The 56893-nt window shown below is 64.5% G+C and carries 51 protein-coding genes and 1 pseudogene (1 of these 52 only partly in view); 23 read left to right on the top strand and 29 right to left on the bottom strand.

Annotated elements, in window-relative coordinates:
- Positions 1 to 42: 42 nt before the first annotated feature.
- Positions 43 to 1209, bottom strand: a complete 1167-nt coding sequence (locus tag E5790_RS07770) for a PQQ-dependent sugar dehydrogenase (protein ID WP_049441419.1) — start codon at positions 1207 to 1209, stop codon at positions 43 to 45.
- A gap of 168 nt (positions 1210 to 1377) precedes the next feature.
- On the opposite strand from E5790_RS07770, the gene yiaA reads away from it, so the two are divergent.
- Positions 1378 to 1830 (top strand): inner membrane protein YiaA, encoded by a 453-nt coding sequence (yiaA, locus tag E5790_RS07765; RefSeq protein ID WP_014645710.1) that lies wholly within the window; start codon positions 1378 to 1380, stop codon positions 1828 to 1830.
- 107 nt (positions 1831 to 1937) lie between these two features.
- Here yiaA and E5790_RS07760 read toward each other — a convergent pair whose 3' ends face one another.
- The 6 genes from E5790_RS07760 to E5790_RS07735 form a co-directional block, all read right to left on the bottom strand.
- Entirely contained in the window at positions 1938 to 2261 is a 324-nt protein-coding gene (locus tag E5790_RS07760) for a hypothetical protein (RefSeq protein ID WP_014645711.1), read from the bottom strand.
- A 110-nt stretch (positions 2262 to 2371) separates the two neighbouring features.
- Positions 2372 to 3673, bottom strand: coding sequence for an amino acid permease (locus E5790_RS07755; protein WP_014645712.1), 1302 nt, complete (start codon positions 3671 to 3673; stop codon positions 2372 to 2374).
- Positions 3670 to 4431, bottom strand: a complete 762-nt coding sequence (locus E5790_RS07750; protein ID WP_049441421.1) for a L,D-transpeptidase family protein — start codon at positions 4429 to 4431, stop codon at positions 3670 to 3672. The genes E5790_RS07755 and E5790_RS07750 overlap by 4 nt, the downstream gene beginning before the upstream one ends.
- A gap of 15 nt (positions 4432 to 4446) precedes the next feature.
- A complete protein-coding gene (locus E5790_RS07745) occupies positions 4447 to 5295 on the bottom strand; it encodes a MurR/RpiR family transcriptional regulator (RefSeq protein WP_032957791.1) in 849 nt (282 codons plus the stop codon).
- Positions 5296 to 5809: 514 nt separating this feature from the next.
- Positions 5810 to 6904 (bottom strand): dipeptide epimerase, encoded by a 1095-nt coding sequence (locus E5790_RS07740; protein WP_014645715.1) that lies wholly within the window; start codon positions 6902 to 6904, stop codon positions 5810 to 5812.
- On the bottom strand, positions 6901 to 8340 hold the full coding sequence (locus E5790_RS07735; protein WP_111206361.1) for an SH3 domain-containing protein: 1440 nt from the start codon (positions 8338 to 8340) through the stop codon (positions 6901 to 6903). The genes E5790_RS07740 and E5790_RS07735 overlap by 4 nt, the downstream gene beginning before the upstream one ends.
- Positions 8341 to 8472: 132 nt before the next feature.
- Between E5790_RS07735 and E5790_RS07730 the strand changes: the two genes are divergently transcribed.
- The 9 genes from E5790_RS07730 (at position 8473) to E5790_RS07690 (ending at position 19333) form a co-directional block, all read left to right on the top strand.
- A complete protein-coding gene (locus tag E5790_RS07730) occupies positions 8473 to 9945 on the top strand; it encodes a transglutaminase-like domain-containing protein (protein ID WP_111206363.1) in 1473 nt (490 codons plus the stop codon).
- 51 nt (positions 9946 to 9996) lie between these two features.
- A complete protein-coding gene (locus E5790_RS07725) occupies positions 9997 to 12996 on the top strand; it encodes a TonB-dependent receptor (RefSeq protein ID WP_136191721.1) in 3000 nt (999 codons plus the stop codon).
- Positions 12984 to 14570, top strand: coding sequence for a serine hydrolase (locus E5790_RS07720; protein WP_111206367.1), 1587 nt, complete (start codon positions 12984 to 12986; stop codon positions 14568 to 14570). Before E5790_RS07725 ends, E5790_RS07720 begins: the two co-directional genes overlap by 13 nt.
- Positions 14503 to 15216 carry a M15 family metallopeptidase gene (locus E5790_RS07715; RefSeq protein ID WP_229653734.1) on the top strand — a complete coding sequence of 238 codons (714 nt, stop codon included), beginning with the start codon at positions 14503 to 14505 and terminating at the stop codon, positions 15214 to 15216. The genes E5790_RS07720 and E5790_RS07715 overlap by 68 nt, the downstream gene beginning before the upstream one ends.
- Before the next feature lie 209 nt (positions 15217 to 15425).
- Positions 15426 to 15797, top strand: a complete 372-nt coding sequence (locus E5790_RS07710) for a hypothetical protein (RefSeq protein WP_046428249.1) — start codon at positions 15426 to 15428, stop codon at positions 15795 to 15797.
- 232 nt (positions 15798 to 16029) lie between these two features.
- Positions 16030 to 16440 (top strand): EF-hand domain-containing protein, encoded by a 411-nt coding sequence (locus tag E5790_RS07705; RefSeq protein ID WP_014035758.1) that lies wholly within the window; start codon positions 16030 to 16032, stop codon positions 16438 to 16440.
- A gap of 95 nt (positions 16441 to 16535) precedes the next feature.
- Complete coding sequence (locus tag E5790_RS07700) at positions 16536 to 17288, top strand: HAD family hydrolase (RefSeq protein WP_049397778.1); 753 nt, start codon at positions 16536 to 16538, stop codon at positions 17286 to 17288.
- Between the two features lie 31 nt (positions 17289 to 17319).
- Complete coding sequence (locus E5790_RS07695) at positions 17320 to 17808, top strand: hypothetical protein (protein WP_049405514.1); 489 nt, start codon at positions 17320 to 17322, stop codon at positions 17806 to 17808.
- 160 nt (positions 17809 to 17968) lie between these two features.
- Positions 17969 to 19333, top strand: coding sequence for a VOC family protein (locus E5790_RS07690; RefSeq protein WP_111206371.1), 1365 nt, complete (start codon positions 17969 to 17971; stop codon positions 19331 to 19333).
- Positions 19334 to 19408: 75 nt separating this feature from the next.
- Here E5790_RS07690 and E5790_RS07685 read toward each other — a convergent pair whose 3' ends face one another.
- A complete protein-coding gene (locus tag E5790_RS07685; protein WP_032960979.1) occupies positions 19409 to 20923 on the bottom strand; it encodes an acetyl-CoA hydrolase/transferase family protein in 1515 nt (504 codons plus the stop codon).
- 386 nt (positions 20924 to 21309) lie between these two features.
- Between E5790_RS07685 and glnE the strand changes: the two genes are divergently transcribed.
- Entirely contained in the window at positions 21310 to 24105 is a 2796-nt protein-coding gene (glnE, locus tag E5790_RS07680; protein WP_111206372.1) for a bifunctional [glutamate--ammonia ligase]-adenylyl-L-tyrosine phosphorylase/[glutamate--ammonia-ligase] adenylyltransferase, read from the top strand.
- A gap of 534 nt (positions 24106 to 24639) precedes the next feature.
- Here the strand turns inward: glnE and E5790_RS07675 are convergent.
- From E5790_RS07675 to E5790_RS07650, 6 genes are all read right to left on the bottom strand, one after another.
- The gene (locus E5790_RS07675; protein ID WP_014645727.1) at positions 24640 to 25200 is read right to left on the bottom strand and encodes a queuosine precursor transporter; all 561 of its coding nucleotides are present in this window, start codon (positions 25198 to 25200) and stop codon (positions 24640 to 24642) included.
- A 75-nt stretch (positions 25201 to 25275) separates the two neighbouring features.
- Positions 25276 to 25791, bottom strand: a complete 516-nt coding sequence (locus E5790_RS07670; RefSeq protein WP_049441435.1) for a hypothetical protein — start codon at positions 25789 to 25791, stop codon at positions 25276 to 25278.
- A gap of 31 nt (positions 25792 to 25822) precedes the next feature.
- Positions 25823 to 26326 (bottom strand): hypothetical protein, encoded by a 504-nt coding sequence (locus tag E5790_RS07665; RefSeq protein ID WP_014645729.1) that lies wholly within the window; start codon positions 26324 to 26326, stop codon positions 25823 to 25825.
- 19 nt (positions 26327 to 26345) lie between these two features.
- Positions 26346 to 27197 carry a DUF2145 domain-containing protein gene (locus tag E5790_RS07660; RefSeq protein ID WP_014645730.1) on the bottom strand — a complete coding sequence of 284 codons (852 nt, stop codon included), beginning with the start codon at positions 27195 to 27197 and terminating at the stop codon, positions 26346 to 26348.
- A 48-nt stretch (positions 27198 to 27245) separates the two neighbouring features.
- Positions 27246 to 27473: a hypothetical protein gene (locus E5790_RS07655; protein ID WP_014645731.1), complete on the bottom strand. Its 228-nt coding sequence runs from the start codon at positions 27471 to 27473 to the stop codon at positions 27246 to 27248.
- A gap of 128 nt (positions 27474 to 27601) precedes the next feature.
- Positions 27602 to 28561 (bottom strand): mitochondrial fission ELM1 family protein, encoded by a 960-nt coding sequence (locus E5790_RS07650; RefSeq protein ID WP_014645732.1) that lies wholly within the window; start codon positions 28559 to 28561, stop codon positions 27602 to 27604.
- A gap of 126 nt (positions 28562 to 28687) precedes the next feature.
- Between E5790_RS07650 and E5790_RS07645 the strand changes: the two genes are divergently transcribed.
- Complete coding sequence (locus E5790_RS07645) at positions 28688 to 29278, top strand: malonic semialdehyde reductase (RefSeq protein ID WP_005415046.1); 591 nt, start codon at positions 28688 to 28690, stop codon at positions 29276 to 29278.
- Positions 29279 to 29364: 86 nt separating this feature from the next.
- The gene (locus E5790_RS07640; RefSeq protein ID WP_005415047.1) at positions 29365 to 30072 is read left to right on the top strand and encodes a YceI family protein; all 708 of its coding nucleotides are present in this window, start codon (positions 29365 to 29367) and stop codon (positions 30070 to 30072) included.
- Positions 30073 to 30228: 156 nt separating this feature from the next.
- Here the strand turns inward: E5790_RS07640 and E5790_RS07635 are convergent, their stop codons facing one another.
- Positions 30229 to 30630: a hypothetical protein gene (locus E5790_RS07635; RefSeq protein WP_111206373.1), complete on the bottom strand. Its 402-nt coding sequence runs from the start codon at positions 30628 to 30630 to the stop codon at positions 30229 to 30231.
- A gap of 208 nt (positions 30631 to 30838) precedes the next feature.
- Here E5790_RS07635 and E5790_RS07630 point away from each other — a divergent pair, with 208 nt between their 5' ends.
- Positions 30839 to 31672: a hypothetical protein gene (locus E5790_RS07630; RefSeq protein WP_111206374.1), complete on the top strand. Its 834-nt coding sequence runs from the start codon at positions 30839 to 30841 to the stop codon at positions 31670 to 31672.
- Between the two features lie 161 nt (positions 31673 to 31833).
- On the opposite strand, the gene E5790_RS07625 is transcribed toward E5790_RS07630, so the two are convergent.
- Both E5790_RS07625 and E5790_RS07620 read right to left on the bottom strand, forming a co-directional pair.
- A complete protein-coding gene (locus E5790_RS07625) occupies positions 31834 to 32631 on the bottom strand; it encodes a siderophore-interacting protein (RefSeq protein WP_111206376.1) in 798 nt (265 codons plus the stop codon).
- Positions 32632 to 32691: 60 nt separating this feature from the next.
- Positions 32692 to 33252, bottom strand: a complete 561-nt coding sequence (locus E5790_RS07620) for a PadR family transcriptional regulator (RefSeq protein ID WP_041863018.1) — start codon at positions 33250 to 33252, stop codon at positions 32692 to 32694.
- Between the two features lie 544 nt (positions 33253 to 33796).
- Between E5790_RS07620 and aceE the strand changes: the two genes are divergently transcribed.
- From aceE to E5790_RS07600, 4 genes are all read left to right on the top strand, one after another.
- Positions 33797 to 36484 (top strand): pyruvate dehydrogenase (acetyl-transferring), homodimeric type, encoded by a 2688-nt coding sequence (gene aceE, locus E5790_RS07615; RefSeq protein ID WP_012478970.1) that lies wholly within the window; start codon positions 33797 to 33799, stop codon positions 36482 to 36484.
- A 374-nt stretch (positions 36485 to 36858) separates the two neighbouring features.
- The gene (locus E5790_RS07610; protein WP_168708232.1) at positions 36859 to 37452 is read left to right on the top strand and encodes a hypothetical protein; all 594 of its coding nucleotides are present in this window, start codon (positions 36859 to 36861) and stop codon (positions 37450 to 37452) included.
- A gap of 4 nt (positions 37453 to 37456) precedes the next feature.
- Entirely contained in the window at positions 37457 to 37888 is a 432-nt protein-coding gene (locus tag E5790_RS07605) for a deaminase (RefSeq protein WP_111206380.1), read from the top strand.
- Between the two features lie 73 nt (positions 37889 to 37961).
- Positions 37962 to 38423, top strand: a complete 462-nt coding sequence (locus E5790_RS07600) for a very short patch repair endonuclease (RefSeq protein WP_111206396.1) — start codon at positions 37962 to 37964, stop codon at positions 38421 to 38423.
- Here the strand turns inward: E5790_RS07600 and dcm are convergent.
- The 9 genes and pseudogenes from dcm to E5790_RS22065 all read right to left on the bottom strand — a co-directional run bounded on the left by dcm (position 38402) and on the right by E5790_RS22065 (position 49430).
- Positions 38402 to 39913: a DNA (cytosine-5-)-methyltransferase gene (dcm, locus tag E5790_RS07595; protein ID WP_111206382.1), complete on the bottom strand. Its 1512-nt coding sequence runs from the start codon at positions 39911 to 39913 to the stop codon at positions 38402 to 38404. The genes E5790_RS07600 and dcm overlap by 22 nt on opposite strands.
- An 89-nt stretch (positions 39914 to 40002) precedes the next feature.
- Positions 40003 to 40803, bottom strand: coding sequence for a hypothetical protein (locus E5790_RS07590; RefSeq protein WP_136191720.1), 801 nt, complete (start codon positions 40801 to 40803; stop codon positions 40003 to 40005).
- Positions 40800 to 41714 carry a hypothetical protein gene (locus E5790_RS07585; protein ID WP_136191719.1) on the bottom strand — a complete coding sequence of 305 codons (915 nt, stop codon included), beginning with the start codon at positions 41712 to 41714 and terminating at the stop codon, positions 40800 to 40802. Before E5790_RS07585 ends, E5790_RS07590 begins: the two co-directional genes overlap by 4 nt.
- Positions 41711 to 43555 carry a hypothetical protein gene (locus tag E5790_RS07580; RefSeq protein WP_111206388.1) on the bottom strand — a complete coding sequence of 615 codons (1845 nt, stop codon included), beginning with the start codon at positions 43553 to 43555 and terminating at the stop codon, positions 41711 to 41713. The genes E5790_RS07585 and E5790_RS07580 overlap by 4 nt, the downstream gene beginning before the upstream one ends.
- Entirely contained in the window at positions 43552 to 44556 is a 1005-nt protein-coding gene (locus E5790_RS07575; protein ID WP_168708231.1) for a PD-(D/E)XK motif protein, read from the bottom strand. The genes E5790_RS07580 and E5790_RS07575 overlap by 4 nt, the downstream gene beginning before the upstream one ends.
- Entirely contained in the window at positions 44549 to 47140 is a 2592-nt protein-coding gene (locus E5790_RS07570) for a Z1 domain-containing protein (RefSeq protein WP_197607957.1), read from the bottom strand. Before E5790_RS07570 ends, E5790_RS07575 begins: the two co-directional genes overlap by 8 nt.
- 755 nt (positions 47141 to 47895) lie before the next feature.
- Entirely contained in the window at positions 47896 to 48258 is a 363-nt protein-coding gene (locus E5790_RS07565) for a hypothetical protein (protein ID WP_111206392.1), read from the bottom strand.
- Positions 48259 to 48358: 100 nt separating this feature from the next.
- Entirely contained in the window at positions 48359 to 48727 is a 369-nt protein-coding gene (locus tag E5790_RS07560) for a hypothetical protein (RefSeq protein WP_111206394.1), read from the bottom strand.
- 487 nt (positions 48728 to 49214) lie between these two features.
- A pseudogene (locus E5790_RS22065) lies at positions 49215 to 49430 on the bottom strand (hypothetical protein).
- A 127-nt stretch (positions 49431 to 49557) separates the two neighbouring features.
- On the opposite strand from E5790_RS22065, the gene E5790_RS07550 reads away from it, so the two are divergent.
- Entirely contained in the window at positions 49558 to 50220 is a 663-nt protein-coding gene (locus tag E5790_RS07550) for a hypothetical protein (RefSeq protein WP_229653735.1), read from the top strand.
- A 14-nt stretch (positions 50221 to 50234) separates the two neighbouring features.
- Here the strand turns inward: E5790_RS07550 and E5790_RS07545 are convergent, their stop codons facing one another.
- The 3 genes from E5790_RS07545 to E5790_RS07535 form a co-directional block, all read right to left on the bottom strand.
- Positions 50235 to 51665: an XVIPCD domain-containing protein gene (locus tag E5790_RS07545; RefSeq protein ID WP_136191718.1), complete on the bottom strand. Its 1431-nt coding sequence runs from the start codon at positions 51663 to 51665 to the stop codon at positions 50235 to 50237.
- Positions 51662 to 52381, bottom strand: coding sequence for a hypothetical protein (locus tag E5790_RS07540; RefSeq protein WP_111206135.1), 720 nt, complete (start codon positions 52379 to 52381; stop codon positions 51662 to 51664). Before E5790_RS07540 ends, E5790_RS07545 begins: the two co-directional genes overlap by 4 nt.
- A 64-nt stretch (positions 52382 to 52445) precedes the next feature.
- Positions 52446 to 53318 (bottom strand): hypothetical protein, encoded by an 873-nt coding sequence (locus E5790_RS07535; protein ID WP_111206136.1) that lies wholly within the window; start codon positions 53316 to 53318, stop codon positions 52446 to 52448.
- A 214-nt stretch (positions 53319 to 53532) separates the two neighbouring features.
- Between E5790_RS07535 and E5790_RS07530 the strand changes: the two genes are divergently transcribed.
- From E5790_RS07530 to E5790_RS07515, 4 genes are all read left to right on the top strand, one after another.
- Entirely contained in the window at positions 53533 to 54459 is a 927-nt protein-coding gene (locus tag E5790_RS07530) for an XVIPCD domain-containing protein (RefSeq protein WP_111206137.1), read from the top strand.
- Complete coding sequence (locus E5790_RS07525; RefSeq protein WP_111206138.1) at positions 54456 to 55091, top strand: hypothetical protein; 636 nt, start codon at positions 54456 to 54458, stop codon at positions 55089 to 55091. The genes E5790_RS07530 and E5790_RS07525 overlap by 4 nt, the downstream gene beginning before the upstream one ends.
- A 2-nt stretch (positions 55092 to 55093) precedes the next feature.
- A complete protein-coding gene (locus E5790_RS07520) occupies positions 55094 to 56107 on the top strand; it encodes an XVIPCD domain-containing protein (protein ID WP_111206139.1) in 1014 nt (337 codons plus the stop codon).
- Positions 56108 to 56290: 183 nt separating this feature from the next.
- On the top strand, positions 56291 to 56893 hold the 5' portion of the coding sequence (locus tag E5790_RS07515; RefSeq protein WP_111206140.1) for a YncE family protein. Its footprint extends 543 nt past the window's final position; the window shows 603 of its 1146 coding nt (coding positions 1-603); the start codon lies at positions 56291 to 56293; the stop codon falls past the right edge of the window.

Here is a 56893-nt window from a genome sequence, read left to right as displayed (position 1 = left end):
TGCCGGAAGGATCCAGGGTGCCGGCCAGCGGCCGGCACTACCTCAGGTCTTCGGCATGAGCTTCAGCAGGCGCGCCTTGCTGCCGTCTTCCAGCAGCCACAGCGCGCCGTCCGGGCCCTGTTCCACTTCGCGGATGCGCTCCCCCATGTTGAAGCGCTCGGCTTCGCGCGCGCTGTCGCCATCGAAGGCCACGCGCACCAGCGAGGTGGACGATAGGCCACCGATGAAGCCGCTGCCCTTCCACTGCGGGAACAGGGTGCCGCTGTAGATCACGAAGCCGGCCGGCGAGATCACCGGCGTCCAGGTCACCTTCGGCGCGGCAAATTCCGGGCGCGTGTCGTGGTCGGGAATCGGCCGGCCGTCGTAATGGTCACCGTTGGAAACGATCGGGTAGCCGTAGTTGGCGCCACGCACGATCAGGTTCAGTTCGTCGCCGCCGGCCGGGCCCATCTCGTGCGCCCACAGCTTGCCGTTGGCATCGAAGGCCATGCCGAGGATGTTGCGGTGGCCCAGCGACCAGACCTGTGCGGCCACCCCGCCCTGCGACGCGAACGGATTGTCGGCGGGCAGGCTGCCATCGTCGTTGAGGCGGATGATCTTGCCGAGGTTGCTGCCCATGTCCTGGGCCGGATCGAACTTCTGGCGCTCGCTGGAGCTGATCCACAGCTTGCCGTCCGGGCCGAAGGCGAGGCGATGCCCGTAGTGACCCTCACCGCTGACCTTGGGGCTCTGCCGCCAGATCACCTTCAGGTCCTTCAGCTGGCCACCGCCGTTGGCATCCAGTGCCAGCGTGGCCCGGGCCACCGCGGCACCGCGGGTATCCAGCGTGCCTTCCTCGGCATAGCTGACGTAAACGACATGATTCCGGGCGAAATCCGGGTGCAGGATGATGTCGCCGAAACCACCCTGGCCAGCATAGGCGACCTTCGGAACGCCGGTGATCTCGTGCTTCTGGCCGCTGGCCGGGTCCAGGTGCTGGAGCTTGCCGCGCTTTTCGGTGACCAGCAGGCTGCCGTCGGGCAGGAAGGTCATCGCCCAGGGCTGGTCGAAGCGGCTGACTTCGGTGGCGTTGAACGGGCGCTGGTCGGTGGCGGCAGAGGCCGCCGTGGCGGTCTGCGCACCGTTGGCGGCCGGATCGGCGGCATTGCAGGCGGAGGTGGCAAGGATCGGCACAAGGCCGAGGGCGAGCAGCAGGGGCGTGCGGGTCATGGGTATCTCCAGTGCGGGGATGCGGATGGCCGGGCTGTCCCTTGTATACCACCGGCACCGTGAGCGTCGTGGCCCGAAGGTCCTGCGCCCCCTGTGCGAGCGCGGCGGGATCGTCTAGGGTGGGCACGCCCGGGCAAAGCGTGCCCGCCTGCCTGCCAAGGACCTGCAATGAACACTGCCATGCCCCACAAGCCGTCCACCGCCTTCATCGCCGCCTCCTGGGTGGCCCTGCTGCTGGGGGCGGCGGCGTACCTGATCGGCCTGTTCAACGCCACGATGGCGCTCAACGAGAAGGGCTACTACCTGACCCTGCTGCTGTTCGGCCTGTTCGCGGCGGTGTCGCTGCAGAAGAGCGTGCGCGACCGCGTCGAAGGCATTCCGGTGAGTGGCCTGTACTACGCGCTGTGCTGGTTCGCGCTGCTGTCGGCGCTGATGCTGCTGCTGGTCGGCCTGTGGAATGCCACGCTGGCGCCGAGTGAGAAGGGCTTCTATGGCATGGCGTATGCGCTGTCGCTGTTCGGCGCGGTGGCGGTGCAGAAGAACACCCGCGACCTGATCGCCGCCGGTGGGGGCGAGAGCAAGCGCAGCGCCATCGTGCCGCCGCTGCCGGAACAGGAGTGATCGATCCGGTGTAGAGCCGGGCCATGCTCGGCTCAGTCGAGCGTGGCTCGACGTTACAGACGAGGTGCGAGAGCCGAGCGTAGGCTCGGCTCTACAGAAGCCTGGCGCTATCGTGCGAGCCGCGGATCCGCCAGCTGTGCCTCCTCCCAGCCACGACGCACCGCATTGCGTGCCTGCGCCCAGTCCAGACGGCTGCGGCCGCGTTCGTTGGCCCAGCGTGATTCGAGCTCGGCCTCGACCTGTTCATAGGCGCGGATCATGTCCTGTGCACGCGCGGCGTGGCCGATGCGATAGGCCGGCTCGTAGTCCTCGAAGAACAGCTGGTCGTCGTAGTACGGCTCGGCCGTGTAGCGTTCGCGCCAGTAGTTGCTGATCGCGTCGCGCGGCGTGCTGTCGTCCGGTACGCGGCCGGGGATCTGGTACTCGGTCATGGAAGGCTCCGTTGTGGACGTAGCCCGATCGTGCCTGTGTGGCGGTTAACGGCCCGGTCCGGCAGCGTGATCACCAGATCAATCCGCCGGGCATGGCCCGGCGCTATCGGTCATCCGGCATCGGTATCTTTTCGCGGCAGCGTGTAGATCACCGCGCCGATGGCGAACGCCACCAGCGCAGCAGCGATGTTCTGCCAGCTGGCACTGGCGAACAGCGCCAGGCACAGCAGCAGCGCCAGCACCGGAATCAACGGCCCGCCGGGCAGCTTCAAGGCGCCCGGGCGGTCGGCGTAGCGCTTGGCCAGTACCAGGACTGCTGCGGCAGTGCCGATGTAGGCGAACAGGCGCGTCGTCATCGACAGCAGGGCCAGCTGCACGAACGAACCGGACAGGGCCAGGCCGAGCGCGATCAGGCCCTGGCAGAGGATCGACGCGGCCGGGGTGTGGAAGCGTGGATGCACCTGGGCCAGGATCTTCGGGCCGTAGCCATCGCGGGCCAGTGCGAACAGGAAGCGTGGGCCCATCATCATCGTGTTGCTGTTGGTGCCGAGGATGGAGATGGTGGCACCGACGGTCAGGATCAGCGCCAGTGCTTCGCCACCGAAACCGGCGGCGGCATCGGCCAGCGGGGTGGCCGAACTGGACAGGCCGGCCAGCGTTCCCTGCGCCACCACCTGCACCGCGCCGTAGATGACGGTGACGGTGATGATCATGGTGATCAGGGCGAACGGAATATCGCGGCGCGGATTGCGGTACTCGCCGGCGGCGGCCGGGATGTTCTCGAAGCCCGCGTAGGCGTAAAGCAGCAGCAAGGCGGCTTCGCCCATGCGCTGCAGGTCATGCGGGTCCGGGCGTTGGCCGGAGAAGGCCAGCTGTGGGTCGATGTGGAACGCACCGATGGCCACGAACAGCAGCAGCGGCAGCATCTTGCCGATCACCAGCACCACGCCGGTACGCGCGGCCGAGCGCACGCCGATGATGTTGATGCCGGTGAGGAAGCCCAGCGATACCACGATCACCGCGATGCGGCCCAGGCCGGCATCGGCCCACGGCCAGAAACGCGCAACCGCGTCGGCCAGCGCGTTGCTGAGCGCAGCGGCCGAGCTGATGCGGGTCAGCCAGATCATCCAGCCGATCTCGAAACCGGCGAAGCGCCCGAACGCCTCGCGTGCATACAGGTAGCTGCCGCCGGGTTCATCGAAGTAGCTGGCGGCCTGCGCGTAGCACAGCACCAGCAGCGCGACGACGATGCCAGCGGCGACCACGCCCCACAGGCTGAAGGGGCCGAGCAGGGCGACGGTGGCGGCCGGCAGCAGGTAGATGCCGCTGCCGATCACATCGTTGATCGACAGGCCGACGATCTGCCATCGGCTGACCGCGCGTTGCAGCTGCGGTTCGTCCTGCGTGCTCAACGGACGTCTCCGGCCAGCGCGGGTAATTGCCACTGCGCCTGCAGGCGCTTGTACTCCGCGCGCGGCAGGAGCACGAAACGCGGCGCGTCCTGCGGCCGCAGCCAGTCCAGCAGTGCCTGCATGCGTTCCTGCGGCATGGCCGTGCAGCCGGCGGTGGCCTCGCCGGGCTGGCGCCACAGATGGGCGAAGATGCAGCTGCCCTTGCCGGGCTGGTTGTCCGGGTTGTGGGCGATGACGAAGCCTTCCCGGTAGCGCACGTCGCCCTTGTTGTGCAGGTCCAGCCGCATCGGCTCGGTGGAGCCCTTGACCGCTGCATTGCCGACCTTCTTTTCATCGACGATGCGGTTGTAGAACGGCGAACCGGGCACGTCCATGCAGTAGCTGCTGTCCAGCATCGGCTGGTAGGGCATGGCAGTGCCGCGGCGGGTGACGGCATAGCCGAACGCACTGCCGAGCGCGAATATGCCGGCCGGGCTGCGGCCATCGCCTTCCTGCTTCTGCGGGCCATCGGCCTGCGCCGGATGCAGGCCCAGGCCCCAGGCGCTGCCGGTGCGGCCAAGCGCCACCGGGAACGCCTGGCCATGCGGGTGCCAGCCCTGGCCGTCGCGCACATAGGCCTGCAGTTGCCCCTGGGTGCTGTCCCAGCCTTCGCTGGTGACCACGATCAGCTGGCGCGCGCCATCCAGCGGCGCCGCGTGAACGGACACCGCCGTAGCAAGCAGCAGTGCAGCGGTAGCGAGGCGAACCAGCGATTTCATCAACAAGTGCTCCGATCAGGAATCCAGCAGGTGGTCGATCCGCTCCAGGTTCACCGCAAGCTGCTGCTGGCGATCCGGATTGGTGTGGCAGAGCAGCACGAACAGGAAATCGAGCAGGGCGTGCATGGCGCTACGGTACAGCAGCTGCGCGACCTGTGGCGTGCGGTCGTGCGCGCAGACCGCCAGTGCCGCATCCGCATGCGCGCGCAGCGGGTTGGCGGTGTGGCGGGTGATGGAAATCACCTTGCCACCCATGTCCTGGAACTGCCGCGACAACTGTGAAAGCTGGGGCAGGTTGCCGAACTCGGAGAACATCAGCAGCGCATCGCCGGGGCGTGCGGCCGAGAGGTTTGCCAGCATCAGGATCGGATCGGTATGCGGCACCACCAGCAGTCCGAGCAGCGACAGCCGCATGGCGAACTCGCGGGCGAACAGGCCGTCGTCACCCAGGCCGTAGACGAACAGCTTTGGTGCGCCGTCGAGCAGCTGCACGATGCGCTCGATCTCCCCGCGTGGATTGGCCTGGCGTGTTTCCTCCTCGGCCTGCGCCTTGCTACGGCGCAGGGCCTCGCCCAGGCGCAGGTAGTCATCGCCGCTGTCGGGTTCGTCGGGCGCCTGCTGCGGATCGGCACCGGCGCGGGCCACGTCCTGGCCGATGGAGTACTTCAGATCCGGGTAGCCCTTGAAGCCAAGCTTCTGGCTGAACTTCACCACGCTGGACTGGCTGATGCCGAGCGCGCTGGCCAGCTGCTGGGAGGAGTAGTCGCGCAGCAGGTGGGCGTTGTCGAGGATGAAGTCGGCGATGCGGCGCTCGATGGCCGACATCTGCCCACGCTCGGTGCGGATCTTCAGCAGGGGCGGCATGCGGGGTGTCCGGGGGTCTGCAAAGGCGTTGCGGTTGGCCGCATAAAGCGAATTATGGGGTGGGTCGGGCGGGTGGGGATTGCGGGGGACGCCGCAAGTACGTCCGTGTAGGCTTGGCCGCCGCATCCATGCGGCGGACACCCCCGCAAGCCCCACCCGCCCGACCCTGGACACATCGCGCGCATGCCAGCCGCGAAGGGATTACGGGGTAGGGCAAAAACAAGCGCTTCCACGCGTGGCGTGGATCTACTGGGTGCAGCTGTTGCATTGGACGTTGAGTCCGCTTTGTAGCGAGCCGAGCACCGCAGGTCCGGCGAGGGCGAAGAGGCGCGGGTGTCTGAGCGCAGCGAGTTCCCGCGCCGTCTCTCGACGGGCCGAGGAGCGCAGGGAACCGGTGCGTAGCACCGGCTCGCGGCCGGCGGAGCGTTTCTTTTGGTTACTTTTCTTTTCGCGAAAAGAAAAGTAACGCGCGACCCAGCGTCAGTGGCAGGCAACGTCAGCCGCAAGGCAGAGATCAACCCAGCATCTCCAGCCCGCGCACTTCGGTGATGCCCAGCCCCGGCACGTCGCTGATGCTGATCTCCGATTCGTTGAAATGCACGCCGCCGCTGACCGGATCGAACTGGCCCAGCGAGGGGCCGTCCAGATCGACCTTGGTGATCACATCGCTCTTGGCCACGGCCAAGTGCACGGCGGCGGCCACGCTGATGCTCGATTCGATCATGCAGCCGATCATGCACGGCACGCCGTAGATGCCGGCAATGTCGGCGATGCGGATCGCGTTGGACAGGCCGCCGGTCTTCATCAGCTTGATATTGATGATGTCGGCCGCGCGCTGCTGGATCAGGTCCATCACCTGGCTCGGGCTGAACACGCTTTCGTCGGCCATCACCGGCGTGTTGACGCGGTCGGTGACGTACTTCAGGCCGCTGATGTCGGCCGCTTTCACCGGCTGCTCCAGCAGTTCAAGCACCACGCCGGCGTCTTCCAGGGTACGCATCGCATGCACTGCCTGCTTGGCGGTCCAGCCCTGGTTGGCGTCCAGGCGCAGCAGGGCGCGGCCTTCCACGGCGGCATGGATCGCCTTGACCCGTTCGATGTCCAGGCCGATGTCCTTGCCGACCTTGATCTTCAGCGACTCGAAGCCGCGTTCGATTGCCGACAGCGAGTCGGCCACCATCTTGTCGATGTAGTCCACGCTGATGGTGATGTCGGTGGTGATCACCGGGTCGCCACCACCGAGCATCTGGTACAGCGGGGCGCCGTGCAGCTGCGCCCACAGGTCGTACAGCGCGATCTCCACCGCCGCCTTGGCGCTGGTGTTGCGCTCCATCGCGGTCTGCACCAGCGTGCACAGGTGGTTGAGGTTGACCACGTCCTGGCCGATCAGGCGCGGGGCAATGAAGTGGCGGATCGCTTCGATGATCGAGCCGTGCGTATCGCCGGTGATCACGGCGGTGGCCGGGGCTTCACCATAGCCGGTGTTGCCGGTGTCGGTGCGGATCAGCACCACCACGTCTTCCACGGTTTCCACCGTGCGCAGGGCGGTCTTGAACGGTGTCTTCAACGGCACGCGCAGCATGCCCAGTTCGATGGCGGTGATCTTCATTCAGGAGTCTTGGCCCGCAGGCGCTGGATGTTGGTGATGCGGTCGATGTAGCGGACGGTATCGCTGGCCATCATCGGCTCCAGCGGCGTGACCGAAACACCATTGAGATGGGCCTGCACGCGCGTGCCGTCGGCACCGAACCAGCTGCCGCCCGCCGTATCGTGGATCACCCACGTACGACCGTCGACGTGGCCGATGGCCATCATCACGTGGCCGGGGATGTAGACCAGATCGCCGACCTTCAGGTCGGTGACGGCACGGTCGCGCAGTGCCTTGCCGTCCTTGCCGGTGAACGGCAGGCGATCCAGCGCCGGGCTGACCGCCTGTGCACTGGTATTGCGTGGCAGCAGCACGCCGAAGCTGCGGTAGATCTCGGAGACGAAACCGCTGCAGTCGCGGGTGTCGTAGTCGTGGCCCCAACCGTAGCGCTCGCCGAGGAACTTGAAGGCCTGCTGCAGCAACAGGCGCGGGGTCAGGGCCAGGTAGTCGGCGGCGGTGTCCTGCGAGCGCGGCAGCAGGGCCGGTACCAGTTTCAGGCGACCATCTGCCTCGCGTACCGGCAGCTGCACCACCCACGATGCGTGCGCCTGCTGGCCGTTCACCGGTTCTGACGCGGGCCAGTCGGCCAGCACCGGCAGGCGCACGCCCATGTCCAGCTGCAGGCGCGAGACACGCGGTTCTTCCGGGGTGTAGGCGGTCTGCGCGGTGGCACCGGTGATGATCCGGTAGGGTCCCTTCGCGCCGTAGCCGAGCACCGTGGCCTTGTCGCCGCTGGCGATGGCGTCGGCTTCGATCCACGCGCTGTAGCGCTCGCTGTGCACGAACAGCCAGCGGCCGTCGGCACTGCGGTGGACCACGGCGACCTTGTCGCCGGGGAACAGTGCCGATTCCTGGAAGCGGTCGATGTCGGTGTCACCGACGGTGCTGAAGACGCGCTCGCGGGTGGGGAAGGTGCGCAGTGCGGCACGCTTCACCACCAGCCCGTAGGCCGGTGCCACCTGGGCGGGAATCGCATCAAGGCCGAGGTTGGCTTCGATCGCGCTGCGCAGGGCCGGCGCGATGGGCGTGCCCTTGTCGCTGTAGAGGGTGCGCGTGGGCCAGCTCGACAGCGCGGTGATGCTGGCACGCACCGTCGCCCCATCAAGCTGGGCTGGCAACGCCGCGATGTCCTGGATGTGGATGTCCTGCGCCCGCATCCGTGCGTTCTGCGCCTCGATCTGCGCGCGATCCAGGATCGGCGCATCGGCGTTGTCCAGACGCGCCGCCCAGTACTGCGGCGTCAGGTAGGCCTCGTGCAGGCCGATCACATAGGGCAGCGGTGCGCCGGGATCGGGCGCCGGGGCGGCCTGTGCAAAGGCCGGTGCGGCCAGCAGGCACAGGGCCAAGGTCAAGCGGCGCGGCCAATGCCGGTGCCGTTCGCGGGAAGCCAGGCTCATGCGGTGCACACCCTCCTCGAATGCCTTGTGGAATATTTATTCCTTTCGGCATCGAAAGCAAGAATAAATTATTGACCGGCATCCCGGTCCGTGTTACACAGCCGTTACCACCCGCGCTGGGGAAGTGTCGCTGTGGATCCTGCCATTCGCAAACCGCGTCTGCCTGCTGCTGCCGGCCTGTGTGCCGCGCTGCTGCTGTGGGTGTCGGTCACGCAGGCGGCAGACGGGCGCAGCAGCCAGCAGCGTGCGCGCCAGGCGCAGGTGATCGACCTGATCGACGGCGGCCGCTTCAGCGACGCCGATGCGTTGCTGGCGACAGGGAGCGATGCTGCCGAAGGCGCGTTCCAGCGTGAGCGCATGCGCCGCATCCGCCTGGATCTTTCCCTCGACGAAACCGCCGCCAAGTCTGCCGTGCGCCGCTGGATTCCCGACCTGACCGACGAGGAATTCGCGCGCTGGGACCAGCTTGGCCTGATCGAGCATCTCGATATCGATGGCGAGCGTTGGTACTTCAAGCGCGCACCGTCGAACCTGTTCCTGCTCAGCGACGAAGCACGCGCACGCCGCCGTGCGGATGCACCGATGCCGCCTCCAGGGCCCAACGAAGTGCTCAACGCGCACCACACGCGCGTGGTCGCCGCGGCCGAACAGAGTGGCCGGGCGTCGGTGCTGCCGCAGCGTATCGAATTCACCCAATCGCTCACGGTGAAGGCCGATGCCGTGCCGGCCGGCGAAACCGTGCGTGCCTGGATTCCGTACCCACGCGAGATCCCCGGCCAGCAGGAGCAGGTGCAGTGGCTGGGCAGCAGCCCAGGCAAGGCGCGGGTGGCACCGGCCAGCACCTTGCAACGCACGGCCTATCTGGAGGCCAAAGCGGTGGCCGGGCAGCCGACCCGCTTCGAGATCCGCTACGCGGTCACGATCTTCGCCCGGCACACCGCGATCGACCCGGCCGTGGTGCAACCGACCCCGGCCGATACGGCGTTGAAGCCGTATCTGGCCGAGCAGCTGCCGCATGTGCGCTTCACCCCTGCGTTGAAGCTGTTCTCCGACCAGGTGCTGCAGGGCGAGACGCGCCCATATGAAGTGGTGCGCAAGCTGTTTGCTGCGGTCGACCGTATTCCTTGGGCCGGTGCGCGCGAATATTCCACGCTCAGCAACATCAGCGATTACGCGCTGCGTTCCGGCCATGCCGATTGCGGGCAGCAGACCCTGCTGCTGATCGCGCTGCTGCGCCTGAATGGCATTCCCGCGCGCTGGCAGTCGGGCATGGTGTTCTCCGACGATGGCAGTGGCTACAACAACCTGCATGACTGGGGACAGGTCTACCTGGCGCCGTATGGCTGGCTGCCGATGGACGTGACCACCGGCGCACTGGCCAGCGATGTGCCGGCCCTGCGCAACTTCTACCTGGGTGGCCTCGATGGCTACCGCATCGCCTTCAACGATGATTTCGGCCAGCCCCTCGTGCCGGCCAAGCAGCACTTCCGCTCGGAAACGGTCGACTCGCAGCGCGGCGAGGCCGAGTGGGCAGGCGGCAACCTGTACTTCGACCAATGGAGCTACGACTTCCAGTGGCGGGTACTGCCAGCCAGGCAACGCTAGCGCGACACATCGCATTCCACACCATTCAATTCTTGCAGGAGAGAGCAGGGGATGAAGGCTTACAGCATCAAGCGGGCGGCGTTGTGCGTCGCTCTCGGGGCGTGTCTGGGCGTGATCGCGCCCAGCGCATTCGCACAGGATGGTTCAGTGGTCGGCCGGCTGGTCAGCGATGCCGGCCAGGTACCGGCCGGTGCCACGGTGACCGTACGCAACCCGGCAACGGGCTTCGTGCGCTCCGTGCAGGCCGAAGCCAACGGCAGCTACCGCATTCCGCTGCTGCCGGTCGGCACCTATGACATGGAGGTGAGCCTGCCGGGTGGAGGCGCCAGCCGTGTCGGCCAGGTGACGGTCAGTCTCGGCAGCGCGACCACGGTGAACGTGCCGCTGGGTGCGGTCAGTACCCTGGGCACGGTCGAAGTGCGGGCGCCGCAGGTGGTGTCGATGGTGGATGTGAAGTCCACCGAGTCGGCCACCAACATCACCCGCGAGGAGCTGTCGCGCCTGCCAGTGGACCGTGACATCACCGCGGTGGCGCTGCTCGCGCCGGGCGCGGTGAAGGGCAAGGGGTCGCTGGGCGGGCAGGGCATTTCCTTCGGCGGTTCGTCGGTGGCCGAGAACACCGTCTACATCAATGGCCTGAACGTCACCGACTTCTACAACCGGGTCGGCTTCTCGTCGGTGCCGTTCTCGTTCTACCAGGAATTCCAGGTCAAGACGGGCGGCTACTCGGTGGAGTTCGGGCGCAGCACCGGCGGCGTCATCAATGCGGTGACCCGCTCGGGCAGCAACGATTTCAAGGCCGGTGCCGAACTGGTGTTCGAGCCGCGCGCGTGGCAGTCGCAGGCACGCGACCGCTACGACGGCAGCGGCAGCCGCTACATCACCGCCAGCCGCGACGACTACAGCCGCAGCGCGCTGAATGTGTTCGCTTCCGGTGCGCTGGTGCAGGACCGCCTGTTCTTCTTCGGCATGTACGAGGCGCGCGACTATCGTCCCACCTCGACCAATGATGCCGGCACGCGCCTGAGCCAGGGCAAGGCCGATGATCCGTTCTGGGGCGGCAAGATCGATTGGCAGATCACCGACAACCAGATGCTGTCGCTGTTCGGCTTCTCGGACAAGAGCAAGACCCTCACCGACGTCTACGCTTACGACTACGCCACGGGGCAGACCGTGGGCGAGCGCAGCAACCAGATCTACAACACGGTGGGTGGCAAGAACTGGTCCGGTACCTACAGCTGGCAGGTCAACAACGACCTGACCATGAAGCTGATGTACGGCGAGAACAAGCGCAACCGTGTGCAGAGCTCGTTGATGGACCAGAACTGCAACCGCGTGTTCGACAACCGCACGGCCGGCCAGGGCGTGCCGCCGTCGCTGCAGGGCGACCGCAGCTGCACCAGCAGCTCGCAGCTGGAGTCGGCGCTGGACACGCGCAAGGCCGTGCGCGCGGATTTCGAATGGACGTTGGGCAACCACCTGCTGCGGTTCGGCCTGGATCGGGAAGAGAACACCTCCGATTACAGCCGCGCCTATCCGGGCCCGGGCGGCTTCCGCTACGACATCTACTACCGCACTCCCGGCAGCTCGCTGAACGGTGGCGTGGTGCCGGCCAGCGGCGTGGTCGTGCGCACCCGTCGCTATGAAGTGGACGGGGCCTTCGAGACGATCAACTCGGCCTACTACCTGGAAGACAACTGGCAGGTGACGCCGAATCTGCTGCTGAACATGGGCCTGCGCCTGGAAGCCTTCGACAACAAGGGCGGCGACGGCAGCAGCTACATCAAGATCGACGACATGCTGGCCCCGCGCCTGGGCTTCTCCTGGGACGTGCGCGGCGATGGCACGACCAAGGTGTTCGGCAACCTGGGCCGATACTTCCTGCCGGTGGCCAACGTCATCAACATCAAGCAGGCCGGTGGTTTCCTCGACGAGCGCACCTGGTACGAGTTCCTCGGCTACACCGGCGCAGCCAACAACATCCCCAACCTGGGCGCGCAGATCGGCCCGGTGGACAACTCGCAGGGCGACGGCAGCGTGCCGGACCTGCGCGCGGAAGTGAACCGGGACATGGACCCGGTCTACCAGGATGAAGCGATCCTGGGCTTCCAGCAGATGATCAACGAGGCCTGGTCGGTAGGCGCCAGCGTGACCTACCGGCGCCTGCACAATGCCATCGATGACATGAACATCACCGCGACCGGCCAGTGTGGTGCCGTCGACGGCGTGTGGATCATGGGCAACCCGGGGCGCACCAACACCGTGTGGGGTGACACCGACTGCGACGGCCGCAACGATGGCTGGATCAGCATCGACACCTCGAAGGAAGGTTGGGCGCTGTATGACGACAACGGCAATTATGTCGGCCAGCGCGGCTGGGTGAAGCCCAAGCGTGACTACAAGGCGCTGGAACTGCAGGTCGACCGCGCGTGGGACGGCAAGTGGGGCTTCAATGCGTCCTACACGCTGGCCTATGGCCGCGGCAATGCCGAGGGTCCGGTCAACTCCGATACCGACTTCGCCGATGCCGGTCGCACCGAGAACTTCGACAATCCGTGGGTGAACTACGGGGGCTATGGCTACCTGGCCAATGATCGCCGCCACCAGTTCAAGTTCCGTGGCAGCTACGCGCTGACCGAGAACCTGAGCGTGGCCGCCACCCTGGGCGTGCAGTCGGGCAGCCCGATTACCCGCTTCGGCGCCGGCAATCCGTTCGACGACACCGACTTCCACAGCTACTACGTGTGCGTGTCCAACTGCCAGGCGACAGTTCCATCCCAGCGCGTGTTCGTGCATTCGCCACGCGGTGGCGACGGCCGCACGCCCTGGACCTATGACCTGGACGTGAGCGTCTCGTACAAGGTACCGATTCCCACCGATCTGCGCCTGAAGCTGGCGGTGTACAACGTGCTCAACCAGCAGCGCGTGGTGACCGTGGACCAGGACTACGAGCCGCAGGACAGCATCGGCACGCCGAACCCGCTGTACCGCTACGGCACCGGCTTCCAGTCACCGCGCTATGCGCAGTTGACCGTGACATGGGCCTATTGAAGCCCGCACGGCAGGCTCGAAACTGCGTCTGCGCGGCGGCGCTGGCGGTGTTCCCGGTTGCGGTGGCACAGACCACCGCGACCGCCTCCCTCGATGCCGATGTCGCTGCCGTCGTCCAGCTCGAGCACCTGCCCGGGCTGGCGATGGCGGTGGTCGACAACGGGCAGGTGGTCTATCGCCACGCCGAGGGCGCGCGTGGCGATGGCGGCCGCATCGACGAGGACACGCTGTTCAAGATCGCCTCCAACAGCAAGGCGATGACTGCTGCACTGCTGGCGCGGCTGGTGCAGCAGAGCAGGCTGCGCTGGGATGATCCGGTGCAGCGGCATCTGCCGGGCTTCCGCATGCACGATGCGTGGGTGGGACAGCAGATGCAGGTGCGCGACCTGCTGATCCACAACAGCGGCCTGGGCCTGGGCGCCGGGGACCTGATGCTGTGGCCGGAGCCGAACGCGTTCACCCGCGCCGACATCATCGCCGGATTGGCGCACCTGAAGCCGGTCAGCAGCTTCCGCAGCCACTATGCCTACGACAACCTGATGTACGTGGTGGCCGGTGAAGTGGCCGCTGCGGCGGGCGGCAAGCCGTATGACCAGCTGATGCGCGAGCAGGTGTTCGAACCACTGGGCATGACGCGCTGCCAGGTGGGGGCGTGGTCGGTGAAACGCGTGGGCAACGTAGCGCAGCCGCATGCCTGGCGTGGCGAACGCAATGAAGTGGTGAACGCCGATGGTGGAACCAGCCCGGACCTGCCGTCGATGGCGGCCGGCGGCATCCGTTGTTCGTTGCGCGACATGACGCGCTGGATGCAGGTGCTGCTCGATCCCACCCTGGCGCCCGGCTGGCTGGACACGGAGCAGCGCCGCACGCTGTGGACCCTGCACATGCCGATGCCGCTGGGTGAACGCCAGCGGCGCTGGGACAACGCGCACTTCTACGGCTACGGCTATGGCTGGCGCGTGTCCGACATGGACGGCCAGTGGAAAGTGGCGCACACCGGCACGCTGTCAGGCATGTATTCATCGCTGGCGCTGCTGCCTGACCGGAAGGTGGGCGTGGTGATGCTGATCAACGGCGAAGGCGAGGACGCACGCATGGCCCTGATGCAGGCCGCGCTGAAGCGCTTCACCGCAGCGGACGATGCGCGTCCGGCGATGGACTACCTGGCCGAACTGAAGGCTGACCAGGCAACGCGGGCCGCGACCGGCCATTCGCGGCCATCCACCGCGGCGGCGCAGGAGACGAGCCGCATGGACCTGTCCCGCTGGCAGGGCCGCTACCGCGATCCGTGGCTGGGCGCGGCCTCGCTTTGCCCGGGCAAGGATGGCCTGCGTTTCAGCGTGGACAAGTCGCCCCGGCTGCAGGCCACGGTGCTGCAGCTGCAGGGGCGCTGGCTGCTGCGCTGGGATACGCTGGGCGACGAGGCGCAGGCGTGGCTGCAGCCAGGCGAAGGCCCGGCACCGACGCTGGACCTGCGCGCCATCGACCCGGACATCGACTTCAGCTATGACTTCCAGGACCTGCACTTCACTCGTACTGGCGACTGCGCTGGCGGCGACCACCAGCGCCGCTGAGCCACCGCGCGTTTCACCGGCAACCGACGCGGCCAGCGCCGGACTGGTGGAGATCCGCACGTTGTCGCCGCGCATCGACCTGGATATCCGCTATGCCGGTGCCAACAACTTCACCGGTGCGCGCGTGCCCGGCTACGAGGCGCCATCGTGTTATCTGCTGGCGCCGGTGGCGAAGGCGCTGGCACAGGTGGAACAGGACCTGCGCGGCAATGGCTTCGGCCTGCGCCTCTACGACTGCTACCGGCCGGTGCGTTCGGTGCAGGCCTTCATGGCCTGGGTGAACGATCCGCGCGAGCGCTCGCGCAAGGCACAGCAGTACCCGGACCTGGACAAACCACGGTTGCTGGCCGACGGCTACATCGCCGAGCGCTCTGGCCATAGCCGCGGTGCCACGGTTGATCTGGGCCTGCTGGATTGCCGCAGCGGTGCATGCACGCCGCTGGACATGGCCACCGACTTCGATTTCTTCGGTCCACGCGCGCATACGCAGGCAAGCGGATTGAGCGATGCGCAACAGGCCAATCGCCAGCAGCTGGTGCGCGCGATGGCGCGGCGGGGCTTCGTCAACTATCCGCAGGAGTGGTGGCACTACACCCTGCAGCCCGAACCGGATCCCGGCACCGCGTACGACGTCCCGGTACGGTAGAGGCATCGGCAGGGCTGCGCCCCGCCTCTGACAGTTTCCCGCGTGGTCCGTTGTAGAGCCGAGCCCATGCTCGGCTGCTCCTTGTTCAATCGTCGAGATATTCGATTTGGATGGAGATTCATCCACGCATGGCGTGGATCTACTGTGGCTGCCGATTGGGTCCGGCGCAGATCCCTTACACTGGCCGCCTCTTCATCCCTGCCCACCCGATGAACCTTCCCCTGCACTTCGGCCTGCTCGGCACCCTGGAAGCCGGCGCCATCGCCCTGCTGGTCGGGCTGCTGGTGTACTTCGTGTGGTCGCGGCTGTGCCGGCTGCTGCACTGGTCGGTGGGACATGCGATCGGCTGGTCCTGCGTCATCTCGGTGGTGGCCTCCGCTGGCATCGATGCGTGGAAGCTGTTCTACATGGGCATCGTGCGACTGGAGTCGCCGCTGTACGCGCGCCTGTTCCTGGCCACCATCCACGATCCGAACGAGCTCGGCAGCCGTGTCGTGCTGGAAATCGCCGGCGCGCTCGCCGGTGTCGCCTTGGGATGGGTGTTGTTCAGTTCGCGGTCATTGGAAAAAACCGTCGACTGACGCAGGTTTTTCGTTGCCTGCCGGTTAAATGCAGAGGCGTTGAATGCGCATCTTATGAGCCGCTCACTCCTCGCTAACCAGCGCGCTAAAGCATGCGTGGATGCGAGTGGTTAATCGTGCGTGTGGAGGCCGGTCGCGGCCCAAAATCGATTCAGAAACGCGGTGGCAGGGTAGGTGCCGTGCGGAAACAACAGGCCGCGCAACACCACCCAATATGCAGGAGACACCCCTGATGACTATTCGCAACCGCAAGCCCCTGATCGCCCTGATCGTCGCCGCTGGCAGCGTGCTGGCCATTCCGGCGATGGCCCAGTCGGCCAAGCAGCAGGCCGCACATGCGCAGAATGAAGCGGCGCAGGCCCAGCAGGCGGCAGCACAGGCCGGGCAGGCGGCTGACCAGGCGACCGATGCGGCCGCAGCGGCCTCGGCGCAGGCCAACGGTGGTGGCCAGACCTGGGCCAGCATCGATACCGATGGCAACGGCACCATCAGCAAGACCGAGGCGCAGGTGAACGCCGGCCTGGCCCAGGTGTTCGACCAGGCCGATACCAACAAGGACGGCGAGCTGAGCGCCGACGAGTACAAGGCCTACGTGGCCGCGCAGCAGGCCGGTGCGGGTGCCGGCGCGGCGCAGGGCCGCTGATCCAGACCTGATTCGGGAAGACCGGTGCATGGGGACCCGGGCGGCTGCGGCCGCCCGGGTTTTTCTCGTCATCGCCACCCCTGTATCCTTGGCCGATGAACACGTCCACGCCTGCGCCGTCGCGCGCCATCGGCCTGGTCGGTTTTGACGGTGACGACACGCTGTGGAAGAGCGAGGACTACTACCGCAAGGCCGAGCAGGATTACCTTGACCTGCTGTCGCGCTATGTCGACGTGCACGACACCCAGACCGCGCGCCACCTGCTGGAAGTTCAGCAGCGCCACTTGGGTACCTTCGGCTACGGCGTGAAGAGCATGACCCTGTCGATGATCGAGGCGGCCATCGACATCACCGGCCAGCGCATCGAGGCCAAGGACATCCAGCGCATTCTGGATATCGGCCACGATACCCTGCGCCACCCGGTGGAACTGATCGACGGTGTGCGCGAAGCGGTGGCGGCCATCGCCGAGCACTACCCGGTGGTGCTGATCACCAAGGGCGATCTGTTCCACCAGGAAGCGAAGATCAAGGTCGCCAACCTGGCCGAGCTGTTCCCGCGCATCGAGATCGTTTCCGAGAAGGACCCGGAGACCTACGCCCGCGTGCTGGCCGAATTCGACCTGCCGATGCAGCGCTTCGTGATGGTCGGCAACTCGCTGCGCTCGGACATCGAGCCGGTGGTGACCCTGGGTGGCTGGGGCGTGCATACCCCGTACGCGGTGACCTGGGCCCATGAGACCCAGCACGGCGTGGCCGACGACGAACCGCGCATGGTCACCGCCGATACCGCCCACGACTGGCCGGCCGCACTGGCGGCGATCGAGGCCAAGGCCGCTGCGGCGGCCTGACAGGGCCCGGCAGCTGCGGCAGAATCGTGGCATGAACGTTCGACTGCGCGCGCTGTTGTTGTCCCTGCTGCTGGCGCCGGCCACCGTACTGGCCCAGCAGACCGCCGAGCGTTCGGCTGCGTATGAGGTGGCAACCGGTGACCGCTGGATCGATGCCCAGTTGCAGGACATCAACCATTACGCCGAACGCTACCCCGATGCCTTCCTCGATGAAGTGTCGCGCTACGCCGATGTCCCCCGCGGCTACATCAATGCGCTGTTCACCACCCATGGCTGGCAGGCCGGGGATATCTATTTCGCCTGCTTCTGGGCCAAGGCCAGCGGCCAGACCTGCCGCGACAGCGTGCGCGCCTTCAGCCAGGACCCGGAGGGCGGCTGGGAAGCGGTGGTGAAGCGCATGCCGGCCAAGCCGGACAACCTGCATTACCGCGCTGTGCGGCATGCCATCGTGGCCAGCTACCAGCACTGGGACCGGCCGATCACCCTGGATGCCACCCTGAAGCGGCAGTTGAAGCGGTAGTGCCGGCCGTTGGCCGGCAACTGCACCCTTACAGGCATCAGGAGGTTGCCGGCCAGCGGCCGGCATTACCCGGCCATGTTGCTCTGCGTATCGCCGCCGCCGCGCGCTCCGGCGACAATACGGGTCCGAGCTGTTCCCCGTTCCCGTAATCGAGTGACTGATGAGCGCCTCTTTCGTTTCGCCTGATGTGATCCGCCGCCTGTTCGCGCAGGCCATGTCCCGCATGTACCGCACCGAAGTGCCGCTGTACGGCACGCTGGTGGAACTGGTGGAGCGGATCAACGCGCAGGTGCTTGCCCAGGACCCGGCACTGGCCGCGCAGCTGCAGCGCAACGACGAGCGTGCGCGCCTGGACGAAGAGCGCCATGGCGCGATCCGCGTCGGCACCGCGCAGGAGCTGGCGACGCTGCGCCGCCTGTTCGCGGTGATGGGCATGTACCCGGTCGGCTACTACGACCTGTCGGTAGCCGGCGTGCCGGTGCACTCCACCGCGTTCCGCCCGCTGACCGGCGCCGCGCTGGCGCAGAATCCGTTCCGCGTGTTCACCTCGCTGCTGCGCCTGGAGCTGATCGAAGACGAAACCCTGCGTGCCGAGTCGGCGAAGATCCTGGCACGCCGCCGCATCTTCACCGACGGCGCACTGGCGCCGATCGACCAGGCCGAGCGTGACGGTGGCCTGTCGCAGGCCGACGCCGAGCGCTTTGTCGACGAAGCACTGGAAACCTTCCGCTGGCACGGCGATGCCACGGTCGATCTGCCGACCTACCACGCGCTGCACAATGCGCACCGCCTGGTGGCCGACGTGGTCAGTTTCCGTGGCCCGCACATCAACCACCTGACCCCGCGCACGCTGGACATCGACGCGGCGCAGGCGGCAATGATCGAGCACGGCATGGCGGCCAAGGCGGTGATCGAAGGGCCGCCGCGCCGCGCCTGCCCGATCCTGCTGCGCCAGACCAGCTTCAAGGCGCTGGAAGAGGCCGTGCATTTCCCGGATGCGGACGGTGGCGATGCCGGCACCCATACCGCGCGCTTCGGCGAGATCGAACAACGCGGCCTTGCGCTCACCCCGAAGGGCCGCGCGCTGTACGACCAGCTGCTGTCGCAGGCACGCGATGCCGGTGGCGAAGGCAGTACCGGTGGCGACTACGGGCAGCGCCTGCAGGCGGTATTCGCCAGCTTCCCGGATGACCATGACACGCTGCGCCAGGAAGGATTGGGCTACTACCGCTACCAGCTGACCGACGCCGGCCGCGCCGCGCCGGAACGCGTGGCCGATCTGCCTGCCGAAGTGCTGGTGGCCGCCGGCCTGGCCACGGCCGATCCGATCGTCTACGAGGATTTCCTGCCGGTCAGTGCCGCGGGCATCTTCCAGTCGAACCTGGGCGGCGAAGAACAGCGCGCGTATGCCGCGCACGCCAACCGCGAGGCTTTCGAGCAGGCGCTGGGCGTGGCGGTGAATGACGAGTTCGAGATCTACGAGCGGCTGCAGGCTGAGTCGCTGGCGGCGCTGCGCACCGCGTGAAGGTAGAGCCGGCCGCTGGCCGGCTGTAGGGGAAGCCGGCCAGCGGCCGGCTCTACCCGATGTCCGGACCCGGGGTCAGCCCTTCATCGTGCCCGTATCCAGCCAGCGCTGGTGCCACGACAGTGCTTCGGGCAACAGGTGCGGGGTGTGCTTGCCGTAGCTTTCGCGGCTGGCACGGTCGAAGTAATCCTGCAGCTGCGGGCGGAAATCCGGGTGCGCGCAGTTGTCGATCAGCACCTGCGCGCGCTTGCGCGGGGTCAGGCCACGCAGGTCGGCCAGGCCCTGTTCGGTGACGATCACCGACACGTCGTGCTCGGTGTGGTCGACATGGCTGGCCATCGGCACGATCGCCGAGATGGTGCCGTTCTTGGCAGTGGACGGGCTCAGGAACGCCGACAGGAAACCGTTGCGGGCGAAGTCACCCGAACCGCCAATGCCGTTCATGATCCGCGTGCCCATCACGTGCGTCGAGTTGACGTTGCCGTAGATGTCCACCTCGATCATGCCGTTCATGCCGATGCAGCCCAGGCGGCGCACCAGTTCCGGATGGTTGGAGATCTCCTGCGTGCGCATGATGATGCGCTCGCGGTAGAAATCGATGTTCTCCTTGAACGTCTCGTTGGCCTGCGGGCTCAGCGCGAAGCCGGTACACGAGGCGTAGCTCAGCACGCCATCGCGCAGCAGGTCGAGCATGCCGTCCTGGATCACTTCGGTGAACGCGGCCAGGTCGCGGAAACCGCTCCTGGCCAGGCCGGCCAGCACGGCGTTGGGGATGTTGCCCACGCCCGACTGCAGCGGCAGCAGGTTCGGCGGCAGGCGGCCCTTCTTCACCTCGTGCTTGAGGAACTCGATCAGGTGCGAGGCGATCTGTTCGCTGGTCGCATCGATCGGACTGAACGGGCTGTTGCGGTCCGGGCCGTTGGTGCGCACCACGGCCACGATCTTGTCCGGGTCGCAGCGCAGCGCGGTGTCGCCGATGCGGTCGTTGGCGTTCACCAGCGGAATCGGCTTGCGGTGCGGTGGCAGCGCGGTGCCGTAGTAGATGTCGTGCATGCCGTCGACGCCGGCCGGTTGCCATTCGTTGACCTCGACGATCACCTTCTTGGCCAGGTCCAGCCAGGTCTTGTTGTTGCCGACCGAGGTGGAGGGCACCAGCGAGCCATCTTCGCGGATGGCCGAGACTTCGATCACGGCGGTATCGATCTCGCCGTAGAAGCCGAACCACACGTGCTGGGCGACGTGGCTGAGGTGGATATCGATGTAATCCAGCTTGCCCTCGTTGATGCGGTTGCGCGCATCCGGATCGCTCTGGAACGGCATGCGCATGGCGATGCCATCGGCCTTGGCCAGCGCGCCATCGAGTTCCGGCGCGGTGGAGGCACCGGTCATCAGCTTGATCTGGAAGGGCTGGCCCTGGGCGTGCACCGCTTCGATGCGGCGGGCCAGTTCGACGGGAACGGCCTTGGGATACCCGGAGCCGGTGAAGCCGCTCATGGCCACGGTTTCACCGGGCTGGATCAGCGCGGCTGCGGCCTCGGCGGAGACCACGCGGTCACGAAGACGCGCGTTGGCGATGCGATCAACAGACATGACGACAGTGTTTCTGGGGGGAAACCCGATTATCGGCCATCCTCATCCGTACGGGGGGTTCTACCTTCGTGGAATGGCTTTTCCCCACCGGGGTCACCCATACCCACCGGTTTTGTTTTGCAGTGCAGCGTGCAAAGTGCTTTCGCAGCCCGCACGATGGCCCTGCATCCCGACGTGGGGGAGGGAGCAGAGCCCGCTGGCAGTTCGCTGCAAGCGGGCTTTTTTATTGCCTGCCGCCCAGAATGAATGCGCGGCACCCCTTCAGGGTCGGATCCTTTTGCCAAGGGCAAAAGGCTCTGACCCCACCCGCGGCATCAAGCGGCGGCATCTCGGGGGCAGAGCCCTTCGCCGTTGGCAAAGGGATCCGACCCCGCGAGAATCAGCGCATGACCCTCGCCACCGCTGACCTGCCCGCCACCCTGCAGCCCCTTGTCGACCGCGCCCTGGCGCGCCTGGCCCAGGTCCTGCCCGAGCCTGTTCCTGCCGAGCTGCTGCCGCTGCTGACCCGGCTGGCGGTGGCCAGCGACTTCGCGCTGGACACCCTGGTGCGGCAACCGGCGCTGCTGGCGCAGCTGGCCGCCCCCGACTGCCCGCCGATCCCGGCGCCGGTGCTCGATCCGCTGCAACCCAGCGACTGGCCGGCACAGCTGCGGCGCTGGCGCACCGCGATGTCCACGCGGCTGATCTGGCGTGACCTGACCGGGCTGGACGACGTGGCGCAGACCCTGGCTGGCGCCACCACCCTGGCCGAGGATTGCCTACGGCTGGCGCTGGACGCCCTGCAGCAGGAATTCGCACAGCGGCACGGCGTGGTTCGTGATGGCGCAGGCGTCCCCCAACAGCTGGTGGTATTCGGCCTGGGCAAGCTCGGCGGTGGCGAGCTCAACTTCAGTTCCGATATCGACCTGGTCTATGCGTACCCGCAGGGCGGCGAATCCGACGGTCCGCGCGCGCTGGCCGCCGAGGAGTATTTCGCCCGCCTCGGCCAGCGCCTGGCCAAGCTGCTGGACGAAACCACGGTCGATGGCTTCAGCCACCGCGTCGACCTGCGCCTGCGCCCGTTCGGCAGCGCCGGTCGCGTCGCGCTGTCGTTCGCGGCGATGGATCAGTACTTCCAGCGCGAAGGCCGCGACTGGGAGCGCTATGCGTGGCTGAAGGCGCGCGCGGTGGCCGGCGATATCGACGCCGGCGAAGCGTGGTTGCAGACCCTGCGACCGTTCGTATACCGCCGCTACCTGGATTTCACCGCGCTCGACGGCCTGCGTGAGATGAAGGCGGCGATCACCGCCGAAGTCGCGCGCCGCGAGCTGCACGAAGACATCAAGCGCGGCGCCGGTGGCATCCGCGAAATCGAGTTCCTGTGCCAGGCGCTGCAGCTGATCCGCGGTGGCCGTGAGCCGGCGCTGCGCGAGCGCCGCCTGCTGGTGGCACTGGACGCGCTGGTGGCCGCCGGGCAGATTGCGCCCGACGATGGCAGCGCGCTGCGTGAGGCCTACCTGTTCCTGCGCCGGTTGGAGAACCGCCTGCAGATGCTGCGCGACGCGCAGACCCACGTGCTGCCCAGCGACGCGCTGGACCGCGCGCGCATTGCCATCGGCCTCGGCTACCCGGATTGGGAGGTACTGCGCGCGGCACTGGCCGAACAGCAGCAGCGGGTCAGCACCGAATTCGCCGCGCTGCTGGCCCCGCGCAAGGGCCAGGCCGCGCCCGACGCGCTGGCCAACTACTGGCGCAGCCTGCCCGAGGGCAGCAACGCGCCGTTGCTGGCCGAAGCCGGTTTCCTCGATGCCAATGGCGCCGATCAGTCGCTGCGCGATTTTGCCCAGGGCACCGGCGTGAAGTCATTGTCCGATGCGGCGCGTGCGCGGCTGGATCGCGTACTGCCCGCGTTGCTGCATGCGGCCACGCGTTCGCCGCAGCCCGATGCCGCGCTCAAGCGCGTGCTCGGCCTGCTGCAGGCGGTCCTGCGCCGGACCAGCTATCTCGCGCTGTTGGATGAACAACCGAGCGCGTTGGCGCGTCTGGTCGATGTGCTGGCGCGCAGCGCGCTGCTGGCTGAGCGGCTGGTCGCGTATCCGCTGCTGCTGGATGAACTGCTGGATGTGCGCGTGTCCGGGCCGATGCCCGATGCGGCCGGCATGCTGGCCGAGTGCCAGCAGGTGCTGGCGGTGGAAGATCCCGAATCGGCACTGCGCTGGCTCAACGAGACGCGGCTGGCGCTCAGTTTCCGCATGGCGATGGCCACGCTGGACGGCCGCCAGGGCGCGGTGGACAGCACGCGGCAACTGGCCGAACTGGCGCAGGCGGTGGTGGTCACCGTGCTGGCGATGGCCGAGGCGGACATGCGCGCCGCGCACGGAGGGATTCCCGGTGGACGTTTCGCGATCATCGGCTACGGCAGCCTCGGCGGGCTTGAACTGGGCTTCGGTTCCGACCTGGACCTGGTATTCCTGCACGACAACCCGGCCGGCGTGGAGGCCAGCGACGGCGCGCGTCCGCTGGAGCCGGGGCGCTGGTATGCGCGGCTGGCGCAGAAGGTGATGGCGCTGCTCGGTGCGGTCACCGCCGCCGGCCGCCTGTACGACATCGATGTGCGCCTGCGCCCGGATGGTGGCAAGGGTTCGCTGGTGTCTTCGCTGGCCAGTTACACCGAATACCAGCGCGAACGTGCGTGGACCTGGGAACACCAGGCGCTGGTGCGCGCGCGTGGCGTGGCCGGCGATGCCAGCCTGCTGGCCGATTTCGAGCAGGTGCGTGCACAGACGCTGGGGCGTGAGCGCGACATGGGTGTGCTGTATGCCGACGTGCTGAAGATGCGTGGGCGCATGCGCACCGAACTGGACCGCAGCGACGCCGCACGGCTGGACCTGAAGCAAGGTGCTGGCGGCGTGGTGGACCTGGAATTCCTGCTGCAGACCGGCGTGCTGGCGCGCAGTGCGCGGCACGGGGCGTTGCTGCAGCCGCGCGATACGCCATCGTTGATCGATGCGTTGGCGGTTGCGGGCTTCCTGCCCGATGCCACCGCGCAGGCGCTGCATGGCGCGCACGCCACGCTGTTGGACGTGGGCCTGGCCTGCACGCTGGACCGCCGCCCGCGGCTGGCCCCGACCACGCCGGCGATTGAAGAGGCGTGTGCAGCGATTACGGCGGCGTGCAGAGCGGCAGAGCTGCCGTTCGCCTGAGTGCCGGATGGCGGAGGACTGCAGTTGGTAGATGCCAACCTTGGTTGGCATGAATGCCAAGCGCCAACCAAGGTTGGCGACTACCGGATCAATGGCCCCGCGATGCCCGCTGTTGGTAGGTGCCGACCGTTGGTCGGCACAATCTGTCGGCACCCACCGGCTCAATGGCTCTTCGACGGCACGCCGTTGGTAGATGCCAACCTTGGTTGGCATGAATGCCAAGCGCCAACCAAGGTTGGCGACTACCGGATCAATGGCCCTGCGATGCCCGCTCCTGGTGGGTGCCGACCGTTGGTCGGCACAATCTGTCGGCACCCACCGGATCAATGGCCCTTCGATGGCACGCCGTTGGTAGATGCCAACCTTGGTTGGCATGAATGCCAAGCGCCAACCAAGGTTGGCGACTACCGGATCAATGGCCCTGCGACGCCCGCTCCTGGTAGGTGCCGACCGTTGGTCGGCACAATCTGTCGGCAGCGATGAGTTCTGCAGGGCGTGTCGACCAACGGTCGGCACCCACCGGATCAATGGCGGTCAGCTGGTGGCGCGCAACGGCGCCATCTTCCACAACAACGCGCGGAACGGGGCCAGCAGGCAGACACCGATCGCCAGCTTCACTGCCAGGTCGCCGGCGGCCCAGCTCACCCACGGCAAGGTGGAACCGGCAAACGCGATCGACCAGAAAAGGGTGGTGTCCACCGTCGCGCTGCAGGTGGTGGCCACCATCGGTGCGCGCCACCAGCTGCCGCGGCGCAGGCGGTCGAACACGGTGATGTCCAGCAGCTGGGCCACGATGAACGCCGAGCACGAGGCAATGGCGATGCGCGGGGTGGCCACCCAGATCGACAGCAGCACCGCCACCGCGAAACCGATCCACGCCACGCGGCGCGCCGGGCCCGGGCCGAAGCGGCGGTTGATCAGGTTGCTGACCAGGAACGCGACCGGATAGCTGAAGGCGCCCCAGGTCAGCCAGTCGTTGATCGGGTACTGCACCAGCACGTTGGACAGCAGCACCACTGCACCCATGGCCAGTACCGCCAGCACCAGGGCGCGCGGGGTCAGCGGGGCAAACAGAGGGGCAGGACGCACGGACATGGCGAGCCAAGGGGACAAAGGGGATTGCCCATTATCCGCCCGGCCTGCGGCAAAGCCAAAACCGGTCGTTCAGCTTTACAGCGCTTCACTCATCACATCACCGGCGGCATAGGCCGTCGGCACATAGGCCAGGGTCTGGCCCTGCGCGCTCTTCACGTTCCAGCCGGCACCGGCCTCGGTGGGGTCGAAATGCACCTGTTGCCCGACCACGAAGGCCGCAGTGGGGTTCTCGCCCGGCGGCTGCACCGGCCAGCGCAGGGTGGCGGTGTGGTCGGCCTTGTCCGGTACCTGCAACTGCACCTGGCGTTCGCCCGTGGGCGTGGTCTCCACCTTCTTCACTTCCATCGGCGGCAGCGGCACCGCCTTGGTGCGGGTCGCCCTGGCATTGCGTTCGCTGGCCTTGAACGGCGCCTTGGACAGTTCGGACAGGCCCATCGAGGCCGCCATCGGCAGCGACAGCACCACGAACGAGGTCACGATCACGCTGGCCTCGCTGCTGTTCAACTGCGGCGCGGCGCCGGCATGGACGGTGGGCACCAGCAGCGCTGAGAGCAGCAATGCAGTGGTGGGAACGCGCAGGCAACGGAACATGGAGACCTCCTGGTCAGCGTGGGGCGGCGGCTCAGCGCCGGGTATCGAAGATGTCGCGCGGGCCGGTAGCTTCGGGCAGGTATTCCAGCGCACGGCCCTGGTTGTCCTTCAACTGCCAGCCCTGGTCATTGCCCGTCGGCTCGAAGTTCACGGTCTGGCCCACGGTGAACTGCACGGCCGGGTCGCCAACGCCGCGCGGGTACTGCATCGACGCGGTGTTCTGCGGATCGTTGGCATCGCGCAGCAGCACTTCGCGGCGGCCGTCGACGGTAGTGGCAATCGCGCTCACCTCCATCTGCGGCAGCTTGATCTGCTGCGGGCGGGCCAGCGGCTGGCCGGCATCGGCGGCATCCTGGGCTTCCTTCGCCGCGGCGGCGCGGGCCGAGGCCACCATCTGCGTGGACATTTCCAGGCTCGGTCCCTGCGGGCCCGGGTCATGGATGATCACGATGCGGCGTTCGGCATGGGCGGCCGATGACCAGGCCAGCGCGGTGACGATCAGCATCGATACCAGGGAGTTGTGCAGCAGACGCATGTCGTTCTCCTTGCGGGATTCAGGGCGAGGCGGCGGTGGCACCGGCCACCGGCACATGGGGGATCACCAGTTCCTGCTGCAGCTGGCTGCGCTGGTGCAGGAAGTCGAACACCGATTCCACCGTCACCACCGAATAATTGCCGGAGATGCGTTCGCCGGCCGGATGGTCGGTGGTGGTGGCGTTGGCCACGAACAGGCGCGCACCCACGCGCTTGCCGAGGCCGATGTGCAGCACGCTGGGCTGGTACTTCTGCTGGCGCAGCCACTGCTGTGCCTGTTCGCGCTTGACGATGGCCGGCGCGCCTTCGGCCTGCGCCATCGCCGCCGCCAGCACCTCCAGCACCCACTGGTTGGAGTTCTGATAGTCGGTGGCGAACGGGTAGGCGACCACGTTGTACTTGGTTTCGTGCAGCGCCTTGGGCTGGATCGAGGGCGACACCAGCATCGCGCGCAGTGCGGCACGCAAGGGGGCCGACGGCACGCCGATGCGCAGGTCGGTATGGCCGCCGCTCTCGCCGACGAAGTTGCCGAGGCCCTCGTGGTACAGCTGCGAGCTGTCGGTCTTGCAGCGGTTGAGCAGGTGCATCGCGCGCCAGCGGCCGTCGTCCTCGCGCAGCAGGAAGGCCAGGTGGCTGTGGCGCAATCCATAGCGGCTCAGGTCCTGGCCACCGCGCGCGGCGACCACCACGTCCACATCGGGCAGCGCGTCCAGGCGTTCGGCGGTGGTCCAGGCCACGTCCAGCATCGCCGCCTGCGATGCCACACTGGGGTAGCGCTCGCGGCAGGCGGTGCTGTTGGCCCAGGCCGGTGCGGTCGCCAGCAGGCTGGCGATCAGCAGCGCGGCGCGGGGCAGGCGGGAAAAACGATCCATGTCGGTACCTTCAACGGCGGGCAGGCCCGCGCGCCGATCATACGCTGCTCAGCGCAGCGGGCGATCCACGCCCTTGCGCTTGAGCTCCTTGTCGCAGGCGTCACTGATGGGAGCCACCGGCAGTGGCGGGCGCTGGCCCTTCGGATCGCGCAGCGCCGGTTGTTCGCGGTACGCGTCCAGCTGCTGCTGGCATTGATACGAGATCGGATCCAGCTCGGTGGGCGCGGTGGAACACGCGGCGAGCAGGGCCAGGGGCAGCAGGAGCAGGGTACGCATGAAGATGTTCAGTCCAACGGGGGGCCTTGGACTGTAACCGTGGTGCCGGATCGAAATGTTCAGAAAACGCTGCGCACCCGGCATTACCGCGATGCCAGGCGCCCAGGATTGCCGGCCAGCGGCCGGCACTACCCCAGTGCCAGGCGCTGTTTCACTTCCGCCGCCACCCGCGCGGTTTCGCGCAGCGGCTCGATGCGGTCGTACTGCCAGTCCAGCCAGTGCGCCTGCAACCGCCCGCGTTCGCGCAGCTGCTGCTGGAAGCGCGCCAGGCGGCCCTGCGCTGTGTCGGCCAGCGCCACCATCACCGGCATGCGCGTGGCGCACGCCTCCGAGAGCAGGTTCACCGAATCGGGCGAGACCACCACGCGGTTGGCCCAGCCGAGCAGGCCGCCATAGGGATTGGTACCGTCGCCACCATCGCCCCAGATCACGTGCGGCAGGTCGGCGAACTTCGCGCGCAGGATCTCCGCCAACGCCGGCGGCGTGCGTCGCGAGGTGGTGGCCAGCAGGCTGCCGCCTTCGCTGCGGATCTGGTCGGCCAGCGCCTGGAATACACCGACCATCGCCGTCTCATCCCACGGCGCCAGTGGCGTCGGCCCGCCCACCAGCAGCGCAGTGCGCGGGCCGGGCAGGGTGCTGAAGCCGGCGAACGCGGCGCGGCCCCAGGCCAGCCAGTCATCGTCCACCGGGTTGAGGCTGCCGAGCAGGGTCAGCACGTTGCTGCCGCGCAGGGCGTCGTGTTCGGGCACCACCACCACGTCCCAGTGGCGCGCGCCGATGCGCGGGTCGAGGATCTGCACCACCTGGGTGCCGCGTGCGCGCAGCACGCGCAGGGCGCCAGCGGCCTGGCGGCCACAGCCGATCGCCAACGCCGGGGCGTCGGCAGCCAGCGTCGCGAAGGCCTCGCCGTAGCCGTTCACATCGCCGGGCAGGCGCCGCGGCGCCAGCCAGCGCCAGGGCGCGCGCGGTTGCAGCAGCAGCGGTCGGTGGGTGCCCTGGCGCAATGCCGAGGCCAGCGCGACCGCCTGGCGGACATTGCCCGCGCGGCCGTCAGTGACCGTCCAGGGCGCGCTCGATCGTTTCACCATTGGCATTAATTCGTTTCAGTCCTGCTGGGTGTTGCAACAGTCGCGACACTCTACACTGCGGCTCGTCGATTCGCCCCGCGCCGCCCGCGGGCACTGACTTCCTTTCGCCGCCCTGGAGATCCACCGATGTCCCACGCGCTCGACGCTGCTGCCCTCGATCAGCTGTTCCGCACGGCCCGCACCCAGAACGCCTTCCTCGACAAGCCGGTCCCCGAGAGCCTGCTGAAGGAACTGTACGACCTGGTGAAGTGGGGCCCGACCGCGGCCAACACCACGCCGGCCCGCTTTGTCTTCGTCACCTCGAAGGAGGCCAAGGACAAGCTGGCCCCGGCGCTGTCCGAAGGCAACCTGGCCAAGACCATGGCCGCGCCGGTCACCGTCATCATCGGTTTCGACCTGGACTTCCACGAGAAGCTGCCGTACCTGTTCCCGCATACCGATGCCAAGGCCTGGTTCGACGGCCCACAGGAAGGCCGCCATGAAGCCGCCATCCGCAACGGCAGCCTGCAGGGCGCCTACCTGATCCTGGCCGCGCGCGCGCTGGGCCTGGATGCCGGCCCGATGTCCGGCTTCGACCCGGCCAAGGTCGACGAAGCCTTCTTCGCCGGCACCTCCATCAAGTCGAATTTCCTGGTCAACCTGGGTTACGGTGATCCGGCGGGCCTGTTCCCGCGCCTGCCGCGCCTGTCGTTCGACGAAGCGGCGCGCATCGCGTAAGTCGCTGTATCGGTTTCGGGCCCGCCGTCGTGCGGCGGGCTCTTGCTGCACCGTGTACCCACCCTACGATCCGGAGAGTTCCTCAGATGAGCGCCACCCGTAAACTGCTGCTGCCGCTGGCCCTGACCCTGGCCATCGCCGCCTGCTCCAAGCCGGCCGACACCGCTGCCCCGGCCGCCGATGCCGCCGCCCCGGCCACCACCGAGCAGGCCGCCACCCCGGCCGCCGATGCCGCCGCTGCTGCGCCGGCTGCCGAAGCGATCAAGATCGCCTCGGGCACCTACAAGCTGGACCCGAGCCACACCGACGTGCTGGCGCAGTGGAGCCACTTTGGCTTCTCCAACCCCAGCGCGCACTTCGGCAACGTCGAAGGCACCCTGGTGTACAACGCCGAAGACGTGACCAAGTCCACCGTGGAAGTGAAGCTGCCGCTGAGCGGCCTGAACAGCTTCACCGCCAAGTTCGACGAGCACCTGAAGAGCGCCGACTTCTTCGACGCCGCCAAGTTCGCCGATGCCACCTTCAAGAGCACCAAGGTGGAAGCGGCCGGCACCAACAAGCTGACCGTCACCGGCGACCTGACCATCAAGGGCATCACCAAGCCGGTCACCCTGGACGTCACCGTCAACGGCGGCGGCGAGCACCCGATGGCCAAGGTTCCGGCCGCCGGCTTCGATGCCACCACCACCCTGAAGCGCAGCGATTTCGGCGTCGGCGCGTATGCTCCGAACGTCAGCGATGAAGTGAAGATCCGCATCACCACCGAAGCCACCGGCGAAAAGCCGGCCGCTTGATGCACCCCGCTCACTCGTCGTGAGAAGGCAGAAGGCCCGCTGAAAAGCGGGCCTTCTTTTTGGGTGCGGGGGAACGCGCGTTGGTAGATGCCACCTTGGTTGGCACATGGGCACTCCGCAGGCCAACCAAGGTTGGCCACTACCGGGTACGCGCCCTCAGCGCAACGCGCCCAGCCACGCCCCACATGCTTCGCTCGGGCTCTGCTTGGCCTTCACCGCCAGCCCGCTGGCCCGTGCGAACGTCTGCGCGGCCTGTGCCACCACCTGGCGCGCGATCAGCGCCGCCTGCTTGGTCGCGGCCTGCTGCTTGCGCAGCTGCACGATGTGCACCGACGGCCGGCCCACCGGCGCGCACTTCTGGTCGCGGCGCAATACATCGGCCACCTGTGCCACTTCGAATTCGGCCTGCAGGTAGCGGTGCTGTGCCGCCACCAGCTCGCGCAGCGGCGCGCGCAGTACGGCGGTGTCGGCGAACGCGGCCAGCGCCGCATCGCAGGCGGCGTCATCGGCAAAGCGGGTACGCAGCGCATCCACGCTGGCCAGGGTCAGTTTGGCCATGTGGGCCTCGTTGCTGCAGGAAAGGAGCACGATTGTCGCATTGCTTGGCGGCTGATGCGTTGAACCGGGTGTCGGAATCCGTGTAGAGCCGAGCCCACGCTCGGCTCATCGCGCGCAGCGCGAGGGTTTTCCGATGGCGGAGCGGAGAGCAGCCGAGCGTGGGCTCGGCTCTACAATGGCTGTTGTATCACCCACGGAAGGAAGACCCATGCAGGACGCGCAGTACTGGTTGAACGAATTCTGGTCGGGTCTGAGCGTGCTCGATCTGGCGGGCGGCAGTGTGCTCGGTACGCTGCTTGGCTTGGTGCTGGGCATCCTCGGCTGGCGCTGGCTGCACCGCCGCGGCTGGTTGCAGCGGCGCAAGCGCTGGCATCACTGGCTGCTGGCCAGCTATGTGGTGCTGCTGCCGCTGGCCACGGCCTTCTTCGGCCTGCAGCTGGGCTTCACCGCCGGTGCGCACCGCGCGCTGTTCAAGCAGCTCGATCATTTCCAGCCGCACCTGCAGACTCTGGTGGAAGGCTGGAGCGAAGGCTTCACCGACTCGCTGGACGACCCGCGCATGCGCGAGGCGTTGCGCAGCCAGGGCACGGTGGGCGATGTGGCCGACACCATCGCCTCGGCCTACCTCAGCGAACATCCGCTGCCCGGCCTGGACCGTCTTGGCAACGGCCCGTTGGCGCGCGGTACCGGCTGGGTGATCGGCAAGGTGCGCGAAGGCCTGCTGCGCGGCATGGTGGAAGACACGCTGGTGGACAAGGCCGGCACCCTCGGCCTGGAACCCAAGGTGGTGCGGGAGGCACTGACCATGCATGTGGATGAGCTGCTGCACACCCGTGGCGTGCTGCGGCTGGTGAAGGCGCAGATCAACGGCATGATGCCCGGCGTGTACTTCGGGCTGCTGTTGCCGCTGCTGGTCGTCGCACTGCTGGTGGCGCTGGAGATCTGGGCCGCGCAGCGGTGCGGGTGGGTGCGGCAGGGGGGCGTGCCGCCGGTCGCGGTCCCTCCTGTAGAGCCGAGCCCATGCTCGGCTCATCGCGCGTAGCGCGATGGGTCCATCGGTGGCCGAGCGGAGAGCAGCCGAGCGTGGGCTCGGCTCTACACAGTCAAGGGCGTGCGGACCAACGGTCCGTACCCACCAGGCAGGTTCTGGTGCATGGGGTCAGGTCCCTTTTCCACGGGAAAAGGGATCTGACCCCGAGCCGGTCAATCGCCGTCGGTTTCGTCCGGGTGGGCCTTCCAGTAGCCGGTCGAGCGGATCCAGTCGCGCGGCACGCCCAGGTGGCCTTCGATGAACTTGCGCATCATCCGCGCGCGGCGCGATTCGGTGGCGATCCAGTAGAAGACATCGCCGTCCGGGGCCTCGAAGTCGGTCAGCATGTCTTCCAGCAGCGTGCTGCTGGCCGCCGGGAAGCCGTTGCGCTCCAGCCAGTGGATGCGCACGTTCTCGTACTGCGGCAGGTCCTGGCGTTCGGCTTCGTCGCGCACTTCGATGAAGGCCTGCACTTCGGCACCGTCCGGCAGCACGTCCAGCCAGCGGGCGATGGCCGGCAGCGCGGTTTCATCGCCGATCAGCACGTAGGCGTCGTAGGTGTCGGCCACCACGAACGAGCCGCGCGGGCCGCCGATCACCAGCACGTCGCCCGGCTGCGCGCGCTCGGCCCACGGCCCGGCAATGCCCTGGTCGTGCAGCACGAAGTCGATGGCCAGCTCGCCGGTTTCGTGGTCCCACCAGCGCGGGGTGTAGTCGCGCGACGGCGAGGGCGCCTTGCCGTCCGGGTAGCTGCGGCCTTCGGCGGTCAGCACCGGCAGCACCATCTCGCCGCTGGCGTTGGGGAAGAACAGCTTGATGTGGTCGTCGGCACCGGGCGAATCGAAGCCGGCCAGATCGTCGCCACCCAGCACCACGCGGCGCATGTGCGGGGTGACCTCTTCGGTGCGCAGCACGGTCAGTTCACGGAAGCGCACATCCAGGCGCAGGCGCGTGTTGTTGTGTTCGGTCATGGGGATACCTGTAAAGGTGTCGCGCGGGGGCGCGCGGCATGGGGGAGGACCTGGCTGGATTCAGTCTGGCTGGGTCGTTGAAAACGGTGGGTTCTCGCTACCGGCGGTACCGTTGAGCAGGGCCGAGGCCCGCGTCAGCAGCGCCGCCACTTCTTCCGCCTCGCCCTCGGCCCAGCGGCCGTGGTGATGCACCAGCGCCCGCTTGAACTCGCGCAGGGCAGTGGCCAGCGGCGGCGGCAGCGAGGCCTTGGTGATCTCGCGGGCACGGTCGAAGGCACGCCGCTGCGCCAGCCGCACCTGGGTGCGCTGCACCTTCAGCTCGAACTCGCCGGCAGCGGTGATGCGGAAGATCCGCTTGCCATCCACTTCCTCGGCCTCGATCCAGCCGGCCTGCTCGAAGCTGGCCAGCAGCGGGTACATGGTGCCGGCGCTGGGCGTGTAAGCCTGCATGAACTGGTTGCTGATCAGCTGCATCAGTTCGTAGCCATGGCGCGGCTGCTCGCCGATCAGGGCCAGCACCAGCAGGCGCAGGTCACCGCGGCTCAGCACGCGTGGCTGGCCGTTGCGGCGGGGCACCGCCGGATCGGTGGAACGGGCTCTGGGAGAAGGGGGGCGGCTCATTTCGATATATCGGTAAACGAGTGTGCAAACGATATATCGATATATCGAAGCCGGCAATCATCGATCCGGCCACAAGCAGGTCCGTTTTGGGCCACGGGCGGCCGCGTGCACAGCAAAAGGGGCGCCCCTTGCAGGGCGCCCCGGCGAACCGTGGAAGGGAGCAGGGCCGCCAGGCCCCTCACTCGCGGCCCACGTTGGACCCGCAGCCGGTACCGATCCAGAGGCAGGTGCGACATGTTGTCGCCGGTTCAGTACCGTTGCCCGAACCGCCCCTACAGCGGTGCCGGAGTTGCCCTACAACCGTCATCGGCAGCGGTAACACTGCGTCCTGCACATGGGCGCAGCGGCCCGCAAGCGACAGCCCGCGCAGCCGCCAAGGCCCGCCGCAGGGCCGTCAGCGGGCGCGGCAAGCCCCTTGCGGACACTGGCCGGTTGCATCCATACGCCTGCGTAGCCAAGTGACGAAAGCCCTTGGTGCGCTACACTTTGCGGTCTAGAAATCTATACAACAGTCGCGCGCGTGCGTGCGGTTATGGGAGCGCTAATGAACTGGTTGAACGAGGTGCTGAACAACGACCCGAATCCTGTGGAAACCCAGGAGTGGATCGAGTCGTTGAAGGCCGTTATTGATGTCGAGGGCTCCGAGCGCGCGCATCAGCTGCTGGAAGGCATGGTGGAACTGACCCGTCGTTCGGGCGCCTACCTGCCGTTCTCTCCCACCACCGAATACGTCAACACCATCGAACCGCAGTTCGAGGCCAAGAGCCCGGGCAACGCCGAGCTGGAATGGCGCATCCGTTCGATCATCCGCTGGAACGCGATGGCCACCGTGGTCCGCGCCAACCGCAAGCCGGGTGACCTGGGCGGCCACATCGCCTCGTTCGCCTCCGGCGCCACCCTGTACGACGTGGGCTTCAACCACTTCTGGCGCGCCCCGAGCGAGAACCACCCGGGCGACCTGCTGTTCATCCAGGGCCACAGTGCGCCGGGCATCTACGCGCGTTCCTTCCTGGAAGGCCGCATCAGCGAAGAGCAGCTGGACAAGTTCCGCATGGAAGTGGACGGCGGTGGCCTGTCCTCGTACCCGCACCCGTGGCTGATGCCGGACTACTGGCAGACCCCGACCGTGTCGATGGGCCTGGGCCCGCTGGCCGCCATCTACCAGGCGCAGTTCATGCGCTACCTGGAAAACCGTGGCCTGATCGAGAAGTCCGACCGCAAGGTGTGGTGCTTCATCGGCGACGGCGAGAGCGACGAGCCGGAAACCCTGGGTGCCATCGCCCTGGCCGGCCGTGAAGGCCTGGACAACCTGATCTTCGTGGTGAACTGCAACCTGCAGCGCCTGGACGGCCCGGTGCGCGGCAACGGCAAGATCATCCAGGAACTGGAAGGCGTGTTCCGTGGCGGCGGCTGGAACGTGATCAAGCTGCTGTGGGGCGGTTACTGGGATGCCCTGCTGGCCAAGGACACCAACGGCGTCCTGAAGAAGCTGATGATGGAAACCGTCGATGGCGAATACCAGAACTGCAAGGCCTTCGGCGGCGCGTATACCCGCGAGCATTTCTTCGGCAAGTACCCGGAAACCGCTGCGATGGTCGCCGGCCTTTCCGACGACGACATCTGGCGTCTGAACCGTGGTGGCCACGACCCGCACAAGGTGTACGCCGCCTACCACCAGGCCGTGAACACCAAGGGCATGCCGACCGTCATCCTGGCCAAGACCGTGAAGGGTTACGGCATGGGCAGCGCCGGTGAGGCACTGAACCCGACCCACCAGACCAAGAAGCTGGACGACGAAGCGGTGCGCCACTTCCGCGACCGCTTCAACATTCCGGTGACCGACGCGCAGCTGGCCGACGGCCAGGTGCCGTTCTACCACCCGGGCCCGGATTCGCCGGAAGTGCAGTACCTGCAGGAACGCCGTGCCGCGCTGGGCGGTTACCTGCCGCAGCGCCGCCGCAAGGCCGACAAGACCTTCGTGGCACCGAAGCTGGAAGCCTACGAGCGCCTGCTGAAGAGCAGCGGCGAGCGCAGCTACTCCACCACCATGGCCTTCGTGCAGAGCCTGAACATCACCCTGCGTGACAAGGAACTGGGCCCGCACATCGTGCCGATCGTGGCCGACGAAGCCCGTACCTTCGGCATGGAAGGCCTGTTCCGCCAGATCGGCATCTACGCGCCGTTCGGCCAGAAGTACAAGCCGGTCGATGCCGACCAGCTGATGTTCTACCGCGAAGACCAGAGCGGGCAGGTGCTGCAGCAGGGCATCAGCGAGCCGGGTGCGATCAGCTCGTGGATGGCCGCCGGTACCAGCTACTCGGTCAGCAACGTGCCGATGCTGCCGTTCTACATCTACTACTCGATGTTCGGCTTCCAGCGCGTGGGCGACATCGCCTGGCAGGCCGCGGACATGCGTACCCGCGGCTTCCTGCTGGGTGGCACCGCCGGCCGCACCACGCTGAACGGTGAAGGCCTGCAGCACGAAGATGGCTTCAGCCATCTGGTGGCCGGTGGCATCCCGAACGTGCGCAGCTACGACCCGACCTTCGGCTTCGAAGTGACGGTAATCCTGCAGCACGGCACCAAGCGCATGATGGAAGACCAGGTGGACGAGTATTACTACGTCACCCTGATGAACGAGAACTACACCCACCCGGAAATGCCGGAAGGCGCGGCCGAAGGCATCGTCAAGGGCATGTACCTGCTGACCGACGCCGGCAAGCCGAAGAAGGGCGAGCTGCGCGTGCAGCTGCTGGGTTCGGGCACCATCCTGCGCGAAGCCATTGCTGCTGCCGAGCTGCTGGACAAGGACTTCGGCGTGACCGCCGACATCTGGAGCTGCCCGAGCTTCAACGAACTGCGTCGCGATGGTTTCGACGTGGAACGTGCCAACCGCCTGCATCCGGAAGGTGAGCAGCGCAAGGCCTACGTGACCGAGCTGCTGGAAGGCCGCCAGGGCCCGGCGATTGCCGCCACCGACTACGTGCGTGCGTACGCGGACCAGATCCGCGCGTTCGTGCCGATGTCGTACACGGTGCTGGGTACCGATGGGTTTGGTCGTTCGGATACGCGTGCGAACCTGCGTCGGTTCTTCGAGGTTGACCGGTACTACATCGCGCATGCCGCGATTGCGGCGCTGGCGAAGGAAGGGAAGATGACCGCGAAGGACGTGGCCCGGGCGATCAAGCAGTACAAGATTGATCCGGAGAAGGCTAATCCTGTTGGGGTTTGATTGAAAATTCTCTGATTCAAAAAGGGGCGGGCAATTCCGCCCCTTTACATTTTTAGGGGGCAGGGATGGGAAATACTCGTGGGACTATTGAGCTGGTCGGAGAGGCTACCGGAGTTCTCATAGGGAGTGAGATCCTGGATGGGATTCGGCGCGGGGCACTTGTTCATGGTGCCAATGAGGACCGCGTTAGAGGATGTAGCTGCGATCTGACCGTCGGCACGATTTTTTGGAAAGGAAAGATACTTCGTAGGCGAACTGGGGAAGATGATGGCAGTCGAGGCATTTCTTCTTGGCTGCGGAGGCAGTGGAGAGCTGTGGGACGCTGGCTAGGGCAGCTGAATGAACCTAAGCATGTTGTAGTCCCTCCTGGAGGAGTGGTTGGAATATTTACTGCTGAAACGCTGGATATTCCCCTCGACATGTGCGCGACCGCGTTTGCAATTAATGCCATGAGTTCGAAAGGCTTCTTGGTCCTAAATCCCGGGCATGTGGACCCCGGCTTTAGGGGCTCCCTGACGGTAAAGGCACTAAATATTAGAAAAACCAATATCACCATAACGCAAGGTGAGCCCATATTCACGGTGGTTTTTCAGCGGCTTGGTCAAGAGACGGGTGAATTCTCCAACGCAAAATCAGTAGAAGATCGCGAGAGAGATTTTCACAACGAAAGCGTCCAGTCGTCACCGGATACATTAGGGCAAATGATTAGTGTAGACCCGAGTGGGCCTTACCCCACGCGAGAGCAGGTCAAAGAGATGGTGCGATCAGATGCTATCAATAGGGCAACTATGATTCTCTCTTTGGTCGCCGCAATCGCCGCAATTGGCGCATGGATGTTTCCAAAAAATTCTGAAGTTTCTCCTAGGTCGATGCCGAGCCCTAGTGCTTCTTCTCAGAGTGCAACCACATTGAACAAGAAGGGCGATGGTGAGCTCGCCGGCGGGCTTGGTGAACATGAAAGGCGGTAGATCGATGAGTGACCGCCACTTTATGGAAATGGCTATATCTGTTTCGAAAAATAGCGAGGATCGATCTAGAAAAGTCGGCGCCGTAATTGTTAGCCCGGAGGGCGAAGTTATTTCCAGCGGTTGGAACGCTTTTCCTAAGGATGTAATTGCACTGGATGAGCGATTCGAACGGCCAGAAAAGTACTTGTGGACAGAGCACGCCGAGAGAGGTGCGATATACGCTGCGGCAAGGAGGGGTGTTTCAACTCAGGGCTGCACAATATATGTTCCATGGTTTCCATGCATGGACTGTGCTCGCGGGATCGTGCTCTCAGGGATATGTCGACTGGTCGCCCTGAAGCCGGACGTTACTGATGAAAAATGGGGCGGACATTTTATTGCCGCTCTGAAGCTCTTCGAAGAATGTGGTGTGGTTGTGAGCTTTATCGATCAATAAGGCTTCTTAATTTAGTTGCTATTTCGACGGAGGTTCGGATTTCTCTTGATTTCCGCGATTGACGGAGGTTTTGATGGCCGATATTGTGACGAAGGATGTTCGAAGTCGGATGATGTCCGGTATTCGGGGTAAGGACACAAAGCCTGAGGTCCAAGTTCGCAGGTATCTTCATTCCCGGGGGTTCCGGTACTCTCTTCATCGCAAGAACCTTCCGGGAAAGCCCGACTTAGTCCTGAGCAGGTACCGTGCTGTTGTTCTAGTGCATGGCTGCTTCTGGCACGGCCATGATGGCTGCAGGTACGCCAAGGTGCCCCTGAATCGTCGAGATTTCTGGGAAGATAAAATACGAAAAACGAAAGAAAGAGACGCCGCTACTGTTCGACGTCTCAGTGGGCTTGGGTGGCGCGTTGGAATAATATGGGAGTGCGCCCTAAAAAATAATGCAGAATCTTCGCTGGCTGCTTTGGAGCTGTTCTTGAAGTCCGGTCAGCCAGGTGTGGAGATAGCCGATCATCAGAATCTCAGCGCAGAGTGAACTACGTCAGCGATTTGTCGAGCCATCCACGGCGGTACAGCGTTTCCAACTTGGCGGAATTGTGCCCCACGCGAGCCTTCAAAGAAGTAATTGTCGGGGAACGTCTGCAATCTCGCGGCCTCACGAACAGAGAGACTTCTGAGTTGCGTCGGGTCCGGGTGGATAAAGTAGTGTCCATCCTTCTGAAGGTGGCTGGTTACAGTAGAGCTTGACTCATCCCTGCGTTGGACCTTGAAGCGGTCGACAAACTTTCCGCTTGTCCAGTTCTCGTGGTCTGGATACATGGCTTCAGGGAACTCGCTGGCGCCACGCGGCGACCTGCCATGAATCTTCGTGTAGGCCGATGCGTAACCATAGCGAACAAGATCCATCCACATATGTGGACGAACCTCATGATTCAGAATATGGCCAAGTCGTTCATCCAGTAGCCATGACTTCAAATGCTCAGGCACGTCATCTACAGTCGCCGTCCAAGGTCTGGCTCTGCCACCAGAGCCGGCATCTGAAACAGGCACCAACTTGGCTTGAATGCGTAGTTCTGCGGAAACTTCTGCATCGTCAGACAATTCCGCTGCCCGAAGCAGAATCTCCTTGGCGGCCCCAGGCCAGCTGTCGAACTCGACATTCGTAATGCCGCTTCTCAGCTGGGGCATTCCACCGATGACTTCACCCACACTGTACTTGTCAGGCGCGCGATTGATCTGGCGTAGCGATGAAACGTCAATGTCCTCCCGGACACCGAAAAGAACCACGCGGTGCCGTGCCTGAGGAACACCAAGCTCCTCGGCCCTCAGAATGTAACGGCGTCCATCGTCGTCATCGAACAGACCACTCTGATCCTTTACCAAAGGGATAATTCGGTAGCGCGGGCCGTTCCGGCCACCAGGAGCTCGAAGGTCCGCGAGAATGCGCGGGAACATCAGCTTACCACCTACCTTCGAGGAGAGAATGCCCTTGACGTTCTCCATCACAAACGCAGCGGGTGAGTACTTCTTGATGATCTTCAAGTAGTGCTGATAGAGGAAGTGGCGCGGATCCTCCTCTGCCTTGTAGCCCACTACACCCCGGTTTCTGGCGCGCCCGACCAAGGAGTACGCCTGGCAGGGCGGTCCACCAATCAGAACCCATGGGTCTTCCTGCGACGCAACTTCGCGAATGCGGGCATGAAGCACCTTGTCGTCTTCGGGATCACCGAGCTTCAACTGCCTCGCCTCATGACAGGCATTCTCCCACTCAGCCTTGGTTGCATCCGTCCAAGGCCGGTCTACTCGTCCTGCCACGTAGTCGTAGTAGCTATCCGGCACCTTGTGGGGCGCGAACTGGCGATAGAACGCGCGAAGTCGAAGCGTCTTGGCTGCATTGACCTCCATTTCGGCCGAAATGGCGATCTTGAACGGGCGTGACTTTGAAGAGCGAGAGGGGGTGTAAGCGGAGAACCCTTCGCCCAGCCCACCAGGGCCTGCGAAGATGTCGACGACTGGGATGTGCATGCCTTGCTTCACAATTATAAATAGGGGCGCAGATGCGCCCCCTCTAACGCCGCCAGGATGTCATGCCCTGGGGCACTTTTCAATAAGAATCAGACCACTTCGGCCACTCCGGCCACTTGGGCCACTTGGGCCACTTGGGCCACTTGGGCCGCTGCGTCCTTGAATACGCTCGCAACGGTGTCAGCGAGCTCCTGATCTTCCAGTACGCCAAGATCAACGATCTGGTACCTGAGGCGCAGGAGCTTTATGGCGCAACGCATGATGTCTTCCATGTTCCCTTTGGACTCACTTGCTGCCGCTTGGGCCCAACCGTGGGCGATAGCTTTTGCAAGTACCCGGTTCCCGCCAATCAGTGGACGCTCAAAGATCGCTACATGGGCGTCCTCTGTCAGAGCTCTCAGCAGGCGCCACCGATCAACGCTCGCTTCGGGTCCCAAGTCAAGCGCTGACGCTCGCATGTAGAGCCGCTGCAGAGCATTCCGTACCCCGCCGCTGAATCGCTCTTGAGACTTGCTCTCGAATCGCCAGCGCACAACGTCGGGCAGCAATACAGTGGTCAGATAGGCCCAAACGTCATCCCGCAACCCTTCGCCACTTGCCAGTGAACCAAACGACGCAAGGGCAATGGCTGCGTCACGATCGAACTTGGCGCGCCCGGTCTGCCCCGACAAGGTGGGAAACCCACACCCCTCCGCAGTCTTGCGAATAGTCGCGGCGATCTCTTCGGCCACACGATGCTCTCTGACCCCCCCACTTGCTGCAAAGCTCGATAGTGAGGCGTGGTCATTCACAAAGGCTAAGGCATCGTCGAACGAGTAGTCCGTGCCGAGCTCCGCCATCAGGCGACTGACCCCCAAACGGGACAATCTTGGGAGAAGAATGGTGGTCATGCGGTCTGCCCTCCAACGTCGGCGGACGCAATCAGTGCAGCGTTGAATGCGCCAGGGTCACTCTCGAGCAATCGGACGATACCTGCCAGCCCGCCTTCATCGGGGAACGCCCGACTGAGCCAGTGATTCGCCACCGCGCCAACCGAACCTTCCTCGAACGCTTCGAGATCCAAGTCCTTGCCGTTACGCAGGAGAATGGTCGAGCACATGTGTGAGGCGACGCCACCAAGTACCGCCTGGATAGTTGCGCGATCACCCAGCAGGAACTTCTCAAGGAATGTCTCCTCGTCAGAGTTGACATAGAGAACGACCTTCGAGGAAAAGTCGCCGGAAAGATCCTCTGGCCGCCATTCGACATACCAAGGAGCATGCTCATGCGGCTTGCCGGCGAAGGCAGCTCCGAAGCCAATGGCGGAGACCGGGAATCTGGAAGAGCCTCCGTCTTCGATCAGCACATCACAACTGCTCTCCCACAAGCGAGACCCTTTCAGCACTGGTGAAAGTGGCGTTGCTTCAGTGGACGGCGCGGTCAACGCAATCGTCAAACGCATGACCAGCTGAGAGGACAGCGTGCTGCCTGGAACCGATACCTCCAGAAGGGCTGATGGGTTTTGCTTGGAGAGTGGGAGTGCCTGTGCGTACTGAACTTGCCTAGGCAACTGCCCCTGTCCTGTTCCAATCAGAAGCTGTGCGGATGCCAGCCAATCTCCCTCTCCAAACTGAAGCGACTCGGACGCGGAATCCCAATCAATCTGAACACTCCCGCGTACGACCAAATCGCGGGCGTAGTCCCAGTCAGCCAGGACTTCCGGTGCAGGAAGAAGTGGAGCGTTGGGGTCTCCCACAAACCAGCCACTGAACTGGACCGCTTCATCGGGAATTCTTAGGTACGGATACGCGATTCTGCTCATGCCGCGTCCTCACTAAGTACTCGGACTGCGACAGTCACAGCAGCGCCCTTGACCATTCGAACAACCGCGGTAACCTCCCCGCTCAATAGCCCAACGTCGAGGATCTGACCCTTGCTGCTCAGGTCGTGTGCTTCCAGTGACACGCTGTGTAGTCGTGGAAGCAGATTCGAGGGTACGTCTTCTGCACTGATTCCATTGCCATCAGCGACCAGCTTCGGCTCGACGATGAGCGTCAGTGGTCCTTGGCTCCCGTCATTGGTCAGATCAACCCTGAACGTCGCAAGTGCTGCGCCGTCTTGAGCAAGAGAGAGCCCAATCATCTCGGGTGAAGATAGCCGGACGCCCTTCTTGGGTGATGGACCACCGCGCCTGGATGGTTCAGGTTTTCCAGCGCCGCGGGCGCTTGTGGGTGAGAGAAAGCGCCCCATTTGCCCGGCAGTTGCCGCGAGGCTGGGGGACGCAGGGTCCGCTGATCTGCTGAGCGACTTGGTAGGCACAAATGTATCGGCATGGGTTCTGAGAGCCCGCATGCCGACTCGAACCATCGTCTGTTGCTTTCCTTTGGGAAGATTGTCCGGTGCCCAGTCATCGTGCGTTGGTGGCTCCGCCTGAGCAAAGGCTTCCTCCACCTCCGACTCAGCCGAGCAGACAAAAACCCCTGCCCACTCATGCAGGGAGTCCGGATAGGGGGCGCCGCGTAAGTACTTCACCACTAATTCGACAGGGCGCATCAAGGCAATGTGCGATGCACCTGCCAGGATGTCTTCACCATTGGAAGAAGCCAGTGGATGCCTCTGCGCCGCGACCCCCGGGGCGAATGCGAGCTTGCCCAATGCCTTTGCAGGACGCTGAGATCGAACGTCCTTCAATGAACCCGCATTGGAACGAATGTCGGCGAGTGCCCGGCAGAAGAGGTCCAGTGGCGGGAAAGCCTCAGGCGCTGGGACATCCAGCGGCTGGCCATCAATCTCGATGCTGACCGTCAGGCGGCGGTCAACCGCGGTCGTATCCGACATTCTTGGCCAGAAGTTCAGGAGTACGCACGTAATCAGCTCACGACCCAGTTCCTGGGTGGAAGAGACTTCAAGCTCGGGATCTACGATAACGATAGAGGTCCCGCTATCAGCCTCGGATCGAGAGAACATCCCCAACTCGCCACTCAAGTCGAGTGCGTGCGCTCCGGTCGCGGGAGCCACGCTGTCGCTGCCCGCGGGTATGCCCCACCAGTGGCGCCCCGTGAAACGCCGAATGCCAGTTCCGACAGTCGCGTCGAAAGCCTCTCCCAAGTGGCAGGCCATAAGACGGCGAACCGGCTTTCCCTCATTGAAAGTTTGGCTATCAACTAGGACAAGCGAGCACGAACTCATTGCGTAGAGCGAGCTCTTTCCATAACCGTAGGTGCCGCCACCTTGGTGGCTGTCTCGTGCTGCCCCAACGTTCTTGAGGAAGTTGACGAAGTTAGTCCGCTCCTCTCCCGACGGCGCGACATCGGCCTCTACAGGGCCAGAAAGGCCCACCGTACCAAAATCAGCTATCTCAAAAACCCAGAGTTCGGGCTTCTCCAAAGAGTCGCTGAGAATCTGCTTGGAAAGACCGCCGGCTGGCATCTGGGCCAACACTGAGTTCGACAGGGTGTTCCGCTCGGTGTCCCTCAACTTCCGCAGGCGAATACGTGCCTCAGGGGATCGTCCAGGCAGGGTTGCGTCAATTACGTTCTGCAGACTCTCGCGCACTAATGTCTGAAGCAGGTTGAGGTTGGGTCTCCCCAACAGTCGCTTGAAGCCTTCCCCCGCAAGGTTCCCATTCTTTGAGAAGGGTTCGCTGTACAGCTCAAGTTTCATGAGAAGACCGCCTCGTAGACGTGTTCATGCTGAGTGCTCGGTACCAATTGGTCCGCGGCTGAACCCAAATCAATCGTGTATTGGACATCGCCAACGCCGGCCGGAAGTTGTCCATGTGGCAGCAGGCTGGTGGTGAGCCTTGGAAAGTTGTCAGAGACTGAATAAAGCCTGATGGCCTCCAAGGTGGTGCGCAGAGCGTTCCACTCCGGAGCCCTGGAGTCCTGACAGCCCATCGATGCCAGACGACTGACAATGGCATCTTCCTTAACTCCCAATGCGATCAACTCTTTGCAGAGCTGTTCTACATAAACATTTCCGGCCGCAGCCCTCTCAAGCACTACGTGAGCTAACCAAAGCGGGGTGTCAGCGGGCGGAGAGAGCTGTTCGAGCCCATGGATGTGCACATTTGAGCTCTGCAGAAAGGCGGTGGACTTGACTTCCAACGCGCCGCCTGGACCTCGAAAGTCGTGTCGTTGACCCAAGGGGCCGGTCCAACAGTCAACTGCCTGCGCGCTGCGCCTTACACCCTCTCGAAGAACCACAAGCTCGCCGAGCAAGCCGAGCACCGTGCTCACGTCAACCGGAGCTTGAGGCTCCTCTGCCAGTAGAATTCGATAATCTCTGATGCAGGACGCCACGGCGGCCAGCGGAGGTATGCCGTCTGCGATTCTAGAAATGATTTGCGTGCAGAGATCGCCGAAAAGACTCTCCAGTCGCCGCTCGCCAAGGCCAATGTCGACGTAGAGCGACCAGATGCCACTGAGCGAAAGTCGCGTGATAGATATGTCAACGCTGGGTCCCCCAAGCTTTCGTACATCAGAGGCCGACACCCCAGCTGACACTGGAATCAGCAGTCTCGGAGCTGCGTCAGGTGTAAGTGCATAGCGAATGACACCAAACCCGGAGTCAACCCCTGCGGCCACCGTTGCGACGTCCACTCCGTCTCTTCGCTGCGTGCTGCTGCGAAGCGAGAGCCAGTGTTCGTGGGCAGTCTCACGCATCCTGCGCCTGCTCTGTATTGCCTGCTTCCCCATCCTCGAGCTGATCTGGCGTAGGGACGTTCAGTTCCACGCTGAAGTAACGACCGGTTCGGTCAATGCGCCCTGGGAATACGAATCCGAGGCCGATGAGGTCGCCCTTGGCGTTCAGTGCTACGCGATGATCGCCGGCCCTGCTCGGTTCAGAGACACTGTCTATCGGGTACACCAAGAGAAGGGGAGTATCGGGACGATAGCTCTTCAGCTTTTCCCATCCATCGGTCGACTGAGCATCAGAGTCCTCAACATCAGCGAGCACATCTTGTTTCGACATCAAAGCCTTGATGTCGGCATAGTCAGATGACTCGGGCAACCTGGAACGAATGACAGGTCCAATGTCACTCAGGCCACCCAAGTGGACTCGCCGCTCAGCCCTGCTGGAGCTCACAATCGCGACATTCCAGAACGGCATGCGACTGGCGGATCCATCAATGTAGGTCAGCAACATCTCTTTGGTGAGATTTAGCTGCTTGTCGCACATGCTGTAGTTGGCCAGGAACTTTCGAACTACAGTGCCGGGAACATCCATGAAGACGTTCTCCTTTATCCGCGAGTATTTCTCAGCAATCAGCTGGTCAACAAGGCTCGCCGCGGCGCTCCAGTTCCTGGAAACCACGTCCGAGTCGGTGTGATCAAAGCGAGTCGTTTGCTCGTGCTTTCCGTCGAAGCTGATGCTCGTCCTGATTGCATGCCGCATCTTCGCCGCTGACGTGATCGCGAGTCCGGGAATTGACCGAACCTTTACTGCGAAGTCCAGTGGCGAAACCTCTGCCGAACGATAGGTGGAAATTTCCTTTCGGATCTCCTCCTCTACCTGCGCCAGCGCTCGGAAGTTTGATATCAGGTCTTGGGTCGTCCAGAGACGCGGGAGATCCTCGTATCCTTTTCTGAACCCAAACCAGCGCCCCATCTGTAGCAACGTGTCGTACTGGCGAGAGGTGCGCAGGAAGAAAGACACTGAGAGTCCTTCAAGGGTAAGTCCGCGCGCCAGCACCGATCCGCCCACGACAATGTAGGTCTTCGCATCGCCAGTAAAGTCTAGGCGCTCGAGACTCTCGCCGTTCTCAACAACGAGTTCCAAGGCTTCCAGAACCTCCGGGAGGAGGGGCTTGAGTGTGCTGTCCAAGAGTGTTGGGTCGCTCTGATCACTCAGGGGGCTTCTGACAATCTCCTCTGAGAAAACTTGGCGCACCAAGTCTCCGACGGCTCCGGAGAGCGATTCAATAGAGCGACGATTGGCTGCCAGCCAGGCGCGAATGGCATCCGCCATGCTGTCGTGCTGTGCAATGTATGCGGAGGTGTGAACAAGCATCGTCATGTGCTCGCTCTGCTGCCCTCGCGCGCGGCGAACGGCGCAGGTGATCAGGAACCAGACGATTGCCTTCTGAAGCTGAGGCGTCACATCCGGCGTGAAAGTTTTGTGGCCGTTCTTTCCCTTAGGAACCAGCTGATCGACCTCTTCCGACGGTATGGATCGGAACATGTCTCGTCCGAAGTCGACAGCATCATCGTCGGCGGATGCGTCGGCCTCACCGAAAACCTCAAGTGTGCCGAAGTAGCCCTTGGGACGAGGCAGTGCTGTAATGAAGTCCTCGGGATAGAGGTCGTCCAGTTTGTCTGCGCGAACCGGGAACGGATTGATGAATACATTTGCAAACGGCGTGGCGGTATAGCCGACGTACGAAACGCAAGGCAGCGCCGCTATCAGCCTTCGGATCGCTTCGTTGATCCGAGTCATCTCTTCATCATCGGCACCGGAATTCACGGATGCCTGATCACACTCGTCATCGATGATCAGTGCCTTGAGCTTTCGCTTAATTGGCCGAGCCGTATTTGTCACAGTCTCGAGCAATTTCTCGAGGCGCGTAGACTCCTTTTTAATGACAGCCAGCTGAGCGCCACCCTTGTGCGGCATCACAAATTGACCGTTTGGAGGCCTGACAAAGTCGCCGCTGTCTTCCGCAGTGGTGTACTTCTGCCACAGGGTGCCGTGCCTGTTCACAACATCTGCTTCGATGCGGCGCTGAGTCTGTGCGCGAAGCTTGTTTGTGACGCCACCGAGAAGAATGATGAGGTTGTAACCAGCATCCACCGCCTTGGCGATGACCGCGGTCATGTTTGCAGTCTTTCCTGACTGGACATAGCCAACGACCAGTCCTCGACATCTGAACTCGTCCTCGGCTGGATTTGCTAGCAGAGAGACGATCTCGGAGGAGGAGTCATCCAGCGACTCGGACGCATCCTTCCACTTCTTGACTTCGCGGAGATAGTTCAGGAGCGCGGGCCAGTGCTTGTCATGTTCCGTCGGCCCGTTGTACCAAGTCGGCCGTGGCTTGATCAGCGAGTTCTTGCGCAGGATCTCCACGTTCTGGAACGACGAACGCACCAACTCGATAGCCGCCTGGAAGTTGGCATCCATCTGTTCAGGGAATGGGCCCATCACCGTTTCGAGGGCCTGGCGCGCCGCCGCCGCGGCTGCGTCCAAGGTGTCATAACTTGGGAGCTTCTCCCGGATAATCGTGGAGAGGGCTTCTACTTGTGTATTCAAGTCGGCATCCTGCGCATTCGTAAACTGGGGGCGGCGACAGGCATCGAGCCGAATGCGCCCCCTGCGACATCCATGCCCTTTGGGAGGGTCGTCAGAGAGTGACCCTTGTCTCTGATTGTTTACGACAAGAACCGTCCATGCAACCACCATTTGGTCGCATCCGGCCTCAAATTCGGCTATCCCCACGGATCTTCAGCCTTCAGCCGAGCGTCGCCCCTTGGCGCGCACTGTAGGCTTGTGAACATCGACAGCCGGGCTTGTGACATGAGCCACACAGGGCTGGTGTTGCCAGCGGAAGCAGCAAGCAACGCTCAGGTGGACGCCTTTACCTCATGGGCCAACCGAGCCCGTTGGTTTTGACCTTGGGGTGCCCGTACCTACGGTGCCAAGCAGATGGCCTGTGGTGCGTGATCGAGGGGATGCCGGTGCAGGCTCCTACCGCTGCAGCTGCACCCACTCGCTGGCCATCACCGTCAACGAAAGTACCGCCATCAGTAGCCCCTACATTTGCCGGTCGACCAGACGCTTCTCGGGCGCGCCGTTCTACCGCGTGAGCTCCTTCGCCAAGTCCAGTTCGGCTGGGGCGCGTAGGGGAGGCTAAGGTGCAATTGGCGTCAGCCAACTGCATGCGGACGACGAGAGTGTGCAGCACGAGATTAAGGTGCAGGGCACAGTGGTGGCGGCTAGTCGTATCATAATGCGGGCCTTGCAGAGGTGTTCCAGAGTGGTCTCCCATTCCGCTGTACTCATATTCGCTAGGCGCGCGCCCGCTCCGCCACAAACCGCCCACTCCAATGCGATAGCAGCGGCACAACGCAGGGAACATCAATTTCCCTATCCGCGTACAGCACAATAACAAGCTGCTCCAGCGAGTTATCCACCAGCATCACGGGTATGCCGTCACAGCTGACCTCGAAGTATCGGTCTCCCGCGTAGCGCGCGTGCTGTACTAGGCCCCCGCGCACCAGTCGAACGGCTTCCTCGCGCATGACAGTAAATTCAGCGTCGGACACCTTCCGAAACGTCCGCAGTTCCAAGTCGGCCTTGGGTGCATGCCGGCTGGCGATCGCCGCAGACAGCGCCGCCAGCAGCACAGCGCCGTAGATCAGAAGCTTCATTTGACACTCTGCAGATAGCGGATGGACTAGAAAACGAATGGTCAACCGATGGCGCTCGGATAGCCAGCGGTCGAGCGACAGGCGGCCAGATCCACCTGGGCTACTCCCGCACCTGCAACCGCTCAGCCACCTGCGCAGTCAACGCCACACACGCCATCTTCAACCCTTCCATCACCCGATCCCCGAGGTACTCCTCGGGCGCGCCGTTCTGCCGAGTCCGCTCCGCAGCCAGCATCAGCTCCGCCACCACACGCAGCCCCGCCAGCGCGCAATCTGCATCCGCCAACTGAAGACACCGCCCAGGCAGTCGATGCCGTTCCGGCCAAGGCTGGCCATCCGCAGCTGCACCAGATCCGATGCGGTGCAGCGTGGCGACGAAGGCGTTGGGATCGACGGACGATTCGCGCTCGGGTTCGGCGTTGTCCGGATCGTACTGCGCGTGCAGGGAACGGAAGTCCGATGCGTTCATGGCAATGCTCCGTACAGGACAGATAGCAACGCCACCGATAGAGGCGGCGGACGGTGCGTGGTTCGAAAGCCGGACAGTAACCAAGCCGGTGGGTCCGAAGACCCCCACGCACCGCCCGCCATGGAACGCGAACGGATTGCCAGCCGGCGCCACACAAAAGGTGACGCCGGCTGACAAGCGCAAAACACAAGGTTACTGAGCGGGCTTTCGAACCCCGCGCCCCCCTTTTCCGGTGGCACGCCAAGGTGTACTCGCATGGTTGCGAGATGCCAAGAAACCGTAGGCCGCAGAGGCCGCAAATGCTGACGCTTACGGCATTGTTGCATGGCGCGCGCGCGGCAGAACCCTTGCGGTGCAGTGGTTTCGGCCGGTGTTAAGTTACCGCCCGAATGCGCATTGAAAAGCACGGTTTGCAGAGGATCGGGGTCTCAAAAGCGACAGTCCGGCCGCTGGGCCTCGATCCGAAGTGTGCCGATTGCGACACAGCTTAACTTTCCGACGCCACGCACGGCCGAGCCCACAGCGCAACATCGCGCACCAGGTCGTAGTCGCTGCTGAATGCCAGCGTCGCGTCGCGTGGCGGAAGGTCTGCGTAGCAGCCCAGCAGTTACTCATCCATGCCCGCGTCGCGATGGTCTATGGCGAACAGGTGGAGGAGCTCCTCGTCGAAGGCTTCCAACCATGGGGGGTCGATTCTGGTCACGGGTATCCTCCGGTGGGGGAGGGGAGGATGGTCTGGAGCTGTCTCACAGCGTGAGTTCCGCATGGGCTCTGGCGGACAGCCCCCTCCGCTGGATATGCTCCACCCGCCGATACCAGGAGTCATCGTCATGGAAGACCTGCTCAACCGATCCGCGCTGCTTCGCCAGGCGATCCTCTCCACGGTGGATTATCCGCTGGCGGATGACTCGCCCAGATTGTTGGCGTCAATGGACGCAGCATTGCTGAGCCTTGAACACGCAGACGCCCTTCGCACGCTGCTGCAGGCCGGTATGGCGCCCTCTGCAATGGCATTGATGCGCTGCCAGTACGAGGCCTTCACGCGGTCCGTCTGGATCCTGCACTGCGCAGGCGACGAGCAGGTCGAGCTGCTGTCCCTACCGCCGGAAGCGGGAACGAGCGAGAAGGGGCTGCCGATGCTGTCGAAGATGCTGGAGGCATTTGCGGAAGTATCGGAGCTTGGCAATATGCTCCCGCACCTTGTTGAGCTGAAGGTGCATGCATGGTCTCCGTTGAACTCATTCGTACACGCAGGTGTACACGCAATGAGCCGGAGCCGCGATGGCTTCCCTGCGCCATTGGCGGTCAACGTCATCCGAATGAGCAACAACCTTTCGATGATGGCGGGGCAGCACCTCGCTATTCTTACCGGCGTCCCGGATTTGCAGAAGAACGTGCTGCGGCTGGATGAAACCTTTGCCGAGTGTCTTCTCTTTGATGAAGAAAAGCGCCGGGCCATCGAGGCGAGGCCGCCGGTGGAACAGTCGAGCTAGCTGAAGCAGATAGCCTACATCGACGGCGCCCAAACCCGCTGCTGTTGCTCCTGCGTGCGCTGCATGTCTGCCTGCTCACGCGCCTGCCGCTGGCCGATTGCTTCCACTTGGTTCAGGCTCTCCTGCACTGGCCGTTGGGCGGCCTCTGCAGTCGCCATGTGAGTGCGAAGGGAGGCAGGGTCGGACATCGCACCCTGCACCACAAAGATGTTATGTGCGGCGGGGGAGGCATCTGTCTGTCTGCTCAGCACAACATGGTCCGCGCGGGTGATTCCGGCATCCTTGGCTGCGGCCAGCAGACTGGTAGACATACGCTCGCTGGTGTCATCGAAGGTTCGGCCGTTGGCCTTGTCCAGTGCTTCCACCTTGCTCCGAATCTGGTCCAGCAGCGCCTGATCTGCTGGACTGAGCGAGTGGGTGGGCGAGGACTGCATATCTGCAACGCTCTGCGTCGGTGGCGAAATGGTGTGTGCGCTGCCGGTGTTCTTCAGCTCCACCCAGCCCAACCCGCCCTTTCCGAAGTCGCCAACAGGCAGGATCTTTGCGCTGCCAAAGTCGAGGCCATTGCGCTCAAGCTGCTTCGGGTCGAGACCAAGCTCATGCAGGTCGATGCGGATGGCCGGGGGTTGGCGACCTTCAGCCAGGAAGGCATGGCTCGTCCCGATCACTGATAGCGGATAGGTACCGTAGTAGTTGCGGTAGTCGGAATCGCCGTGCCGGCCCAGCGTGCCAGTGCCGTCATAGAAGCACTGCTCGACGGCCTTGGTGAGCTGGACGCTCTCATTGTTGGGGCGCTTGGCAAGCGCATCATACGAAATGCCATCCGCCAGGCTTCTGGTTGCGCCCTCAGCCCGAATGCAACGGGAGAGCGAGCGGGACGCAAGCATTGCCTCCAGTCCGTTGTCATCCAAGGTTGGATTCAACGCTCTGAATCGGCTATCCAATGCCCGCAGGCCCGAGACCTCCGCCAGTGCCTCGTCCTGTCGTCCCTTGTCCAGTAGCGTGCGCACCGGCTCGGTCAGGTTCACCGAGCCTGACCGGGAATCGTGTGAAGCGATCAGTTCCTCGCTGTAGGTCTGCTTGAAGTCCCTGAGCGCTGCGGCGCGTTCCTTAGCCAGGATGCCGTGCATGGTCTCGTGGCCCAGCACTTCGGTAAGTCGTTCTTCAAGCCGGGCGCCGGTTACGCTCTGGAAATTGGAGGCGCTGATGAAAATCGTTGGTGGGTTTCCATCCGCTCCCTCCTGAAAGTGGCCGCCATTGTGATGTCCGTAGGAGACGGCAATCCGGCCGATCTGACCGCTGTCGGCTGCGTTTGCCAGAAGGTGCTTGAGGTAGGGGGAGCCTGCAATGCTGCGTCGGATCGCATCCTCGGCACCACTGGGAAGCTGTTTGTCTGCGCGCAGATCGGCCAATAGTGGCTCGACGCTGGATTCGATTCCCTTCATTTGTCTCCTCCTCCAAACTGGACCGCGTAGACGCAGGTTCTCGCTGTATCACCTTCATCGGAACGATAGGTCAACAGGCTGGTATCCATATACTGCTTACCACCGGTGATGGGGCGCCGGTACTGCCTGATGCCCCCTCTCTGAAATGGCACTTCTCCTCCGGTCCTGTATCCGAGGGCTTCGAGGGCTCGTCCGGCACTTTCGGCTTCCCAGTAGCACACGCCATTCGGAGCATCCGTCACTGGCTGCTTGCCCAGCTGATAGAAGATCACCTCTTGGTTGGGGAACTCACGTGCCGACTCAACCGACAGATAAGACGCCCCATAGTTGTAGCCGTTCGTCGTTGCCAGGTCCTTGGCGATGTGCCTGATGCTGACCTTTTCGTCTGGCACGAGCGAGACACCGATCGCCGTGCCGAACTTGTCCGGACTGATGTCCGCCCTTGACCTGAGCGAATCCGCGTAGGCGAGAATCCGTTTATGCAGCTCGGCCATGGAGATGCGGGCGGGCTGCGTATCTGCGGCAGCGGCACGTTCATTGAGGGCAGACATATCCGTCGATCGCGCGCATGCAGATGTCAGCGTGAGCATGGCTGACAGTCCGAAAAGAGCACCAATGTGAGCCGCGCGCAGCATAGCTCGAGGTAGCTGCGGCCGAAGCAATCTGGTCATGATGACGGAGAGCAAAACCGAAGCCTCCTTCGTTGTGATGCCCATCGGTGAGTCCCTGACGGTGTTGAAGGTACTGTACGACCCGGATGAAGAACGCCGGGATCTCCATTCATTGCGATTGAGCGCGATAGCGGCTCAGAAGATCACGCACTCTGGTTTCCAGGCGTTGCCAGTCGCTCAGCATGACGCGTGCATAGTTCATCTCGATGGCGATGCTGTCGCCCACGTCCACGATGGAATGGCGGCACATTGCGATCCGGCCTTCGCCGGCGCGTTCAAGTGTCTTTCCCTGAACTACAAGTCCGTCAGGAATGCGGTCTGCCGGGTCGCAGCTGATGAACGTTGTCAGTTGGCCCTCCACCGAGCGGGCTACATACCAGTCTGGCTCCATACCCGGGTTGTGCACGTAAGGCCTGCCCAGCGCAGCCTCCGAGTCCTTTGCATAGGCTTCCATCAACGATGGGTCGATCGAATAGGGCGTCAGGCCCCAGCGTTCGGGTTGGGCAACGCGCAGCGCGAGGTTCTCTGCCGGGTCCCTTCGCTCCAGCGATCCCGGCGCGCTGGTGGCTTCACTACTGGACCGACGCGCCAGATAGTTCTGGATGGGAACGCGATCGATGTACCTAAGCTCGACCAGCACCTGCCGCCGGCTGTCCTGCGTGCTGCGTACCGGGCGATCATCAGGAGGCGCTGCATCGAAATCAGGCCAGAACACAGTGAGCATGACGCTGCCATCGGCCAGGGGACCCGTCTGGTTGTAGTAGAGGTTGGCCGGGAACATGAAGCGGTGCGGGCCAAGCCGTGCCTCCACCGGCTGCGTCGTGTAGGTCTGTCCGCCCACCGTGCGTGGGTTGGTTGCGCTTTCGCGCATGGGGGTTCCGTTCGGGTCCTTCTCCGCGGACGGGGCCTTCGCGCAGGCGGTGGTGCTCAGCACGGCCACCAGGGCGAGGGAGGCAAGCCGGCAAGCCGGTGCTCTGCTCATGGGCGATTCCCTTGCATGATCGAAACGACTATAGAACGGTGGAATGGCAAGCTCCAGTCGCTGCGGGCACTTGCTCACGTCCGGGCCCAGTACTGCACGCTGGCTCACATATTCAGCAAGTCGCGATCGGCGTCCTCTCTCCCTCCACCTGACCCCCATCCCACCTATGCCATCATCCGCCCAGGACCGCAGCACCCATCAAGGCTGAACAGGCATGGAGCAGGCAACACGCTACACCGCAACCCTTTATCTGGCCGCCCCCGGCACCCCGCTGAAGAGTGGAGGCGTCTCGCCGCGCGGCCATATGTACCTGCAGGTGGCCGCGGGCGACGAGGCCCACAGTTACGGCTTCGCGCCGCCGCGCCAGGCGCCGGGCGAAACCCGCACCGGCGTGCAGTACGCGCAGGTACGCCACGACGATGCCGACCAGCATCTGGACCCGTACTACAGCCGCACCTTGGAAATCACCGAGGAGCACTACGGCTGCCTGCGTGATTTCGCCGAAGAACCGGCCGAGTTCGAATTCGATGTGGATCGCCCGGCCACCATCAATCGTTGCAGCGATTTCGTATGGGCGGCGCTGCACTATGCGGGCCTGCATCCGCTGCCGGCCCCGCTGGACGGCGGCAGCAACCTGGGCGAGTTCGCGGTGCTGTTCAACCTGCCAGAGATCCAGTGCATCACCGCGCCGTTCCCGGGCAGCGATCTGAATGCCGAAACCCACAACGCGATGCCCGAGCGCGAGGCCGAGCACCATCGCCAGGGTGACCGTGCCAGCGATGAGCCGCCGCCGACGCCGATTGAAGTGGCCGGCACGCTACTGGACCCTTCGCATCCGGACCATCGCTTGTTCTCGCAGCTGATCCAGAAAGTGGCCGAACTGGACGCCGCGCACGGCCGCCCGTTCGATGCGGCCAGCCAGCGCATCAGCGCCAGCCTGCTGGTGCTGGCCAAGCAGAACAACCTCTCGCGCGTGGACCACGTGCTGCTCAGCCAACCGACCCAGAACAGCCACGCCGCCGAGAGCATCTTCATCGTGCAGGGCGACCGCAACGACCCGGGGCACCGCCGCGCCAGCATCGCCACCGAAGTGGCGGCCAAGACCGATGTGGCCGATTCGCTGAGGTTGAAGGAGCAATGACGCGGCCGCTGCGGCGGGGGCTGGTGGTACTGGCGGTGCTGGGCGCGCTGGTGGCATGCCGTGCGTCACCAGCGCCTGAGGTTGCGCCGCCCCTGCTGACGCGCGCACAGGCCGAGGCCCGCACGGTTGTGCCGTTCACGCGGGCCGTGCAATTGCAGAAGGCCGGTCGGATTGCCGACGTCACGTTTGATTTGCCGGCAGCCCAGAAGCCGGCCATTCCGATCCTGAACATTGGGTTGCGGCTGCAGGATACCGACGCGCGACGGCTGCTGGATGCTTCGGAGAAGATCACTCTCGGACGTTTGCCAGCGCGGCTGCGCCTGGAGCGGATTGATGGCAGCGCGCCTCGTCATGTGCAGCTCTGGCAGCGTACCCGCGACGGACGCGACTCGCAGAAGATCGGGGATGATGGCGTGGTCACAGACCTGACGACGGGGAGTGTGGACATCAACAGCTTGGCCGAGGCCGGGTTGTACTCTGAAGACGTGCTCTATCGCACGCTGCAGCTGGCGCAGGTCGGAGGCATTGCACCCGGGCGCTACGTTCTGCGGGTCGACCTTGTGGAAGATCGACCCCAGCTGGACGGCCTGAACGCAGAACTGATCGTTGGCTACCAATCACTAGGAAAGTAGACATGCACAAGGACGATGCCGAACGCTACAGCGTAACCATCCATCTGGCGGCCCCCGGCACGCCGCGCTACGGCCGTGATGCCGAGGGAAACAGGTTTCTGCTGGAGCCTTCGTTCGCGGGGCACATGTTCCTGTCGCTGCGCCGTTCGGGTGGACCCTTGCCGGAGAGCATTGGTTTCACCCACGCAGGCACCAAGGACGAGCCGAACAGGGGCAAAGTCGATGACATGGACGTGTCGGTCTACGACAAGCCCCGCTTCGAGCGCACGATCGAGATCAGCAAGGCGCAGTACGACCGCATCCTCGAGTTCTCGGCAGACCCGAAGAAGCACGGCTTCGACATGAACTACGACTTCTTCTCCAACGCCTGCACCGATTTCGCCTGGGGTGCCCTGAACCACGCAGGCCTGCGCCCGGTCGGGCTGGCCGGGGAGATCACCAACTACGAGGGCGCCACCAGGGTCCTGGACAACATCCGCGCCGTCAACGCCATTCCGCAGCAGGTGAAGGGCAGCGAGCTGGACAGGGTGCAGTGGAACCCGATGCCGAAGCAGACCTTCCGCGAGTGGATGTTCACCGAGAACGGCGAGCAGTGGCGCGGCAACAGCACCCTCGCGGCAAGCGGCACGCCCGCAGACCCGGCGCATGAGGATCATGCCCGCCTCAACCAGATCCACCAGCAGGTGGCCGACCTCGGCGCTTTCGGTGCACGCAACGGCAATGTCAGTGCCAGCCTCCTCGCGCTGTCGAAGGAGCAGCAGTTCTCGCGCGTGGACGAAGTGGTGCTGGGCGAGCCGCGCGGTGATACCGCGCCGAAGCTGTTCATCGTGCAGGGGGACCGTGGTGACCCGGCACACCAGCGCGCCAGCATGCCTGCGGAGCTGGCAGCGCAGGCACCGGTAGAGGCCTCGTTCGAACGGGTGGCGCAGATGCAGCAGAACCTGCCGCAGCGCGATGTGCAGCGGCTGCAGGAAGAGCAGCAACTGCAACAGAGCCACGGCCCGCGGATGGCATAGCCGGCGGGTAGCGCCAAGGTCGAACGTCTGCCATGCCCGCGCCGGCGCACGCCACGCCCCCCACCTGCTACCATTCCCCCGCAACCCCAGCCAGCCCACCCGCGCAGACAGATGCAGGTCGGGCCGTCGCAGTACGGCCCAGCGAGCCAGGACACCTTCCCGTGCCCATTCAAGGACGCTCGCATGTTCCGTACTCCTCTCTTCCGCTCGGCCGCCCTGGCCCTTGCTGTATCGCTCAGCCTCGGCGTGCCTTCGGCGTTCGCCGATAACGCGCCCGACGCCAGCGCCACCACCGCCGTACAGCGCCAGGCCGTGGCCAAGGGACTGTACGAGCTGGCCTACAGCCCGAAGCAGAACGCCGTGTTCGTGGCCTCCTCCGGCGGTTTCGGCGATGACGCCGGCCCGGCCCAGGTGCTGCGCCTGAATCCGGCCACGCTCGCCGTGGAAACCCGCATCCCGCTGGAGCGCAAGGCGTTCGGTGTGGTGCTGGATGACGCCCACAACCGCCTGTACGTGGGCAACACCGTGGACCTGTCGGTGACCGTGGTCGACACCGCGCAGAACAAGGCCGTCGGCACCATCCAGCTGATGGAGAAGAAGACCGGCAAGGACGGCAAGGCTGCCTACACCCACGACCTGCGCGAGCTGGTGGTCGACAGCGCCGCCAACCGCCTGTACGTGACCGGCCACAGCAGCCAGCCGGACGTGAGCAGCGTGCTGTTCGTGATCGATACCACCACGCTGAGGGTGATCAACACCATCGATGGCCTGGGCAATGCCAAGGCA

The sequence above is a fragment of the Stenotrophomonas sp. PAMC25021 genome (assembly GCF_004795795.1).
Lineage (GTDB): Bacteria > Pseudomonadota > Gammaproteobacteria > Xanthomonadales > Xanthomonadaceae > Stenotrophomonas > Stenotrophomonas muris.
Note: the sequence above shows the minus strand (reverse complement) of the source record. Positions and strands in the feature narration are given on the sequence as shown.

Bases quoted from the DNA above. Each gene is read 5' to 3' on its own strand.
- E5790_RS07770 (WP_049441419.1), bottom strand. From the start codon at position 1,209: ATGACCCGCACGCCCCTGCTGCTCGCCCTCGGCCTTGTGCCGATCCTT.
- yiaA (WP_014645710.1), top strand. From the start codon at position 1,378: ATGAACACTGCCATGCCCCACAAGCCGTCCACCGCCTTCATCGCCGCC.
- E5790_RS07760 (WP_014645711.1), bottom strand. From the start codon at position 2,261: ATGACCGAGTACCAGATCCCCGGCCGCGTACCGGACGACAGCACGCCG.
- E5790_RS07750 (WP_049441421.1), bottom strand. From the start codon at position 4,431: ATGAAATCGCTGGTTCGCCTCGCTACCGCTGCACTGCTGCTTGCTACG.
- E5790_RS07745 (WP_032957791.1), bottom strand. From the start codon at position 5,295: ATGCCGCCCCTGCTGAAGATCCGCACCGAGCGTGGGCAGATGTCGGCC.
- E5790_RS07740 (WP_014645715.1), bottom strand. From the start codon at position 6,904: ATGAAGATCACCGCCATCGAACTGGGCATGCTGCGCGTGCCGTTGAAG.
- E5790_RS07735 (WP_111206361.1), bottom strand. From the start codon at position 8,340: ATGAGCCTGGCTTCCCGCGAACGGCACCGGCATTGGCCGCGCCGCTTG.
- E5790_RS07725 (WP_136191721.1), top strand. From the start codon at position 9,997: ATGAAGGCTTACAGCATCAAGCGGGCGGCGTTGTGCGTCGCTCTCGGG.
- E5790_RS07720 (WP_111206367.1), top strand. From the start codon at position 12,984: ATGGGCCTATTGAAGCCCGCACGGCAGGCTCGAAACTGCGTCTGCGCG.
- E5790_RS07715 (WP_229653734.1), top strand. From the start codon at position 14,503: ATGACTTCCAGGACCTGCACTTCACTCGTACTGGCGACTGCGCTGGCG.
- E5790_RS07710 (WP_046428249.1), top strand. From the start codon at position 15,426: ATGAACCTTCCCCTGCACTTCGGCCTGCTCGGCACCCTGGAAGCCGGC.
- E5790_RS07705 (WP_014035758.1), top strand. From the start codon at position 16,030: ATGACTATTCGCAACCGCAAGCCCCTGATCGCCCTGATCGTCGCCGCT.
- E5790_RS07700 (WP_049397778.1), top strand. From the start codon at position 16,536: ATGAACACGTCCACGCCTGCGCCGTCGCGCGCCATCGGCCTGGTCGGT.
- E5790_RS07695 (WP_049405514.1), top strand. From the start codon at position 17,320: ATGAACGTTCGACTGCGCGCGCTGTTGTTGTCCCTGCTGCTGGCGCCG.
- E5790_RS07690 (WP_111206371.1), top strand. From the start codon at position 17,969: ATGAGCGCCTCTTTCGTTTCGCCTGATGTGATCCGCCGCCTGTTCGCG.
- E5790_RS07685 (WP_032960979.1), bottom strand. From the start codon at position 20,923: ATGTCTGTTGATCGCATCGCCAACGCGCGTCTTCGTGACCGCGTGGTC.
- glnE (WP_111206372.1), top strand. From the start codon at position 21,310: ATGACCCTCGCCACCGCTGACCTGCCCGCCACCCTGCAGCCCCTTGTC.
- E5790_RS07675 (WP_014645727.1), bottom strand. From the start codon at position 25,200: ATGTCCGTGCGTCCTGCCCCTCTGTTTGCCCCGCTGACCCCGCGCGCC.
- E5790_RS07670 (WP_049441435.1), bottom strand. From the start codon at position 25,791: ATGTTCCGTTGCCTGCGCGTTCCCACCACTGCATTGCTGCTCTCAGCG.
- E5790_RS07665 (WP_014645729.1), bottom strand. From the start codon at position 26,326: ATGCGTCTGCTGCACAACTCCCTGGTATCGATGCTGATCGTCACCGCG.
- E5790_RS07660 (WP_014645730.1), bottom strand. From the start codon at position 27,197: ATGGATCGTTTTTCCCGCCTGCCCCGCGCCGCGCTGCTGATCGCCAGC.
- E5790_RS07655 (WP_014645731.1), bottom strand. From the start codon at position 27,473: ATGCGTACCCTGCTCCTGCTGCCCCTGGCCCTGCTCGCCGCGTGTTCC.
- E5790_RS07650 (WP_014645732.1), bottom strand. From the start codon at position 28,561: ATGGTGAAACGATCGAGCGCGCCCTGGACGGTCACTGACGGCCGCGCG.
- E5790_RS07645 (WP_005415046.1), top strand. From the start codon at position 28,688: ATGTCCCACGCGCTCGACGCTGCTGCCCTCGATCAGCTGTTCCGCACG.
- E5790_RS07640 (WP_005415047.1), top strand. From the start codon at position 29,365: ATGAGCGCCACCCGTAAACTGCTGCTGCCGCTGGCCCTGACCCTGGCC.
- E5790_RS07635 (WP_111206373.1), bottom strand. From the start codon at position 30,630: ATGGCCAAACTGACCCTGGCCAGCGTGGATGCGCTGCGTACCCGCTTT.
- E5790_RS07630 (WP_111206374.1), top strand. From the start codon at position 30,839: ATGCAGGACGCGCAGTACTGGTTGAACGAATTCTGGTCGGGTCTGAGC.
- E5790_RS07625 (WP_111206376.1), bottom strand. From the start codon at position 32,631: ATGACCGAACACAACAACACGCGCCTGCGCCTGGATGTGCGCTTCCGT.
- E5790_RS07620 (WP_041863018.1), bottom strand. From the start codon at position 33,252: ATGAGCCGCCCCCCTTCTCCCAGAGCCCGTTCCACCGATCCGGCGGTG.
- aceE (WP_012478970.1), top strand. From the start codon at position 33,797: ATGAACTGGTTGAACGAGGTGCTGAACAACGACCCGAATCCTGTGGAA.
- E5790_RS07605 (WP_111206380.1), top strand. From the start codon at position 37,457: ATGAGTGACCGCCACTTTATGGAAATGGCTATATCTGTTTCGAAAAAT.
- E5790_RS07600 (WP_111206396.1), top strand. From the start codon at position 37,962: ATGGCCGATATTGTGACGAAGGATGTTCGAAGTCGGATGATGTCCGGT.
- dcm (WP_111206382.1), bottom strand. From the start codon at position 39,913: ATGCACATCCCAGTCGTCGACATCTTCGCAGGCCCTGGTGGGCTGGGC.
- E5790_RS07590 (WP_136191720.1), bottom strand. From the start codon at position 40,803: ATGACCACCATTCTTCTCCCAAGATTGTCCCGTTTGGGGGTCAGTCGC.
- E5790_RS07585 (WP_136191719.1), bottom strand. From the start codon at position 41,714: ATGAGCAGAATCGCGTATCCGTACCTAAGAATTCCCGATGAAGCGGTC.
- E5790_RS07580 (WP_111206388.1), bottom strand. From the start codon at position 43,555: ATGAAACTTGAGCTGTACAGCGAACCCTTCTCAAAGAATGGGAACCTT.
- E5790_RS07575 (WP_168708231.1), bottom strand. From the start codon at position 44,556: ATGCGTGAGACTGCCCACGAACACTGGCTCTCGCTTCGCAGCAGCACG.
- E5790_RS07565 (WP_111206392.1), bottom strand. From the start codon at position 48,258: ATGAAGCTTCTGATCTACGGCGCTGTGCTGCTGGCGGCGCTGTCTGCG.
- E5790_RS07560 (WP_111206394.1), bottom strand. From the start codon at position 48,727: ATGAACGCATCGGACTTCCGTTCCCTGCACGCGCAGTACGATCCGGAC.
- E5790_RS07550 (WP_229653735.1), top strand. From the start codon at position 49,558: ATGGAAGACCTGCTCAACCGATCCGCGCTGCTTCGCCAGGCGATCCTC.
- E5790_RS07545 (WP_136191718.1), bottom strand. From the start codon at position 51,665: ATGAAGGGAATCGAATCCAGCGTCGAGCCACTATTGGCCGATCTGCGC.
- E5790_RS07540 (WP_111206135.1), bottom strand. From the start codon at position 52,381: ATGGGCATCACAACGAAGGAGGCTTCGGTTTTGCTCTCCGTCATCATG.
- E5790_RS07535 (WP_111206136.1), bottom strand. From the start codon at position 53,318: ATGAGCAGAGCACCGGCTTGCCGGCTTGCCTCCCTCGCCCTGGTGGCC.
- E5790_RS07530 (WP_111206137.1), top strand. From the start codon at position 53,533: ATGGAGCAGGCAACACGCTACACCGCAACCCTTTATCTGGCCGCCCCC.
- E5790_RS07525 (WP_111206138.1), top strand. From the start codon at position 54,456: ATGACGCGGCCGCTGCGGCGGGGGCTGGTGGTACTGGCGGTGCTGGGC.
- E5790_RS07520 (WP_111206139.1), top strand. From the start codon at position 55,094: ATGCACAAGGACGATGCCGAACGCTACAGCGTAACCATCCATCTGGCG.